Source organism: Enteractinococcus coprophilus, from assembly GCF_006716305.1.
GTDB classification, from domain to species: domain Bacteria; phylum Actinomycetota; class Actinomycetes; order Actinomycetales; family Micrococcaceae; genus Yaniella; species Yaniella coprophila.
The window spans coordinates 977,730-1,030,803 of record NZ_VFOU01000001.1 but is presented as its reverse complement, the minus strand read 5'-3'; the positions used below and the strand labels follow the sequence as shown (position 1 = coordinate 1,030,803).

Here is a 53,074-nt window from a genome sequence, read left to right as displayed (position 1 = left end):
AAGGAGTACGTTGAGTTTGCAGCGGGGTAGTTCCGCCGGTATTCAATATCACCGCCCGAAGTTGACGCCGCTTGAGGAGTTTGAGCATCGTTCGGGCGGCATCGATCCGGCCGAGGTATTCTCCGCTGCCCAAATCATCGCGGCTAAACTCGTAGCAACCGGGCAAGATCCTGACGCCGATGATGCAACTGTTGACTGGCTCGTCGATCTCGTCGCCGACGTCGGGCTCGACACGATGGCGCGTATGTGGGCCGATGCCCCTGCTGTGACCTATGGGGGCGCTCTGTGGCGGTTGTACGCTCTCCAGCAGGCCACCCAACGCGATGGTGACCGTTGGGCCGCCTGGTACCGAGCGGGGTATGAGGCATATGTTTCGCGTGTGATCGCCGGCGCCTCTGAACCACCGCAGGCACGTGACCTACAGTCGCTGATCACCAAGATCCTCACCGGGGTATACGCCGGTGATTTTGCTATCGCTTTGGAGCGCGGTGGCGCCTACGCCCGGGTGATTGCTGCCGGCCAGCACCAGCACGCCGAACAACTCGAAGATCACAATCCGGCAGCTGCCGCAGCTTTGGAGCATCGCTCGACGAAATTACAGCGCACCGCTACCGAATTAGAGCTCTGTGCCGCTGCCTGGCGTCAAGGACGCCTGCAGACTGAGACTGCCGAGCGACGTCCAACGAATTAATTCAGCACCGCATTAACTTTCGGTGTGTAAAGTAACCAATCATGAAGCTGTCTGTAACGCGCCTATTTTCTGCCGATGAATCAGGCGCGACTCACGTTCGAACGCTTGCCAAATTCCTAGTGGAGTCCGTAGACCTTGTGACACAAATGTTTGGTGCATCGCCAGAAACAGGCACCGAACTCGACGCGCAACTCGATAACCTCAACGACCAGGCTTCAAAAACCCAGACCGCCATGCTCACCGCACTGCGCAGCTCCTACCTGACGCCGCTACCTCGCGAGGATCTCTACCTGCTGGGAACCTGGATTAATCGCGCGGTCGAAGCCGTGGCCATTACCGGCACCATTATCCACGCGACCCGCCAGTACCGGCTCCCAGCTCGGGCCGGTGACGTATTAGAGATTCTGACTCGACAGGCCGATCTGGTGTTAGACACAACCGGTCAGCTCACCTCCCACGATGAGTTGGAAAGCACCTGGATGCACCTGGAGCGCCTCACCCACCAAGCACAACGCGCGTTGGTGACCTGGCGCCTTACCGACGCCGACGAACTGCTAGCCAGGCACTATTACCGTCAACAAGAAGTCGCCCGCTCACTAGAAGCCACCTTTATGACCCTTCGGGAATTCTCTACTCAGCTAGGACGGATCCTGGTGCGTGATTCCTAGATGGGCACCCTAATCCTGCTCGTCGCAGTCTTTATGCTGACCGCGGCTTTTAGCTTTGTGGTGGCCGGGCGCGACACCCCAAACGCTGTTGCGCTTCCCATCGCCGCCGGCGCTCTGACCCCAATGACCGCACTGTGGATGACCGCCGTGATGCGCATGGCTGGAGCCGTCATGGGTGTGGGCACCATCCAATTTTTTGCCGCAGAATTTGTCGAACTGGTCCCCTTAAACAACCGCGGTCTAACGATCACGGTAGCTGGTGTAGCTATCGCGCTCGCGTGGGCCCTGTACACCTGGTGGAAAGGCGTCGCGGTATCTTCTTCGCATGCTTTGACGGCCTCCATGACCGGTGGTGCGTTAGCGGTATCACTGCTCGACACCAACCACCTGGTACTGGCTGACCTGTCCCCCGTTGCCGTCGGGATCGGCCTGTCGTTGATCGCTTCACCCGTGTTGGCCGCCGTCTTTGCATGGAGTTTGGCGATCCCGGTCACCTGGTTGTGTAAAGACACGGCACCTCACCGGGTGGGTTACAGTTCACGCGGAACGCTCGCCATTACTGCCGCTGCGAATGCTCTAGGCCACGGCGTGCAATATGGCCAGCGCATCTACATCGTATTACTCATGGCCGTCGCAGCCGCCGGTGTGGGCACCATCCCTACCTGGCTGCTTGGTGGCGGCGTGGTTCTGCTTCTGGGGCTCGGCACCTTTATCAACGCGTGGCGAGTCAACTACACGCTGACCCGCAGGATCAGCGTACTCGACCCGCTTCATGCAGCGCTTGCGTCCAGCACCTCGGCATTGTTGCTGTTGGTGGGCTCTTTCATGTTGCACATCCCGCTGTCGTCATCCTTGACCACGGTTGCATCAATCACCGGCGCGGGTACAGCTCAAAATAGTGGCTCGGTGCGCTGGTCGCAGGTCGTGCGATTAATGCTGTATTTTGTGATGACCGTCGTGATTTGTGCGCTCACCAGTTTTGCACTGTTAGCACTGATCGTGTCATTCATCTAGCGTCCGCCCGGCGTGGTCAGACGGCGTGAAAATGCGATAGCTTATACCTTGTTTTGCCCATCGACGTCAATGAAAACGGCGAATTAACGCGGAATTGACCGTCGCGAGAACTTTCCTTGCTTATCGCTGGAGGAGCCAATAGAGTGACTAACAGATGTCGGGTTGCGGTACCCCCGGGCTCCAAATCATTAGCCGCTTTGAGCGGCCACACGCCGTGAGGCGTGCCCGGCCCGACATCGTAAGTTTGAGAATCCCGGCCTGTGCGCAGGCCGGGATTTTGCATTCCTAAGTCATCTCAAATACTGAGGGCCGCCCGTAACCACGATTTTAAACACCAGCGCGACGAGCCCCGTTATCAAGGAGTTTCGCCGCGCTGGTATTCAAGTTGGCTTAGCCGAAGCGTCCAGAAATGTAGGCTTCAGTCTGTTCGTTGGATGGGTTGTTGAAGATCGTGGTGGTGTCGTCGTATTCAATAAGCATGCCGGGTTCTCCGATGGCCTGCAGGTTGAAGAATGCGGTTTTATCAGCCACCCGAGCAGCCTGCTGCATATTGTGTGTCACGATGACGACGGTGTAATCCTCTTTGAGTTCATGAATGAGGTCTTCGATCGCCAGGGTCGAGATCGGGTCCAGCGCCGAAGCTGGCTCATCCATGAGGATCACTTCGGGTTCGATGGCGATCGTGCGGGCGATGCACAGGCGCTGCTGCTGACCACCCGACAGGCCACCACCTGGGCGATCTAGACGGTCTTTGACTTCATTCCACAGGTTCGCACCGGTCAAGGAGCGCTCCAGGATCGCTTCGGAGTCCGATTTCGACAACCTGATGCCGTTGAGCTGGTAACCGGCTAACACGTTCTCGCGGATCGACATGGTTGGGAAGGGGTTTGGTCGCTGGAAGACCATCCCCACTGTCGAGCGGACGCGCACCGGATCCACATTTGGGGAGTTAATGTCTTCATCGTCCAGGAAGATCTGGCCTTCGGCGCGGGCACCTGGGGTGACTTCGTGCATCCGGTTCAGCGTGCGCAAGAAGGTGGTTTTGCCACAACCGGATGGGCCAATGAAGGCGGTCACGGCGCGTGGTGCGATTTTGATGTTGACATCTTTGACGGCCAGAAAGTCGCCGTAGTAGCAATTGAGATCGACGGCTTCGATGCTTTTTGCCATGAGAGTTTTTCCTTTTAATTGAGTAACCGGTAACCGAGCTTATTTGCCGGTCTTCGGTGCGAAGTTCTTTGCGATGACACGGGCTGCCAGGTTCAGACCCATCACGATGACAATGAGTACCAGGGCACCTGCCCAGGCGCGCGCCATCGACGGGTCGCCAGCAGCGGGTGCGGTTGGGTTGACCAGCTGGCGGTAGATGAAGACCGGCAGTGCGGTCATCCACTCGGAGAACGGGTTCCAGTTGGTGGTTGCCGCATACCCTGCGGTCACCAAGATCGGTGCGGTTTCACCGGTTACCCGGGCGATGGCCAGGGTGACACCCGAAGCAATACCCGACATAGCGGTTGGCAGCACGACTTTCATAATGGTGCGCCATTTGCGCACACCCAGGGCGTAGGATGCTTCACGGAGTTCGTCGGAGACGACCTCCAGCATCTCTTCGGTCGAGCGCACCACGACCGGGATCATTAACACGCTCAGTGCTAGTGCTGCAGCAAAACCGGTCTTGACCGACTGCAGGGCTTGCGGAGAGGTTCCTACAACCAATTCGATCAGGAGGCTCAGCCCGGCGAAGGCGAACAGACCGGCAACGATCGATGGGATACCGGTCATAACGTCCACGAAGAAGCGAATAGCACGTGAGAACGCGTTGCGGTTGGCGTATTCGACCAAGTAGATCGAGGCAAAGAGCCCCACTGGGATCGAGATGACGCTGGCGAGCACCGTGATGGCCACGGTCCCGATCAGACCGTGCAGAATACCACCTTGCAGTGGCGCACCTTCGGTCTGGGTTGCGATATCGTCTGCCCCGACCACACCTTTCATGTCGGTGGTCAGCAGCCCTGGGTTGGCTAGCAGGGTGGGTAAGCCTTGCGAAACAACCGACCAGATCACGGAAATCAGCGGGACCAACGCGATGATAAATGCGGTCCAGATCAAATGACGCCAGAATTCATCAGTGGCCTTGAGCCGATTTTCTAACACCCGGCTGGTCACATACATCGAGACGATGTACAACAACCCAGCGATGAGGACAAAACCAACGATGCTAAATGATTCAAACAGCAGTGCGGTGACAATCGCAGCGACCACAATTGAACCGGCGGCTGCCGCCACCCACGTCCAGGATGGTTTCCGGTTGGCCGTCAAGGAGTCCAACCGGGATGTCTTATTTTTTGGCGTCATCTCTTCTGGTTTCTTTTCGCCGTCTGGGCCCTGCGGAGGCTGAACCGGGGTCTTAGGTTTCGTACGCGAATGGATTTGGGAGCTCATGACAGACCCTCAGCTTTCTTCGCGTGACTGTTAACGATAGCCCTGGCGATGACGTTGACGATCAGGGTGATCACAAACAGCATCAGACCCGCTGCGATAAGTTCCGCCTGGCGTTGACCGAAAGCTTCTGGGAAGTTCAATGCAATTTCTGATGGGATGGTTGCGTTGGCACCCGATGTGATGAGCGACCAGGAGAATCCGCCCGGAGACAGCACCATCGTTACGGCCATGGTTTCACCCAGCGCACGGCCAAGAGCAAGCATAATCGAAGAGATGATACCGGCGCGAGCGAATGGGAAGACGGTCATTTTGATCATTTCCCACCGGGTGGCGCCCAGGCCAAGTGCGGCTTCTTCTTGCAGGTGTGGTACCTGAAGGAAAATTTCGCGACACAGGGCGGTCATGATCGGCAGGACCATGACGGCGAGAACGACCCCGGAAGTCAAAATGGTTCGCCCGGTGGTCGATGGATCACCGGCGAACAGTGGGATGAACCCTAAGTTGTCGTGCAACCACTGATAGATCGGCACCATAAGTGGTGCGATCACCAGCATGCCCCAGGCGCCATAGACCACAGACGGAATGGCGGCCAGTAAGTCGATGACGTATCCGATGGTGTTGGCGAAACGACGCGGCGCGTAGTGGCTAATAAACAGCGAAACCCCCATAGCGACAGGGGTGGCCAACAGGAGTGCGATAGCAGAAACAATGACCGTTCCTGCCATCAGGGGCCAGACATAGCCCCAGAAATCTATCGCCTGATCAGCACCCGGGCCGAAAGTATCGGGAGCAATGGCCGGTAGGGATCGCGTCAGCAGGAAGAGGGCCACGAAAGCAAGCACGACCAAAATGATCACGCCACCGGTCCACGACATGCCTTTGAAGACTTTATCCCCCACCGCGGAAGTGGTATTACGCGCTGGTGTCTTGGTGCGCGGGGATGTGGTTGTCACGTTGTACTCCTGAACGTTCATATAAAGAAGAGTGTCTTTCATGCCGATACCACCGCTTGTGGTGCCAAGCGGTGGTATCAGCTAGTGAAAGCTAATTTCCTGGCCTAACCAGCAACAGTAATCGCGTCGAGGCGCTGAGTAGCCTCTTCGCGAATGGTTTCCGAGATTGGGGCCGAACCTGCGGAATCTTCAGCAGCGATCTGACCGTCTTCGGAGATGACGTAGTTACCGAACGCCTTGACCTGGTTTACCATTTCTTCGTTGTCGTAGGTGTCACAGAAGATGTGGTAAGAGATCATGACGATTGGGTAGACGCCTTCTTCTTCGGTGCTGCGATCCAGGATGCGAGCACCTTCAGATTCTGGGTCTTCTTCGGCGGTTTCTACCGCCGAAGCTGCAGCTTCAGCGGAGTATTCGACGTAGTCTTCGCCAACACCGACGGCAACGGTGGACAGGCCACCAATCTGGGAAGCATCAGCATAGGTGATGGCACCATCGGTGTCAGTGGTCAGGGAGACAACACCGGAAGTCTGCTGTGCAGATTCACCGGTGAGTTCTTCTGGCCATGCGTCTGCTGCTTCCCAGGTCCAGGCGTCGCCGGCAGCACCGTTGAGGTAATCAGTGAAGTTTTCGGTGGTACCCGAGTCATCCGAGCGGTGGACGACGGTGATGCCGGTCGCTGGCAGTTCAACGCCTTCGTTCTGCTCTGCGATTTCGGCATCGTCCCAGGAGGTGATTTCGCCGGCGAATACCTTGGCGATGGTGTCTGGCTTCATGTTGAGGCTGTCGACGCCTTCGAGGTTGAAGGCAACAGCAACAGGAGAAATGTAGGAAGGAACGTGGAATGGGCTCCCTGAGCCGCAAGCTTGTTCTTGTTCTTCAGCATCCATCGCGGAGTCGGAACCAGCGAAGGTGTACTGGCCTGCAATGAAGCCTTCACGACCGGAGCCGGAGCCAACTGGGTCGTAGTTGACGGTCAGATCTGGGTGCACCTCGGTGACGCCTGCAGCCCAGGCGGTCATCGCAGCTTCCTGCGATGAAGCTCCGCCACCGATCAGGTTGCCCGATACTTCTGCCGAGGCCTGGTCACCGGAGTCGCCACCGGCGTTTTCATCAGCGGCGTCGTCAGATGAGCAAGCTGCAAGAGCCAGAGCGGCCACGGATGCGATAGCAGCGGAGCGATAAAAACGAGAAAACTTCACTGGTGTTTTCCTCTTTCGAGTTTGTTGTGAGTCAGTACGTTGGGCCGGAAAAGTTTGGGCTTGATGGCCCTAACTATTCAACGAAGCTACGCACGCTAGGTAACCTGCTGGCTGTCGAAAGATTAACAGCGGGTTAACGTTTTTCCGCTCAGCGCCTTTAGACAATCTTGGCCTACCTCGTAGGATAAGACCATGGCTGAACGCATGCACACGACCCCGCTACCGGTGGCTCCGGAGCCCAAGGGTTGGCAGAAGGTCAAAAAATTCTTCTCCTCTCGATTCCGCTCGGGCACCTGGCGTGCCCGAAAATCGCTTATTCCTGCGGCAATTTCAGCCATTGCCGCAGTGGCTGCGTATGCTTTTGCGGCTATTATATTCGGTCACAGTGAGCCCTATTTTGCGGCTACTTCTGCCTTAATCACCCTGGGCTTTGGACGCGATCCGCATATCCGCAAAGCCCTCGAAGTTTCAATCGGCGTGACGTTAGGCATACTAGTTGGCGATTCCTTACAAGCGCTCTTGGGGCAGGGGTATTGGCAGGGTGTGCTCGTGGTCTTCATTACGATTGTGCTTGCCAGGTTTCTGGATTCGGGAGTAATCTTCACCACTCAGATGTCGATCCAGGCCGTTCTGGTGGTGTTATTACCGATCCCGCCGGAGGGGCCGTTGAGTCGTTCTGTGGACGCCGTCATCGGCGGGGTTATTGCTATTGCGATCACTATGCTGACGCCGGTTTCATTCCGAAAAGAAACTGTCGCTGGGATGCGCGAATTGTTCACGTCTATCACCGGGGTCTTCCGTGAGCTCTCTCAGGCCTTAGCTGAACACGACTCGCGCGGCGGCTGGGTGGCACTCATTGAGGCTCGGGGATTGCAGTCCAAGATTGATGCGGTTCGCAGTGAGATCGCTCGGGCGGACCAGATGGCCACGTATTCTCCGACGCAACGTTCGGCACGCCAAGACCTCCAAGAGATGTCGCGCACCTTAGAAAAGACTGATCTGGCGGTCCGCTCACTACGTATTATCGCCCGTCGGGTAATCACCGTGATCGATGAATTCGATACTAAAGATCAGGCCAAGGACGATTTGGAACGTATGTCTGCATGGTTCTCGGATGCCGCCGATGCGGTTGCTGTCCTGGGCCGGTCGGTTGCCGAACCTGTTGCTCCGGGGCGTCATCGATCTCTGTCGGTGGCACGAGATGCGCTGGGCTCAGCCACCACCAAACTGACACCGCGCAATCTTGGGGCAGATACGTTGCACGGCGAAGCCCTGGTGATGATGTGTCGGCCAATGATGGTCGACTTCATTGAAGCCACCGGCTCGGATCACAACGAGGCCACCAGCTATCTGCCCAACGTGTAGTTCCTTTATCGTGTCCTAGCCTGCGAGTAGGCTTAGCGGCATGGCGAAATCAAAGACCAAACTGGCCTATAAGTGTTCCGAATGCGGTTGGATGACCGCAAAATGGACGGGACGCTGCGGCGAATGCCAAGCGTGGGGCACGATTGAAGAAGCCGGGGTCACCCCGGCGACTACTCGTACCCCAGCGGCCAAAGTCACCGTGGATGAATTGGCGCAGCCCATCACCGAGGTCGATGCATCACATGCGGAGAGCTTTCCCACCGGTGTTTCAGAATTCGACCGGGTGCTGGGGTCTGGCCTGGTGCCCGGTGCGGTCATCCTGTTGGCAGGTGAACCCGGGATCGGGAAATCTACGATGGCCTTGGACATTGCAGGTCACGTTGCAGCCACCCGAACAACCGACGGCAAGCAACGCAAAACCTTGTATCTAACCGGTGAAGAATCTGCTGCCCAGGTCCGGCTGCGCGCAGAACGCATCGGTGCGCTCAAAGAAAACCTGATGCTAGCTTCGGAAACAGACCTTGGCCAAGTCTTGGGACAAATTGAACAGATCCTGCCGGATTTCATGGTCATCGACTCGGTGCAGACCATTCAGTCGGCAGCAATTGACGGCACTCCTGGCGGGCGCATGCAGATCCAAGAAGTCACCGCCAGCATCATCCGGTTAGCCAAGCGCCACAACATCGCCACAATCTTGGTCGGCCACGTGACCAAAGAGGGCAGCATTGCCGGACCGCGCACCATGGAACACTTAGTCGACGTCGTCTGTCAGTTCCACGGCGACCGCCACTCGCAGCTGCGATTCATCCGGTCGGTCAAAAACCGGTACGGTTCTACCGATGAGGTCGGCTGCTTTTCGATGCGCGACTCCGGCATCGAATCGATTGATGACCCCTCCGGGCTGTTCATTAATACGTTTGCTACCCCGGCGCCGGGTACTGCCATCACGGTTGCCATGGATGGGCACCGCCCCCTGATGACCGAGGTCCAGGCCCTGGTGTCCACCAGTGGCGGTGGCTCGCCCCGACGGGTTGTGACCGGATTAGTCCAGTCCAGACTCAATACGGTGGTGGCAATCCTGTCGCGGCATTTCAAAATCGACATGACCACCCAGGACGTTTACGCTTCCACAGTTGGCGGTATTACTGTTCACGAACCGGCTGCCGACCTGTCCCTGGCGGCTGCCATCTTGTCGTCACGAAGTGACACGCCTCTACCGCGCAGCACGGTGATGATCGGTGAGATTTCACTGGCCGGCGAGCTGCGCCCGGTCACCGGTATGGAACGTCGCCTCAAAGAGGCCTACCGGCTGGGATTCAAACACGCCATCGTTCCGAAAGAATCCGAACTCAAAGTGCCCCAGGGTATGCGCGTGGTTCAAACCGATTCGCTAGGCGATGCGATGGCCTCGATCTTCGACCCGGCTTTTCGGCCACCACCGCGGCCGTCAGCCGGTCAAAAGCTAGCCGATGTAATCAAACTCAGCCCGGACGACGTGTGGGATAACTAATCCTCTGCAAGCTCGAACCTCACCGGTTCGGCCTCGTGTTCCCCCATCGCCACGACCAGCTGATACTCACCGGGCTCGACGTCATCAATGATCGTCTCGCACTGCTCATCGGTGCCGACGCGTTCCCATTCAAAGATAACCTCCTCCGACTGGCCCGGTTCCATCTCAACGATCTGCTCTTGCGGATCGACCTGGCAGGCGCGCGTGGAGAACACAAAGCCACCATCGGCATCTTCGACCACGAAGTTCTGCTGATCCGAGCCCAACGACGCATCACACAACACATCCCCATCGTGTGTGACCGTCAGCGTAAACTCCGGTGTCTCATCCGGAGCATATGACTCCTGGTCCGTAGCACCGGTGACGACCAACATTTCCGGGGCACACGCATCGGCACTGGGCTCGTCGTCGTTATCTTCCTCTTCGGATGCTTCCGGAGAGGGCGAGACGGTCTCGGTAACCGTGGGCTGTGGCTGCGGGCTGGACTGATCATCGTCGTCGGGTAAAAACAATCCGATCAAAGCCCAAATGCCCCAACCGATCAGCGCGAGAATAATCAACAAAATAATGACCGCCACAATCCGGCGCCGCCGCAGAATGTGCGGGGGGATTTTTCGTGGGCGTGGTGAACGCGGGGGAAGATGCTGATCAGACATGTTCACAAGTGTAGCCATGCAAACTGCCAAATTTCGTCTCGGCACTACCATGGTGTCTATGTCATCTGCCACCGATCAACTCAACACCCCGCATGTCCACGAGGTACGTTCTCGCATTCTCGACTGGTATGCGGAAAACGCGCGACAACTGCCCTGGCGCGAACCCGAGACCACCGCCTGGGGCGTGCTGGTATCCGAGGTGATGCTGCAACAAACCCAGGTCGCCCGGGTGTGGGAACCCTGGTTGGCGTGGATGCAGCGCTGGCCGGGACCGGCCGAGCTCGCCGCAGCCGAACCGGCCGATGTGTTGATCATGTGGGGCCGTCTAGGCTACCCGCGCCGTGCCCTACGACTGCACGAGACCGCCAAAGCGGTAGTAGAACACCACGACGGTGTGCTGCCGGCCGATCCTGTCAAGCTGCTGGCGCTACCGGGCATTGGCGAATACACCGCGGCCGCCGTGTCATCATTTGCGTTTGAGATTCCCGAGGTCGTGATTGATACCAACGTGCGCCGAGTCCACGCCCGGATTTTCACCGGGGTGGGTGCTGCCGCGCCCAGTCTAACTGCCGCCGAACGCCGTCTGGCCGCAGCCCTGATGCCCGACACCACAACCTCCCAGGGGATTGCGCAGGCCAATACGTGGAATGTGGCGACCATGGAGCTGGGTGCGCTGATCTGTACTGCGCGGGCACCCAAGTGTGAACAGTGCCCGGTGTTGGATCAGTGTGCCTGGGTGGCAGCGAGTAAGCCAGAGCCGGAAACCGTAGCGAAAACCCAGTCGTGGAATGGCTCTGACCGGCAGGTGCGCGGGGCGATCATGGGAGTCTTACGCGCGCAAGGGGCGATTGATGTGGCCCGGTTACAGTCCACGGTGGAAGCTACCGGTCGATTAGGTCGCCATGTGCCTGAAGAATCGCAGTGGGAGCGCGCTATGAGCGGGCTGGTCCACGATGGTTTAGCCGTATTAGACGAGGATGTGCTGGCGTTACCCTAAGACTGGTTTGGACGCTCGGCGAGATCGATGATCATCCGGGTATTGCCTAGCGTATTGGGTTTGACGCGAGCCAGGTCAAGGAACTCTGCCACACCCTCGTCGGTGGACAGCAACAGCTGGTTAAAGACGTCGGGATCAAGCACGGATTGGTCCTTCATGATCTCAAAACCGTGACGCTGGAAAAACGAGGTCTCAAAGGTCAGACAGAAGACGTGTTGGACACCTAGTGCTTCAGCTTTGTCTAACAGGGCGTTGAGCACCATGCCACCGACTCCGCGGCCCTGATGGCCATCGACTGTCGCCAGGGTGCGGACCTCGGCCAGGTGCTCCCACATCACGTGCAGCGCACCAAACCCGATAATGCCCTCGTCATCGGTTTCCGCAACCATGAACTCTTGTACGGCCTCGTAGTACGCGACCTTGTCTTTATCTAACAACACTCGTTCGGTGGCAAGCGGTTGCACCATGGCACGAATGATCGGTACGTCTGGGGTTCGGGCAGGGCGGATGCGAATGTCCATTTGTCCAACTGTAGTGGCTGTGCTGATTTGCCAGCGAATTAGCCCAAAAAGTCTTTGTTCTCAGCACAATTCGGGTCAACAACTTCGCCGGTTGCCGACATGAAGGTTCAAAGTTGGCGCAGCAGTCGTAATTTTCAGCACAATGGGGGTATGAAGATTCTGACTGTTTGTCTTGGAAATATTTGCCGCTCCCCCGCCGCCGAGTCGGTGCTGCACCACGAATTCGTCAAAGCCGGTATTGATGCCGAAGTCCGTTCGGCTGGCACCGCGGACTATCACATCGGTAAAGATGCCCACCATCTCACCCGCAAGGTCGGCACCGAGCGCGGCTACGATTTTAGCTCTGTGGCCGATCAGATCACCCCGAAACATATTGACGACGTCGACCTGGTGTTGGCCATGGATGACTCGAATCTGGAGAACATTCTGGCGCTGACCGAAAACGGTGATCAGCGAGCCAAGATTGTCCGCTTCGGTGCTTTTGGATCAACCGTCGACACCGATGGTATCGCAAATGTGCCCGACCCATATGGCTATCCAGAAGAAGCCTTCGTGGCGATGTACGACCAGATTGAAGACGCCGCCCGCGGGTTGGTCAAAGCGATTCAAGACGACAGTCTGGAAACGGTCCTGCAACGCTATGGCGGTAAATGAGCCTTACCGGTAGCACCTCGATGATTCGCCTCGCGGACGGTACCCCGGCTTTTCGTAAGGCACTGACCGGCGCGCCCGAAGGGTTTTTTGCCTTTGAGGCCACCGGTCTCCAAGCGATGCGCGACCTTGGGGCCAGGGTCCCCAAGGTATACGAGGTGACTGATGACCACCTGCTTCTCGAGCTCATCGATACGGCGGAGTCTCCGCGGTCAGACCGTGAGGTAGAGACCGCATTCGGCCAGGAATTGGCACGACTGCATGTAGCCGGTCAACGCGCCGCTGCACCGGGCCAGCAATTCGGCGCCCTGGACGGTGTTTCGCATTGGTTTCTCGGGGCAGCACGAATCAACCTTAACCCCGCGCCAACCCTGTATGAGTCACTGGTGCGAAACCGGATCCTGCCCCTCACCCAGCAGGCTGTGAGCCAGGGGCTACTCAGCGGTGAAGCCGTTGAACTAGCACAGGCCCTCCGCCCGCATCATCTTGGCCCTGAAGAACCCCCGACCGTGGTGCATGGAGATCTTTGGGCGGGCAATCGCATGATCGATGCAACGGGAGCCAATTGGCTCATCGATCCCTCGTGTCATTGGGGTCATCGTGAACAAGACATCGCGATGATGCACCTGTTCGGCGGCTTCGGGCCCGCCGTCCTGCACGGATACGAACAGATCTTTCCGTTACCAGCCGGCTGGAAAGAACGCATCCCAGCTTTCCAACTGGTCCCGCTACTCGTTCACGTATTGTTATTTGGCTCAGGCTACGCTGCCTCGACAATGCGAGCCCTGCACGCCACCGTCCAAGAACGTTCCTAGGAGAACCATGACTACCGATGCGACCGAATATTTGGAAGTCAGTTTCGTTGATTCCCAAGACGACCGCGGTAGCGATGAGGTGATCGTCTTAGTCCATGGCACCGGTGGAGCCACGGACACGCACTACACCCACCTGTATCCGATGTTGGCTGCGCATCATCGCGTCGTCGGGGTGGACTGGACCGACCCGGGCACAGATACGATTGAAACCCAACAGCTGGTAGACCAGGTCCTGGGTGTCATCGAACAGCTGCAACTGCACGAGCATCGAATTACCCTGGTCGGTTATTCGTTAGGCGCGGTGATTGCATCGCTGGTTGCGGCACAACAGCCTCAATTGATCGCCAATCTGGTGCTGATTGCCGGCTGGGTGAAAACCGATAACCAGCAACTGCTCCGCAACCAACTGTCTGCGCATCTTGCCAAGACCGATCCCGATGCCTCGGGACAATTTGACGTGCTCGCGGCGTTTAGCGGCACCTATCTTGCCTCCCTGTCCGAAGAACAGGTAGCTCGCATCGTGGCCAACATGCAACCGACAACAGCTTTTGGGGCGAAGCAGATGGAGTTGAATCGACGCATCAGCGTTGCTGGCGTGCTCGGGAGAATTGTTGCCACCACGCTGGTAGTTGCGTGTGAACAGGACATTATGGTGCCGATCCGACATCAATTGCACTTAGCCGAAGCGATCGCCGGTGCCGAATTTGTGTCCGTGGATGCTGGCCACGCCGTCGTCTTTGAACGTCCGGCCGAACTGGCCCGTCACATTCTCGAACTTGTTGCGGGAAAGTTCTGATTGGTGGCTTCTTCGAGCAACCGGATGACCGGCGCGAAGCGGCTTGAACTGGGCGATGGCTCCTTCAACGGCGAGCTCTTTGATGGTTGTCGGCTTTAGGTTCTAACCCTGGCAGGCCCCATGTTTTGGACTTCGTAGTCATAGGTTGTTGTGACAATTTTCCATGCGGCCCGGCCGCCTGACAGTTGATGCAGGGTCGCGATTCGTCGGGCAATATCGTAGGCCGGTACGAATGAGGTGGACAGGGTGCACCCAAGGCCAGTTGTGAGGTGACCACTGCGACTGCCGACATGACGGTGATCGGGTCCTGGTAGATGCAAGCTTGGCGCCCGCAGAGATGACCGTATCCGTGGATTGGTGAAGCCATAGAGCCCTTCCTTCGCCGGCATGACCCGGATCAGGTGTTCGGGTCTGCACAGTGTGCACTCTTAGCCGTGTCGGCTCCCCGGGGTACGGTCTCTACTGTGGGCCACTGTACGGTGGCGATGAGGTGTGTTGCGAAGGTCTTGGATTTGGGCACAGACAAAGCGCCGGCTCCCTTGAGTGGGTGCCGGCGCTTCGTTGGTCATCGTATGAGGTTAGCTGTCGCTACCTGCTTCGATGGCCTCACGTTCTGGTGGGGCTTCGATAGATTCGGTTTTCTCGATGATCTCGAACTCCAGGACTGCGTCCTTGCCTTCGCCCGAGGCCGTGACCACGATGTGCGAGTGGGCAGGGATTTCACCGTAGAGCAGCTTCTCAGACAGTTTGTCTTCGAGCAGGTCTTGGACGGTACGGCGTAGCGGACGGGCACCCATGGATGGGTCGTATCCGCGCTCGGCCAACAGTTCCTTGGCAGCATCGTTGAGTTCGATGCTCAGGTTCTGTTCGGTCAAGCGTGCCTGCAGGCTGGCCACGAACAGGTCGACGATCTCGACGATCTCTTCCTTGGTGAGCTGCGGGAAGACGATGACGTCGTCCACACGGTTGAGGAACTCCGGACGGAAGTGCTGGCGCAGCTCTTCCTGTACGGTGGCCTTCATCCGCTCGTAGCCGGTCTGGGTGTCGGAGATCGACTGGAAACCGGTCTGGACACCGCGCGAAATATCGCGAGTCCCCAGGTTGGTGGTCATGATGATCACGGTGTTCTTGAAGTCCACGACGCGACCCTGTGAGTCGGTCAGGCGACCTTCTTCCAGAATCTGCAACAGTGAGTTGAACAGGTCCTGGTGGGCCTTTTCAACTTCGTCAAACAGCACGACGGAGAATGGACGACGGCGAACCCGTTCGGTCAGCTGACCGCCTTCTTCGTAGCCCACATAGCCTGGAGGGGCACCGAAGAGGCGTGAGACCGTGTGTTTTTCCTGGAACTCTGACATGTCCAGGGTGATCAGGGCGTCTTCGTCACCGAATAAGAACTCGGCGAGGGTTTTGGCCAGCTCGGTTTTACCAACACCGGTTGGACCGGCGAAGATAAACGAACCGGTTGGACGATTTGGGTCCTTCAGCCCTGCACGGGTACGACGGATCGCACGCGATAGTGACTTGACGGCTTCGTCCTGGCCAATGACTCGGCGGTGGAGTTCGGATTCCATGTTGCGCAGACGCTCGGCTTCGGTCTCCGAGAGGCGGAAGACCGGAATACCGGTCGACTTGGACAGCACTTCAGCAATCAGATCTTCATCAACCTCGGCAATACCGGTGGCGGCTTCTTCGCGCCACTGGCGTTCCTTGCGGTTGCGTTCATCCTGTAATTGCTGTTCTTTGTCACGCAAGGAGGCCGCACCTTCGAAGTCTTGGCCGTCGATTGCGGCTTCCTTCTCCTGGCGGACCTTTTCGATGCGGGCATCGAATTCTTTGATTTCTGGCGGCGTCGACATGCGCTGGATGCGCAGGCGGGCACCGGCCTCATCAATGAGGTCTACAGCCTTATCCGGCAGGAAGCGATCCGAAATGTACCGATCCGCCATGACTGCTGCGGCGTGGAGCGCATCATCGGTGATCGAGACTCGGTGGTGTGCTTCGTAACGGTCACGCAGACCGCGCAGAATTTCTACGGTGTCTTCAACCGAGGGTTCATCCACTTGGATTGGCTGGAAACGACGTTCCAGAGCCGCATCTTTTTCAATGTGCTTGCGGTACTCATCCAGGGTGGTTGCACCGATGGTTTGGAGTTCGCCACGGGCCAGCATCGGTTTGAGAATCGATGCGGCATCAATGGCGCCTTCTGCTGCACCGGCACCCACCAGGGTGTGGATTTCGTCGATGAACAAGATGATGTCACCGCGGGTGCGGATTTCTTTGAGCACCTTTTTGAGGCGTTCTTCGAAGTCACCGCGGTAGCGGGACCCTGCGACCAAGGAACCTAGGTCCAGGGTGTAGAGCTGTTTATCTTTGAGTGTCTCAGGGACGTCGTTGCGCACAATGGCCTGTGCTAAGCCTTCGACGACGGCGGTTTTACCAACGCCTGGTTCACCGATCAGCACCGGGTTGTTCTTGGTGCGGCGAGACAGCACCTGCATGACGCGTTCCATTTCATCGGAACGGCCAATCACAGGGTCAAGCTTGGACTCTCGAGCCGCAGCAGTCAGGTTGCGACCAAACTGGTCGAGCACAACCGATCCGGCTGGCTGGCCCTGGCTTTGACCAGAGGCTGAGACGCCGGCAGCTTCTTTGCCTTCGGACTCGCCGGAACCCTGGTAACCGGACAGCAGTTGGATAACAGTCTGGCGGACGCGGTTCAGGTCAGCGCCAAGCTGTACCAGAACCTGTGCGGCAACGCCTTCGCCTTCACGAATCAGACCCAGCAGGATGTGCTCGGTGCCAATGTAGTTGTGGCCCAGCTGCAGTGCTTCACGCAGCGACAGTTCTAAGACTTTTTTGGCACGCGGGGTAAATGGGATGTGGCCGGATGGGGCTTGTTGACCCTGGCCGATGATTTCTCGAACCTGTTCGCGCACCGCGCCCAGGGAGACATCGAGGGACTGGAGGGCTTTGGCTGCAACACCATCACCCTCATGGATCAACCCGAGCAGGATGTGCTCGGTACCGATGTACGAGTGGTTGAGCATGCGCGCTTCTTCCTGCGCTAGCACTACGACTCGTCGGGCCCGATCGGTAAATCTTTCAAACATAGGCACGCTCCTTGCTGGCTATAGGTCTGATCGTACTGAGTTATGAATTGTATTGAGACTGCTGTTCACTGCTGGGCGAAGGAAATGTGCCATCTTTCCCCAAAGCTGAGTCGTACTGGCTCAGGGGCGTCTTCGCACAAACCGTATCCTTTCAGATAAACGTAATTGGTGGGCTGCAGGATAACCAGGTTTGTGGTGCGTTGGGCCGCCAGTTATAACTTTTCGACGGCCTCGTCGACGTCGTCGCCACGCTGCTTGGCCACCTGAGCTTCAGCCCACGCTTGGGCTTCGCGTTCTTCTGCTTCACGTCGCGCATCGCGTTCACCCGAATCTCCTCGGAACAGTGAGCGCATGACCAACCAGAAGATGAAGAACAGCCCGATGGAGGGGGCCAGGACTTCGAAGTAGTCCATGAATACGTCCACGGTATCTCCTTAGTCGTCGCCTTCTGGCTTGAGCAACGGGAACAGAATAGTTTCACGGATACCGGTCCCTGTCAAGAGCATGACCAGCCGGTCGACCCCCATGCCCAGTCCACCGGTTGGTGGGGCACCATATTCTAGTGCGCGCAGGAAGTCGTGATCCAGTTGCATGGCTTCTTCATCGCCAGCGGCTGCGGCTTCGGATTGGGAGGTCAGGCGTTCGCGCTGGATGACGGGGTCGACCAGCTCGGAGAACGCGGTGCCGACTTCAAAACCGTCAATGATCAGGTCCCAGGCTTCGACCATGCGCGGGTCTTCGCGATGTGGGCGAGCCAGCGGTTGGGCGGCTTGCGGGTAGTGGTAGACGAAGGTTGGTTGCACCAGGTTGGGCTCGACCAGTTCATCAAATAGTTCCAGCGCCAGCTCTTGAGCATCGTTGTGTTTGAACGGATCGATATCTAGGTTGTTGGCTTTGGCGAGCGCCAGCAGTTCTTCGGCGGTGGAATCCGGGGTGACGTCTTGGCCCACGGCTTCGGAGACGGCCGGGTAGAACTCTTTCCACTCCCAGTCACCGTCCAGCACAATGGTCTTGCCTTCAGGGGTGGTCAGTTGGCTTTCGACGCCGGCAGCTTTGGCTGCGGCCAGGATGATTTCGCGGATCCGTTCGGCCATGCCGTACATATCCGAATAGGCTTCGTAGGCTTCCAGCATGGTGAACTCTGGCGAGTGAGTTGAGTCGACGCCCTCATTGCGGAAAACCCGGCCGATTTCAAAGACTTTATCGATGCCACCGACAACAGCGCGCTTCAAGAACAACTCGGTCGCGATGCGCAGGGTCATCTTCTGGTCGAATGCATTCAGGTGCGTTTCAAATGGCCGGGCCTGAGCGCCACCGTGGATCAGCTGCAGGATCGGGGTCTCGACCTCGATGTAGCCCTGATCTTCCAGGGTGCGGCGGATTGCCCGCACCACACCGGCGCGCTTGTGGACCATTTCGGCAGCTTCTTGGCGCACGATCAGATCCGCGTAGCGCTGACGCACGCGGGTCTCATCGGCCAAATCGGCGTGCAGCACCGGCAGCGGGCGCAACGCTTTAGAAGCCATGGTCCAGGTATCGGCCATGATCGACAGTTCACCGCGTTTGGAGGTAATGACCTCACCGGTCACGGCGATGTGGTCACCCAGATCGACCAGGTGCTTATAGGCATCCAGGGATTCTTTGCCGACCTTGCCCTGCGACAGCATGATCTGTAAGCGCGGGTGCTCACCGTTTTCGCCGCCTTCTTGCAGCGTGGCAAAGCACAGCTTTCCGGTGTTGCGCTGGAATACGACCCGTCCGGCCACTGAGACCATCTCGCCGGTTTCCACCCCGGCTTCTAAATCTGGGTATTTGTCGCGGATCTGAGCCAGCGTATGGGTGCGCTCGACGGCAACCGGGTAGGCCTGCTGGCCCGCATCAAGCAGCTCTTGGCGCTTGATGTGGCGGACCTTTCGTTGATCTCGCGTATTCTCCACGGCGTCAACGGAGGTGTTGGTTTCAGAGGTGTTGGTCGTATTCACGCCCTACAGTCTAACGCCCAGTTACACCCGCGGCTGGCGTTATGTCCGGTTTGGGCGGTTTAATCGCCCCTGGCTCACCGTCACAAACGCACGGTCGGATCGATCGGCCCCGGCGTGAGTCTCGGATAGCGAGCCTGAGCAAATCTGGCCAGGCGTTCGGCGAGCGCTTGGACGTCGTCGTAGGCGTAGTGATCTGCCCGCCATCCGGCATATAACCACACCGATAAAATCTTGTGCCCCGACATGATTTTGGCGGGTTTGAGCCCAAAGTAGGCGTCCTCGGTGACCACCGCGACCCCGTTGCCGGTAGCAACCAGCGCCTGGGCAACCCGGCCCGAATTCGTTTCGACAATCTGCGGCACGGTCAGCCCTGCGACGTCAACGGCGCCGTCGAATACCCTCCGAGACATAAAATCCGTGGTCGTCACCACCACACGCTCCTCGACGAGTTCCTCCAGCAGGATCTCGTCGCGGTCAACCCACGGATGGTTCGGAGCAACATAGGCCCACACGGGCAGCTCAACAAGCGCGATCGAGGCAAATTCCTTGGGCGGAGCCGAGGGCATGATCACCAGATCCGCGGTATTGACGGCTTGCTCCAACGACGTCCCCAGCGGCGTTTCAATGACGTGGGAATGCAATTCGGAGGAATCTAGGGTTGCGACAAAGGGAATAACGACGTCGATCAGCGTGGTCCCGGGGGCGGCGAATGTGATTTCGGAAAAGCGCCCGATCGACAGCATCCGAGCAAACGCTTCGGCCTTGCGAATTTCGTCGACGACGCTCTGGGCCACCGGCAAGAACTCTTCGCCCGCCGCGGTCAGCCCAACCCCCGAGTGGTGCGATTGCAGCAGCTCGACTTTCAGGTGGCGCTGGAGTTTTTGCAACTGCCGAGACAGCGCTGGCTGGGTGATATTCAACTGGCGGGCAGCCACCGACACATTGCGTGTTTCTGCCACGGTCAGAAACGCCGTAAGTAACCGTTCGTCCATAACGGTTAAGCATACCCACAATGACAAGAATCTATTGGCGGAACATAGCCGGTATGCCCGATAATAGGAATGATCCCATTCGTATCTGAACACTTCTAAGGAATCCGTCATGACGCGTGAACCACTGGAACAGTCTCGCAAACTCGTTACCGAACTGCCCGGCCCCAAAGCCCGCCAGCTGCGTGAGCAACTTGAAACCTATGTTCCCAAAGCCGTCAGCCCCTCGACCCCGGCCTTCGCAGCGCGCGCCGAGGGCGGCATTGTGGAAGACGTCGATGGCAACCGCCTGATCGATTTGGGTTCTGGGATTGCCGTGACTACGGTCGGCGCATCGCATCCGAAAGTTGCCGAAGCCGTCAAAGCCCAGGTTGACGACTTCACCCACACCTGCTTTATGGTCACCCCGTACGAGTCCTACGGCAAACTGGCCCAGAAGCTCGACGAGATCGTCCCCATCTCAGGTCAAACCCGCACCGTGTTGCTGAACTCGGGTGCCGAAGCCGTGGAGAACGCCGTCAAAATTGCGCGTTCGTATACCGGCAAACAGGCCATCGCCGCGTTTGATAACGCCTACCACGGCCGTACCACCCTGACCATGGGTCTGACCGCCAAAAACATGCCGTATAAAGAATCTTTCGGTCCGTTTGCGTCCGAACTGTACCGCGTGCCTGGTTCCTACCCCTTCCGCGACGGCCTGACCGGCGAGCAAGCGGCAGCCCGCACCATCGAAGCCCTAGAAGTCCAGATCGGCGCCAACAATCTGGCCGCCGTCATTATGGAACCCATCCAAGGTGAAGGTGGCTTCATCGAACCAGCTGAAGGGTTCCTGGCAAAAGTTGTCGAATGGTGTAACGCCAACGGTGTGCTGTTCATCGCCGATGAAGTCCAGACCGGTTTTGTGCGCACCGGCACCTGGTTTGCTTCCGAAACCCACGGCATCGAACCAGATCTAATCACCATGGCCAAAGGTATCGCCGGGGGTATGCCACTGTCGGCTGTCACCGGTCGCGCCGAAATCATGGACTCCGTGCACCCGGGCGGTCTCGGTGGCACCTACGGCGGAAACCCGGTCGCCGTCGCCGCCGGCTTGGCATCGATTGAGGTCATGGAAGAAGAAAACCTCGCCGCCAAAGCCCTGCGCATCGAAGAGATCATCACCGAACACTTCACCCAGATTCAGACCCACGACGCTCGCATCGGCGAGATCCGCGGCCGCGGTGCGATGATGGCCGTCGAGTTCGTTGACCCAGAAACCAAGGCTCCGCTGGCCAGCCTGGTCAACGACGTTGCGGTTGCCGCACGCAAACAGGGTGTCATCACCCTGACGGCTGGAACCTACGGCAACGTGCTGCGCTTCTTGCCACCGGTTGTCATTGGTGAAGACCTCCTGAAAGAAGGCTTGGGAGTTATTACCGACATTCTGGCCGAAACCCGCAGCCAGGACCGCGCAACCGTCGACGCCTAAAACCTAGCCACACGGTTGACCCTGACCAACCCGCACGCGGAGCCACACGCTCCAGCGTGCGGGTTGTTGTCGTTTTCAATCCATTGCATATCAACCACCCCGACTTCGGAACCGATTGGCGAGTTCGAGGTCACTTCGGCAGCCGCTTAGCGTCCAAAAAGTCCGGTAATCCGGCCGCGGCCGATCGCATGGCTAAACAACTGCATGCCCACCTGCTCTGGTCGCGCCTCGGGCCCGAGTTCTAGCGCGGTATCTACAGCGTGAATAACGAACATGTAGCGATGATCACCATGTCCAACCGGAGGACGTGAACCCGTAAAGCCAGCCACATTGCGGGAGTTGCGAACACAGGTCGGTCCTTGGCCTTCGCCCGAGACACCGAAAGCATCCCAGTTAATGGTGTCCCAACGTACCGCCCCACCCGGCAGTGACGTGACCGAGGCTGGGATGTTGAACGCAGACATGTGCCAGAAGCCTGAGCCCGTTGGGGCATCAGGGTCAAGGCAAGTCAAGGCAAACGTCTTTGTGCCTTCGGGAATATTCGACCAGCTGAGCTGCGGCAGTTCATCTTGGCCGCCGAGTTCCGTCATAACCGACCGGGTCGGCAATCGGTCGCCGTCGGTAAAGTCCTCGCTGGTCAGCGTCATATCGTGCAATTTTGGTAATCGTTCGTATGGATCAAAGCTCATGGTGGCATCTTCGCATGCGTTTGCTGCCACGTCCACCGTCCACAAGAAGACATCAGAGGGTACAGCAGGTAGTAAACCCTCGTGTCTACCGGTATTCTGCCGTCGTGCCAGATAACCTGAGCACGAGTCCACCGCATATGTGCGACGATGAGAAGTTCAGTAAGAGATGTGATGTGGCAGTGGAACATGCCGACGTGATTGTCATCGGCGCCGGATCGGTCGGGTCAATGACGCTATGGCAGCTCAGTCAACAGCAGCCGGACCTGAAAATTGTCGGCATTGATGCGCATGACCGAGTAAACCTGCGCTCATCATACGCTGGCGAATCACGGCTGTTTCGAACCGCCGTCAAAGAAGGTCCGGTCTTCAACGACCACGTCGACGCTTCAATTGAACTGTGGCGAGCGCTCGAAGCGGCCACGGACCGGCAGATCCTGCACCAGTGCGGAGCGCTGAGCGTCGGCCCGGCGGATTTCGAACCGATGCGCACCACGCGCGAGGTGGTTGAACGCTACGACCTGCCTCATGAAATGCTCACTGCTGCAGAACTTCACTCCCGGTTCCCGCAGTTTAGCCCGGACCCTAACGACGTCGGCATACTGGATCTTCTCGGTGGCGCGCTCCGCCCGGAAGTCGCAGTCACCGCCGCACACATGGCTGCCGAAGAACACGGTGCCCGACTGTACTTCAATACTCGGGTCACGCAGTTGAGATCTACGACTGACGGCGTCGAAGTCGAAACCAGTGCCGGCACATTTCAGGCCCCGAGGATCATTGTGACCGCCGGTTCGTGGACTACCCAACTGCTACCGCAATTACGGTCATATGTTGAGGTGCGCCGTATCGGCCTGACGTGGGCCATGCCGCGCCACATTGAGCAATTCCAGCCCGACGTGTTCCCAGTCTTTATGCGCGACCGGGTGGAAGCTGATGGCTCTGTCACGCACTGGTTCGGTGCCCCAAGCCTTGACGGGTACAGCATCAAAATTGGTGTCTACCCCGAACCCTGGACTACCACGCTCTCCCCCGAGGACCGTCCGGCGGACTACACTCCTGAACAACTAGCACATGTTGGTGAAATGGTTACCCAGTGTATCCCTGATCTCATCGGTTCACCTGTGCGACATTCGGCGCACCACGATAGTTTTGCCTCCAACCAAATTCCGATCTTCGACCGGCTGGCCACCGATTCACGCATTCTCTATGCGACCGGTATGCACGGCAACGCGTTCAAATTCGCCCCGTCCTACGGCAAAATGCTCGCCGAGATCGCAGGAGACGGAACCTCCTCGTTGTGGCGTGCGGAATTCCGGTTGGCGGCACACGAGGAACTTTGATGGATATGATCCACAACTAGCCACAACCCCGCAGTGGGCAGTATCGAAAGATTCAAATCTTCTGAAATTCGACAGTGTTTCCAGTGATAGGGCTGGCAACAAGCAGCATGGTCGTGGGCATCGTTGTGGGCGTGCTCATGTACAACACTCATGAATAACACCGCCCAGCGAAAGAGCAGTTAGCTCATGAAATATTTTGGGCCGGTTCATAATGAACCGACCCAAAGATCAAATGTTCTGGACCAGTATTACCAAATGGTGACGCGTTCCTTCGGCTCAAGCCACATGGGGTCGCCTGACTTGGTGTCGTAGGCTTCGTGGAACGCATCCAGGTTTTTGACGACTTGATTCGCCCGGAACTCGTTGGGCGAGTGCGGATCGGTCGAAACACGCGTGATGGCCGCTTCAGGTCGGATCAGCTGACGCCATACAGAGGCCCACGATTCGAAGAACTGACGGTCAATCGCCTTGCGGTCTGTTGGTTTTTTGGGATCCAGACCCTGGGCCTTCACGGCCTCTGGGTTCTGTTCCAAATACAGATACAGTGCTTTATAGCTAATGCCTAAACCACCCAGGTCACCGATATTCTCCCCCAGTGTGAGCTCGCCGTTGACATTATGGTCTGGCGCTTCTGAGGGCGCCAACACTTTGTACTGGTCCACCAGTGATTGGGTGCGTTCGGTAAACGCGGCCCGGTCTTCGTCAGTCCACCAGTTATTGAGTGCACCGTCGCCGTCGTATTGTGAACCTTGGTCATCAAAGCCGTGGCCGATTTCGTGACCGATGACAGCCCCGATGCCACCGAAGTTCTGCGCTGGAGTCGCCTCGGGCGAGAAAAACGGGGGCTGCAAGATAGCGGCCGGGAAGACGATCGCGTTTTCTAACGGTGAGTAGTAGGCGTTGACCGTCTGCGGGCTCATATGCCATTCTTCTGGGTCGGGGCCTTTTTCGATCTTGGAAAGGTTTTCTTCAAACTCATGTTCCGAGATGCGATCCAAGGTGGCAATCAGATCGGTGGCGTTCATCTTGATATCCGAATAGTCGTGCCATTTGACCGGGTAGCCCACCATCGGATTGAATTTCGAGAGCTTCTCGAGTGCTTTTTCTCGAGTTTCCTTGCTCATCCATGGCAATTCAGAAATGGACTGGTGATAGGCCTGTTGTAAGGCGTCGACCAGTTCATCCATGTGTTCTCGGTGGGATTCGGTGTAGTGCTGGGCAACGTAGAGACGGCCCACGTCTTCACCAAGGGTGGAGTTCACCAGGGCCACCGCACGCTTCCAGCGGGGACGCAGTTCTTCCGTCCCGGTGAGGACTTTATTGAATTCGAAATCGGCTTCGACGAAGTCTTTCGACAAATATGGCGCATGAGACGACAGCAGGTGCAGCTTCAACCAAGTACGCCAGGACTTGGTTGGCTCTGATTCGAGCAGTTGTTCAAGTCCAGCAAAGAAGTCTGGCTGCCAGACGACGATTTCTTCCGAACGATTCTCGTGTTTCTGGCCCGGAGCCATTTTCATGCCCTTCAACCAGTGGATGGCCGAGGGGAATTTCTTCAGCAGCTTTTTGCGGGTGAACAGGTTGTAGCGTTTAACCGCATCCCGAACTTTCACGATGTCCCAGTGCTGCTCGGCAATCTTGGTTTCAAGATTGATCACCCGTTTCGCCATCTTCTGGGCGCGTTTTTCAGTGGGCGCTAGTTCAGACAGTAAAAACAGTTTTTCGACGTAGGTTCGGTAGGCCTCGACGACATGTGCGTGCTTTTCTTCGCGGTAATATGATTCGTCAGGTAAGCCCAATCCGCTTTGAATCATGTGCAGCAAGACACGGTCGGGGTTTCCGGCGTCTGGCATCGCACCGACACCAACCGGTCCGCCGACAATGCCTTTGCGCTGGAGTTTACCGGTGAGCTTCAAGAACTCGTCGGCGTTCTTGATGTCCGAGATTTCATCCAGCGTTTCCCACAGCGGGGCAACTCCGAGTGCATCAATGGTCTTTTCGTTCATCATCGCCGTATATAGGGCACCGATGCGAAGCTTGGCGCCCTCATCGGAGTGTTCAGCTCGGAAAGAGTGTTTGCGTTGTTTTTTGGTCAGCTCGTCGGCGGCTGATTGAAGAATGTCGTGGACGGCAATTTCTGACTGGTCGTGCAACTCCATGAAGGCGCCGTAGGTGCCACGATCAGCTGGAATGGTGTTGTTTTCCATCCAATCACCGTTCACGTGCCGATATAGATCCTGCGTCGGTTTTGGGGTTGTGGTTGTCACGCGTCTCCTTCAAAGATCGTGCCGGTATCCAATTGGTAGCCTATGGCGCTAACAACATATTGTCGATGAGCCGAACCGGCGGTACCCATGCTGCGACCAGGGCAAGTGCTTCGCGCTCTAAGGGCGCTTGTAATTGCTCTGGAGTCAGTGGTTGGAGGGTAGTCGGATCGACGATTTCTAAATAGTCTAATTCTACGTTTTCTTGGCTTCGAATGATGTCTCTGGCAGCCGAAAGATCCAAGAGTTCACCTCGTGTTGCCTGATCGGCAAGATAATGCAGTGCTTGTGAGAGCCCAAGAGCCTTTTCCATGCCGTGATCATCCAAACGGACGTTGCGAGACGAGAGCGCTAACCCGGATGGGGCTCGAACCAGAGCCACGGGCCGAATATCGACATCAATATTCAGATCGTGCGCCATGCGGGTCACAATGGCTAACTGCTGAGCGTCTTTTTGGCCGAAATAACTCCGGAACACCGCCGGGGCCGGTGGCATCAGGATATTCCACAGTTTTGCCACCACGGTGCAAACACCATCGAAGTGGCCTGGCCGGGAGGCACCTTCGAACATGCTGCCCATCTCGCCGGCCGAAACCCGGATGTGCGGAGCATCGGGATATCCGGGGTACATGTGCTGGGTGGACGGCGCAAAGACGACGCCGCCACCAAATGTGGTGACAAGCTCGAGATCAGCCTCAAGGGTGCGTGGATAGTGCTCGAAGTCTTCTGGCTGATCAAATTGCAGCGGGTTGACGAAGATCGAGGCCACCACTAGGTCATTTTCGGTGCGCGCTTGTTCAAATAATGCACCGTGCCCCTCATGTAAGGCACCCATGGTGGGAACTAAACCCACCGTCGGAGCCGGATTACCGGCTGCGATAAGTTCGGCGACTTTGTCAGCGATCACGGCTTTGACATCGGTGGCTGTTGTTGCCAAGAGGGCTTGTTGGTCGGTCACGTCACATAGTCTAGCCCGAAGCGCTGGTCTGCTTGCCATCTGGTCAGTTTCCTGCTTTAAGGTTCGTGGATGGTGTGCGCACCTGCCGTTACGGTTTGAGAAGTTTCAGAAGTTCTTCGAGCTTAGTCGCATTGATAAATCCGGCGCTATGTGCCCGCTGAGCGGTGGCATAGGCCATGACCCGATAGGTCTCATAGAGCTCCCCATCATCAAGAGCTTTCAGGGTTTCTAGGTGCTTCGCTACGGTGCCACTGTCACCTCGTGAGACGGGTCCCGTGAGCGCTTGGTCGCCGTTGGTCAGCGCGTTTTCTAAGCTGGCAGACATCAGGTTGCCTAATAGCTTAGAGGCCTGGTCGATGCCGGCCGAGGCGAGCATCGCTTGGGCTTGGGCGGTTAGGGTCACTAGGTGATTCGAGGCATGAGCCATCGCCGCGTGATACACCGGGCGGGCGGCTTCGGGGATGGACACCGGGATGCCGCCCATCTCAACAACTAGTGCTTCGGCGATTGGAGCAACCACCGCATCGGCGGTAATCCCGAAGGCAGTGTTATGCAGCCGGTCAACGTCTAAGGACGTTCCGGTGAACGTCATGGCCGGGTGGATGGCCACCGGGATGGCACCGTGTTCGCGCACCGATCGCATCACGTTGGTGCCATAGCGCCCCGAGGTGTGCACCAGCAGGTGACCGGTTTGGATATGCCCTGCGGCGGCGAGTCCCGAGACCAGGTCCTCTAGGACGTCGTCGGGCACCGCGAAAATAACCGCCTCGGAACGGCGCAAAATATCGGGGATGTCCAAGATCGAGACATTGGGTAGCAGGGCTTCGGCGCGGGCAATCGAAGCCTCGGAGACCGCGTGGACGGCGGTGATGGTGTGCCCGGCTTGTTGTAGCGCCAGCCCCAGCACCCCACCGACGCGTCCGGCCCCGATGATGCCAATGCCCAGCCGATTCGGCCGACCGATGGCACCGGTGGTCAGTGGTTCGTCAACGCTCATGTGCGCTCCTTTCTCACACTGTCCTCTTAGAGTCCGGCCAACAGGGCGTAGCCGCGCTGGGTCAGGTCGTCGCGCAGTCGGGTCGCCTGACGAGTGGGAACACCATGGATCGTGGCGGTGGATCCGGCGGTCGTGATGGTGACATTGGCCAGATCAAACTTGCGTTGCAGGGGGCCTTGGCTGAGCTCAACAAACTGGAGGCGACCATACGGGACGGCTTCGTATTTACGAAAAACCGCCCCGGAACGGATTAACAAGTCATCGGATTGTTCGGCCCAACCGTGAACGCGCACCTGGTACGGGGTGACGATCATGACCCCCAGGTCATAGAGCAGTGTCCAGACGGCCGGAATATAGGACAATCCGTGCCAGAAACCCGGGTCGACCTGGGCGTTAAAGATCACCGCGGCGACCGTGAAACCGGTGACGAAGCACACCAGGCTGATGACGTTGACCAGCTGCCGGTACGTGGTCAGTTTCGGGCTAACCGGGTGAAATTCCAGGTCTGCGGGGAAGGCTTTCATGCACCACTGCCATTCGCTTGGGCTTTTGCCGCGGCTTTTTCGAAGGTTTCCAGTTCTTCCGGGGCCATCCACTGATTCTTATCGCTGATCCGCCGAGCATTCGCGGCGATCTTGGCTTCGGCAAAGAACAATTCCACCAGAGCCGCGGGTTCTTGATTGCGCAGGTGGGTGCGGACCGGCCCGGGCGGCGTCACAAACCACGCAGATACGGTGCCGGAGAGCTTGTCGGACAGGGTCTGGTACATCGAGGATTGTTGCAACCGCTCGTGTGGAATCATGGCCAGGTTGCGCCGCAACCGACCAAAACGGATCAGGAGCAGTGTGGGAGTGGTGGTGTAGCCGTGACGGCGTCCGGCGACCGGCTGCCAGATGCGCGCCCGCGATGGTACCCGGGTGAAGCCGTCATCGTCGGCGGTAAATTTCAAGGCATTGAAGATCAGGTCGTTGGCGTACTCGATCCCCGGATCTGGGGCCAGCACGGAGAGCATGGTGATGACGTCGTCGAAGGTGCCCACGGGCAGCACGGTGGTGGAGGTGTCAGTCTGCCCGTAACCGGCGACGGTCACCTGGATGCGGTACCACCCAAAGTAGCGGTAGATCAGCGGTTGGGTGATCTGGATGGCCTGTATCCGGCCGGGCGGGATTGTGTGTGACGACGTCGATAACATGCCCGAGGTGACGCGCACGCCCGAGCTCGATGTCTTGGCCGTGAAGTTGAAGTTGGCATTGACCTGGGTAAAAGCGGTGATGCCGGCGGTGAACAGAGCGACCCCGAGGAAGATCAAAAAAATCAGCACCCCCAGCGGGATCGCGAGTGGTTCGGCATCGTTGCGGGCGCCCAGCCAGATGAAAAACCCGGTGGTGGTCCCGCCGAAGATCGCCGTCCACACCCCGGTGGCGGCACCGGTCAGTAGGGCGGCCCCGATGACACGCCCAAACGGGATGGTTAATAGCTCTCGCGAGCCGGCGTGATTGTCCTGGGCGGGCTGTGCGGTGTGCGGGGTGGCGACGTGTTCAGGTACGCCGTGCGGGTTATGTTCAACGTACTGCCCGAGGTAGTCGGCGAACGGGTAATCGGGCAGCTGTGGGCCGATGGCCTGGGTGCTGGGCTCTATCGAATCGCCGGTGGGGTCGAGGTTCGGGTCGTCTTGGGCGCCGGAAGCCAAGTAGAGGATCTCATGGCGCAACCGTTCGGCTTCAGTTTCTCGGACGTATTCCAATGTCAGCGTGGTTTCGGAGCCGTCGGCGGCGTGCAGGGAGAGTTTGGATAACCCAAAGATCCGCGCAAAAAAGGGCCGGACGATGTCCACGGCTTGCAGCCGGTCCAAACGCATGTAACGGCGTCGGCGGAAAATGACCCCGGAGTGCAATTGGACGGCGTCGCTGGTAATCCGAAACTGATAAAACCGCCACGAAATCGCATACAGTCCGGCTGCCACCGTCAAAGTGGCCACGACGAGGCCCAACAAAATGAGCAGCGACTGCCCCACGGTCAGGTTAAAGGTCTCAATGACTTCACGCAGCTCTTGAACGGAGAAGTTCATGATCATGTACACGAAGATCAACAACACTGACCAGGACCGAATAAACGGCGAGATCGGGTGGACGCGACGCCAGCCAGGTTCGACGTCGTCGGAGTGTTCTTCGGGTGCGGGAAGGTGCTGCTGGGTCATGACGCCGCCAATTCTGCCAGGCGCTCATAGCCGCGCTGAGTGAGTTCATCGCGCAAGCGTTCGGCTTCCTCCAGCGGCAGGCCTTCGAAGGTCGAGGCGGTTCCGCCGCCGGCCGTGGTGATCACAATTTGGGTGATCCCGTAGGCACGCTGCAAAGGGCCTTGGCGGATGTCCACGTACTGGATGCGACCATACGGGACCGCCACCTGGCGACGGAACAAAATGCCGCGACGCAACAGCAGGTCGTCACGGTTTTCTAAATATCCCAGGGCTTTCACCTGGCGGGGAATGATAAACACAAAGACGATCGCGGTGATCAGCAAACCGACAGGGACAGCAAACAGCAGATATGCGACCGGAAAGCTGGTGAAAAAATCGGTGCTGGCGTGCAGCATGAGCAGCCCGATGGTGGTGGCGATGACCGGGATGCCGAATCCCAGGGCATTGTAGATGTGGCGCAGCACAATCAATTTTGGGGAGACCCTGCGGTAGGGCAGCTGTTCGTGATACATGCCGGCAATCTGGTAGGAAATAACGGTTAGGGTCTGGGTTTTTCAACAGGTTGCGCCCGGCGAGCCGTGGGTTGGGCGCCCGAGGTATTTGGGGGCCTGCGGTCGTGGTTCCCGTTGCCGTCGGGGTCCTCCGGCGGGATCCTGCACCATTGTTCCACCATAAAACCTACGACCACCAGGATCAACGCGGCGATGACCTGGGCGATCGATTCAGTAATGACGACGGGCCCGAACCCGGCCTGTGGCAGCCGGTGCACCAGGATGCCCAGGTGCCACCCACTGATTGCTGCCCCAGCATACGTGCCGGCGTGAGCCAGCACCAGGGTGCGAGCGGCGGCCAGCGGGTTCATCCGGTCGGCGACGGGGCGTTCGCGGTCACGCAGCACCCGGATGCCCAGGACCAGTTCTAAGACGATCACCGCGGCCAGGGTGATGACCGAGGGGTACCCAAGTGACAGGGTGGGCCAACCGGCTTGCGCCGAATAAAACGCGCCGAGCCACCCCAAGGCGGTAGCAATGATGATGACGAGGAAGACTCGGCTGACACGCATGGATGTCATGACTCCTCGCTTCCTGGTGCCGGGGGCGGTTCTGGCTCACATTGTATTACGGTTGCCGCGTCGTCGGCGGCCGCGGCCAATTCAGTCACCGGGGTGCCCTGCAAGCGGGCTCTCGGATCTGCCCAGGACCACGGGGCCAGCACGAACGCGCGCTCGTGGGCTCGCGGATGCGGCAACACGAGGTCCGGGTGATCGGAGGTGACATCGTCGTAGACGATCAGATCGACATCCAGGGTGCGTGGGCCCCAGCGGATATCGCGGACACGGGCGGCTGCTTGTTCTAGATCGTGACCGAACTGCAATAGCGCCCAGGGGGCTAGCGTGGTATCGACTAACAGCACCTGATTCAGAAAGTCCGGTTGCTCCACTCCCCCAACGGGTGCGGTTTGAGCCAGCGGGGAGACTGCGGTCACGCTGATGTGGTCATGTGCGCGGAAGGCTGCAACGGCATCGGCGAGAATTTGTTTCGAATCACCCAGGTTGGAGCCCAGTGCGATCACGGCCGACTCCGGCTGTGCGGGAGGGGCCAGCAAGTAACCCGGCAACTGCGACACGATGCGTCCTAGGCGTTGCGCTGCTGGGTCACGGTGACGGCCACGTTTTCAAAATCCGATGGAATCGGGGCTTGTGGCTTATTCACGGTCACGGTGACCGCGCGGACCGGCGCAAATTTTTCCAGGACGGCGTCGGCAATGTGCACTGCCAGCGTCTCGATCAGGTTCACGGGTGTGCCGGTGATCAACCCTTCGACCACGCCGGCCACTTCGGCGTAGTTCACGGTGTGAGCGACGTCGTCGGTTGCAGCCGCTTGAGCGACATCGATGTCGAGGTCCAGGTCCACCAGAAACACTTGGCCCGAGACGCGCTCGGAGGTCAGCACCCCGTGGTAGCCGCGGGCACGCAGCCCGGTCAGACGAATGGTCGCCATGGTCTAGCCTACCGCCTGGCGGGTGGTCACAGTTTTGACGGCGTCTAGGTTTGGGACCACCGAGTGCACGCGGACGCACCACACGCCGGCGTCGGCAACCTGGGCGGTAATGGCCGCCGTGGCATGGTCGCGCTGGCGGGGTTCCACCGGTTTTTCACCGTTGGTGGCCAGCATCGAACCAATAAAGCGTTTGCGCGAAGCACCAATGAGCACCGGATAGCCTAGCCGCTGGAATTTCTCAAGGTGATTGAGCAGCTGCCAGTTCTGCTCGCCGGTCTTAGAAAAGCCCAACCCTGGGTCAACGATCAGTTGTTCTTTGGTCACACCGGCGGCCAGAAACGCGTCAATGACCTGCTGGGTTTCGGCTACAACGTCGCGCACCAGATCGTCGTACTCGGCCAGCCCGTCCATGGTCTTGGAGTTGCCACGGTTGTGCATCACCACGTAGCGGGCGCCGGTTTCGGCGATGAGTTTGGGCATTTCGGGCTCATAGTTTAGCCCGGAGACGTCGTTGATCATCACTTCGCCCAACTCAAGTGCCGCGCGAGCGGTCTCGGTGTGGCGGGTGTCCACGGAAACATACACGCCGGCTTTGATCAGCGCTTCGACCACCGGCAGGATGCGAGCCTGCTCTTCTTCCGGGGAGACTTCCTCGGTACCCGGAGCGGTGGATTCCCCGCCGACGTCGATAATATCCGCGCCCGCATAGTGCATACGCAGCCCGTGGTCGCTCGCTTTGGCCGTGTTGAAGTTTTCCCCGCCGTCGGAAAACGAATTATCCGTGACGTTGAGAATCCCCATGACCAAGGTGCGGTCGGTTGGCAGCTCCGCAAAGGTTTTGCGGTGAGCTTTGCGAACCACCGACAACGGGCCCGTCGCCGGACCGGTTCCTGGGACAGCTCCAATAGACATGGGAATCCTTCCTGTTTGGTTCTACGTGCGGCACATTCTGGCGCCGGGCTTAGTGTACTCCGCTGTTCATGATCAGGCTCATCGCCTCATTGCGTGTGGATGATTCACGCAGTTGTCCACGAACCGCAGAGGTCACGGTTTTGGCGTGCGGTTTCTGGACCCCGCGCATCGACATGCACATGTGCTCGGCCGACAACACCACAATGGCACCCTGCGGGTTCAAGTGTTCCACTAAGGCTTCGACAATTTGAGTGGTCAATCGCTCTTGGACCTGCGGACGGCGTGCATATAAGTCCACGAGGCGAGCCAGCTTCGACAGACCGGTCACTTTCCCTTCGGCCGAAGGGATGTACCCAATATGTGCGTGCCCGTGGAAAGGGACCAGGTGGTGCTCGCACATCGAATAAAACTCAATGTCTTTGACTAACACCATCTCATCGTGCGAAATATCAAACGTGGTGCCGAGGATTTCTGCCGGATCGCGGTGCAGTCCGGCAAAAAACTCCCCGTACGCCCGAGCCACGCGCGCCGGGGTATCTACCAGCCCGTCACGGTCCGGATCTTCCCCCACGGCAAGCAGAATTTCACGAACCGCAGCTTCAATTCGAGGTTGGTCCATCATGTCAGTTACTCCTGGTCGCCGAGAGAAGATGGTGCGCCGTCATCATACGGGACCACGCCCTCGGTGTGTGCTGGATGACTATTTGGCGACTGACCAGCCTGCTGGATCGCTTCTGGATGCGACATGTTATCGGTCGCGGTCCCGGCTGGCATGTCCACCGGTGGGATATCCGACACCGGACGATCCTCGTGGAATAACCACGTGTCACGCGGCTTATACTTGCGCACATCGGCAAACAGTTCGGCTAGTTCGTGGCGGTTCATGGTCTCTTGCTCGAGTAACCGGGCGGCAAGCGTATCTAAGATGTCGCGGTTTTCGTTGAGCACCCAGTAGGCCTCAGCGTGCGCGTTGTCCAACAGGGTGCGGACTTCTTCATCCACGACGTAGGCCAGCTCATCCGAGTATTCCCGGCCGCCACCCATGCCTCTGCCACCTAGGAAGGGTTCATCGTCCCCAGACCCCAGTTTCACGGTGCCAACACGTGCAGACATGCCGTATTCGGTCACCATGCGGCGCGCCGTTTCGGTGGCCTTATTGATGTCGTTTGAGGCCCCGGTCGAGGGGTCGTGGAACACAATCTCTTCGGCCACCCGGCCGCCCAGCGCGTAGGCCAACTGGTCGAGCAGTTCGTTGCGGGTCACCGAGTATTTGTCTTCTTCGGGCACTACCATCGTGTAACCCAGGGCTCGACCGCGTGGCAGAATCGTCACCTTGGTGACCGGCGCCGAGTGGTTCAGACCGGCGGCAACCAGCGCGTGACCACCCTCGTGGTAGGCGGTGACTTTGCGTTCGTGATCATTCATCAGGCGGGTACGTTTCTGCGGGCCCGCCATGACCCGGTCCACGGCCTCATCGATCGCGCGGTTGTCAATCAGGTGCGCGTTCGAGCGCGCCGTGAGCAGTGCCGCTTCATTGAGCACGTTAGCCAGATCCGCACCCGAGAAGCCCGGGGTGCGCTGCGCCAAACCATACAGGTCGATGTCTTCGACGAGCGGTTTGCCTTGGGCGTGGACTTTCAAAATTTGTAGACGTCCCTCCAGTGATGGCGCTTCGACCGGCACCTGCCGGTCAAAACGGCCCGGGCGCAGCAGCGCCGGGTCCAAGACATCGGGGCGGTTGGTCGCGGCAATCAGGATGACGTTGGCATTTTCATCGAAGCCGTCCATCTCGACCAGCAGCTGGTTCAAGGTTTGTTCGCGCTCGTCATTACCGCCGCCAACACCGGCGCCACGGTGCCGACCGACCGCATCAATTTCGTCGACGAAAATAATGGCCGGCGCATTCTTCTTGGCCTCATTGAATAAGTCACGGACGCGGGATGCACCCACACCAACAAACATTTCCACGAAGTCGGAACCCGAAATGGTGTAGAACGGGACCCCTGCTTCACCGGCGAGCGCACGGGCAATCAGGGTTTTACCGGTCCCGGGTGGACCATAGAGCAACACACCGGTTGGGATTTTCGCGCCAACGGCTTTGAACTTGTCCGGCTCGGTCAGAAATTCTTTGATTTCTTGGAGCTCTTCGACCGCCTCTTCGGCCCCGGCAACATCTTTAAAGGTGACCTGCGGGTTGTCTTTGGACATCAGTTTGGCCTGGGACTTGCCAAACTTCATCATCTGGCTGCCGCCACCCTGCATGCGCGAAAGCAAGAACCAGAACAACAGGGCGATAATGATGAACGGGATCAAGAAGCCCAGCATCGACAGTAACCAGTTCGAGGTGACTGGCTGGTCGGTAAATTCATCGAGGTCGGCCGCGGCAATCTCGTTGACCACGGTTTCGGCGCGGTCCTTCGAGTAGAAGAAGTGCACCTGAGTGCCCAGATTGCGGTCTTCGTGGACAAAGTCGTCTTGCAGTGTGAGCTCAACGCGGTGGTCATTGTCGTCCAACAGGGCTTGGTTGGCCTTGTTGTCTTCCAATAGTTGGATACCCACCGAAGTGTCGACACGGCTCGACGACGAGCCCGACAGCACCGGTACGACGAGCAGTAACGCTAATACTGCAAGGACGATCCAAATGACCGGCCCTTTAAAGATGTTCTTGGCTTTCACCCTTCTAAAACTACCCCCTTCACCACGCTGAGTTGAATACGTCTCTTTTCCTTTCGCAACCGGTGGAAGGACTGCTGCTATGCACAACCCCAGTTCTTCGTTCGTGTTATCCACAGTCCATCATCTTGTGGGCCCACGGGCTTTCAGAGTCAGTGACACTAGGTGGCACAGCACTCGTTATGACAGGAGGTGTGCACATGAGTATGCCGATCCCGATACAACCAGATACTACCGATGACGACCTTTCACGTGTTGCTGAGCCGTTGGAGTCGCAGCGGCTCTTCGAACTACACAATGCCAACATCCAACGCGTCGAGGAAGACTATGGCGCGGCGCTTGATGCCATGAACCCGGCACAGCTATTAGCTTTACAAGCCGTCATCATTAACCGGTTCAATGCCAAAACCGATCAACAACTAAGCGAGCCTCTCGGGGATGACGATGCCGCCCTCTCACTAGGCGATGTCAGTCGGATCGCCGAGGAAAATCACCGTCGCTTTTATAACTTCCAATGTCGCCTAGCTTTCCTATTGGAAGGCTGGTTCGAAAGCATCGACGCTCGGGGCGCAACCCTGGCACATAAAGGTAAGCGCCCGTTTAAAGATGCCAAGGACTTCATTGCCCGACTCATCGGTCTCGACACTAAAGAGGTTGAACGCCGGTTGCGCATCGCCACCGCTAACCCGACCAAGCCGGGCGCTTCCAAGATGCGCGCACCGAAGATCCAACAAGCCATGGCTGATGGCAAAATCGATCCGGCATCTGCCAATTACATTGTCGATCGGCTTCGATCGATTCGTGCTGCGTCGAAACGTGCGGGTGCCACCGATGACCAAGCAGACCGCTTAGTCGCTACCAAAGAAGGCGAACTCTTAGCCAAAGCACTCCACGCTGGACCTGATGAGGTCCGAAAGTTTGCCGACCGGGTCAAACGCTGTACGAACCGACAATTCACCAAACCCGGGACACGACTGACCCCAAAGCAACGTCAGTATGAGGAAGGTCTACGATTTATCTCCCCGCTGGGCGATAATCATATTCGGCTCGACTGGGTGCTCACCAAATGGCAATATCGCAACGTATTAGAACGATTGCGAAGACAAGTCAATAACTTGCGCAATGAGATATCACGTATCAACGACGAAACCCACCTGAATCCCGACGGCTCAACAAAATCTGGGGCACAACGCATCACACCAGCAGATGACGAATACGAAATTCCCATGCTGTATGACAACCGCACACCTGCCCAAAGGTGGTCGCATTTCCTGTTAGACATTTTAGAAACCGGAATCGTACTCACCACCTTGCCGGCGGGCAGTGCACAAGATCAGATCAATCAGCACTCCGCGGATTCTCATGACGTCATCAACCAGACAGCCGAGGCGACTTTAGCAACGGCTCATGAGGAAGATATTACGCCGTCGGGTGTGGTCATTCCTGGCCTAGGACGTTTGGTCAATGTGGTTCCCAAAGTGACAGTGGGCCTGCAATACGCCGATCTAGCCGGTGAGTATCTAGATTTCGGTTCTAACGACCCAAATGTGCAACATGAGATCGCTGCCTTGATTGAAGGAAGAAAACCGTTTCCGGAACTCTACGACTATGATGCGATGGAACTCGACTGGGCGCAATTACGCATGATGGCCTGCGATGCATCCATTATCCCGGCGGTGCTCGGTTCCAAAGGCGAACCCCTCGATGTTGGGCGGAGCCAGCGTGGATTTTCAACGAGCATTCATCGCGCGGTGATTATGCGCGACGGCGGATGTGCCTACCCCGGATGCCAAATGCCGCACATGTACTCCGAAGTGCATCACATCCAGCACTGGCAAAACGGTGGGATGACGTCGTTAGAAAACGCTGTGATGGTATGCCGCTTCCACCACACGATTCTCCACGAGTCCGAGGTGTTAGTTCGTCTGAACGACGACCAGTTTCCGGAATTCTTGCTGAATCCCTCGACGCCAGAAGCAAAGTGGATTCGGAATCATATGCATCGCGGATAAACACACACCGACACGCTCATCCCGGTGGTGCCACACCTAACGGCATCACCGGGAACGCGAGAAAGTTGTTTTATTCGTAGACGTGGGGTGCCAAGGTGGCCAAGACATCCAGGTTGCGATATTTCTGGCTGAAGTCCAGACCGTACCCAACGACAAACTTGTTGGGAATGTCGCGCCCAATGTATTTCACATCAATGTCGACAGCAAGTGCCTCAGGTTTGCGGAACAACGTGACAATCTCAACGGAGGCAGGACCACGCGATTCCAAGTTAGTCTTCAACCAAGACAAGGTCAGACCCGAGTCGACGATATCTTCCACAATCAGGACATGGCGTCCCATGAGATCTTCTTCAAGGTCTTTCAGGATTCGGACAACGCCAGAAGACTTGGTTCCTGACCCGTAGGAGGAGACGGCCATGAAATCGATGGTGACGTTGGAGCGCAGCGCTCGAGAGAGATCCGCCATGATCATCAACGCACCTTTCAGTACGCCCACCAGCAGAATATCTTTGCCTTCGTAATCGCGATCGATCTGCACCGCCAGGTCCTGGACAATGTCATCAATCTCTTCGCGAGTCAGTAATACTGACTCCAAATCGCCTGCAACGTCTTCGGCCTTCATGGTCACTCCTCGTTAGGTCAGGTTAGTCCCTCGGGTATGAGGGGATGACTAATAGTTTTGCATATTCTTCATCGCCTTTTTTGCGGTAAAGACTCACATGGCCCTCCAATTGGATCGGGCCGGAAGACGAGGACCTGCCCAGCGGTGGGAACACCAGTTCCTGGATGGCTGCTAACCGCTCAAAACTGGGTTGAGGCGCCCCAAAATGTTGTACTGCAATAGCGATGACCCGTCGCAAGATAGCGGGTGGCAACCGTTGCAGGGCTTTCAACGAGAAGCTCAGCTGATGAGGTTCTTCAATGACTAGCTCGCGGTAGGTTGCATCGGCGATGTCTTCTAAAACTGCGGCATCATCGGCTGCCAAGCTTGCTGTGGTAACCAAACCGGAAAACACTCCCGGCCCCAGCCCAGTGCTGGGATTCACAAGTGCCGGCAGCAGATGCCTCCGCACCCGAATCCTGGCGATAGCGTCATCTCGATTCATGGGATCTTCGAAATACCGGATGCCGGCCCAAGCGCAAATACGTTCTGTAGCTTCGCGGGTCAGCTCCAGCAACGGTCGCCCGATGCGTACCGGCGCATAACCGGGTGCGTCATGGGTGCGTTGTTTACGAATGCCCGCAATGGAGCGCAATCCGGAACCCCGGGAAAGCCCTAAAAGCACCTGTTCGGCTTGGTCGTTAGCAGTGTGCGCTGTTAATACGCCTGCCGCTTGAATTTCGTGGGCACACTGTACGAACGCGTCGTAGCGTGCCTGCCGAGCTGCCGCTTCAAGGCCATCCCTACCGGAGACTACCGTCAATTTCCGCAGCATAACGGGTTGTAAACCCATCACCGTACAACTGCGGGCAGCTTGGTGGGCTACCTGTGCGGTGATCTCTTGCAGCTGGTGATCGAAAATCAATGCTCCGAATGTCAGCCCAGTAGTGCGTTGCGTCTCAGCGGCGAGCGCCGCTAAAGCCATCGAATCTGCCCCACCAGAAACCCCCACCAAGATAGGTTGGTCTTGCGATGCGCTCCAACCGTCCACCAGGGCTCTTAGCGCCTTCACACCTGAATGGACTGCAGCCGGCCAGGCACTGCTTGGCGGCCAGGCGTCCGGTCCGCTCAGTGGAGGGTCAACAGGTGGTGAAGTGCTCACAGTATGGCCTACTTGAAGACGCGGGCAACCCAAGCATCAGCATCGGTCAGTTCATCCATGGACGGAAGATTTTCTGGTGCATCCCAGACGATGTTGAATTGTTCCATCCCCACGCGGTCAATCACCGCTGCAACAAATGCTTGGCCCTGCTTGTACTGCTTTGCTTTGGCATCCAGTCCAAAGAGTTTGCGCAATAAGTGCGCTAGCCAGTTGTGGTTCGCTGAGCGTTCGTCGAAGCGCTTACGGATCACACGCACGCTGGGCACCAGCTTCCGATCGACGGCGTCCATGATGACGTTGGCATGACCTTCCAGCAGTGACATGACCCCGGTGATCTGGGATTCGAGTTTCTTGGCTTTCGCAGCCTTCTGCGGCGCGGTGAGCTGGTTTTCGGACTCCGGCAGGATACTGGTTAGCAAAAAGTCGGTTGCGATGTCCAAGATGTGCTGCGACAGCCACGGGGCCTGGGCGAATTGGGCCACGTGTGTCAGTTCGTGCAGGCTAACCCAAAATCTGAAGTCTTCGGGGTCGAGTTTGAGTTCGTCCCGGATCATCATGACGTTGGGTGCCACAAGCATCAGTCGGGGTTTAGCGTCTCCACCGGCAGCTTGGGCGGCGTAGGGCTCAAACTGGCCTAAAATCTTGGTGGATAAGAATGCTAGCACCGCACCTACTTGGGCGCCGGAGAAACCTGCGGTGGCGTCTGAACCGAGGCTTTTCACCAGGCTTTCGCTGACTTGGCTGAGCCGCTGAAATGCTGGTTCGAGCATGACCTGAAGCGAGTGCGAGTTTGCGGTGATCCAGCCGGGGCGATCCACCACGAGGACTTCGACGTCGGCATCGATAGGTTCACTGGCCCAGTGTTCAACGGCGGAGAGCTTACTCAGAGTCGCCACGTGCTCTGCGGCGGCGTATGCAGCGGCGCGGAGCGCTTCGGTTTCAATGATGGCGTCGGTGGCGGGAACTCGGGGTCCGGGTGGCACAAGGTTGCGTCCGGTGGATGCTGCCACCTTTTGACTAAAAATTTGCATGGCGGTGTCCCTTCATGTTGAACCCTACTGGATCAACGATGTCGTTACTCACTTGCTGCATCCGCAGTCGGTTAGTACCTCGGCAAGGTGGTCTTGTTCTGTTCGGGCTGCTGCATAATCTCCGTCAGCGCCAGTGGTGTTGATGGCAAACCATAGGGTGCGGCCGTCTGCGGTGACGGTAGACCCGGCGTTGGAACTTGCGATGTCAAGCGTGCCGGTTTTAGAACGTACCACGCCCGAGTATGGTGCTTCAGTCATCCGGTTACGCATTGTCCCGTCGTAACCAGCGATGGTGAGGGTTTGGAAAATTGGCCGGTATGGTTCTTCGGTTAACATGTGTTCGTACAGTTGCACGGTGGCGTCCAGGGTGGCTCGACTGTTTGGTGATAGCCCACTGTTATCGACAAAGTGCAGGTGTTCGACGTTGAGTCCCAGCTCTTGCAGCGTGTTGAGGGTGGTGGTTGTGGAACCATTGAAGTCTGGGCTTGCTTCGGCTGCAAGTGCTGCTTCCCGACCAAACATCTCAAACAGCATGTTGTTGGATTGTTTCATGGCAAATTGCAACTGTTCACCCAGCGTTGCGGAACGCACACTGGCTACCGGTTCTGCCCCGGAGGGTTCCATCGTGCGTCCAGCATTGGAAAATTCGACGTCGTATCCGGCTTGGGTAGCTGCTTCGGTCAAACGCTGGGCGAAGGCGGCGCCGGCGTAGGCGGCCCCGTCGGCTACTGCATCGCTGGTGAGTTGCGGGTCGGCTACAAATCCGCCCCAGGTATTGAGCGGGTAGACGGGAGAAACCCAACCGCTGGTCATCAACCCTTCGGTCCAGCTGGGGTGAACAAATGGCTCAGCGTATCGGGAGACATCCACTCGGACGTCGACGACGTCACCTTGAGGCACATCGTGTTCAATGGCCTCCCACGTGGCATTGGCTAAATCTGCCAACCCGGCATAACCAACAGTTTCACCGGTGCTGGCACCGTTCGATAACAGCCCGTCTCCCCCGCCGATCAGGGTCACGCCCTGCGTCGGATCATAACTCGCGGAGGTAGTAAATCGATGGTGGGTGTCCAGGTGATGCAACGCGCTGATAGCAGTGAACAGTTTCAGGGTGGAAGCAGGCACAATCGGATCCTGGCCCCCGGTGTCATATAAGGCACGGCCGGTAGCAGCATCGACAACGAGCATCCGGTGGTTCAGGGTCAGTCTCGCGACTGCTTCGTCCAGGGCGATAGCAAGCTGGCCTGGCTCCGGGATGGGCGCGTTAACGTTGATCAGTTGGTCAAGGTTATCGGCCACAAGGTCATGATCGCTGGTGTTTTCAGGCGGCAGGGCAAGGGGCACGGGGGCATAAATCTTGGGGTCATCGACCGAGGTTTTGGTCGATGATGGGCTGGCCCCCGGGGTGACGAGGTTACGCATGTGGTGGACCCACTCGGCTGATTGCACCCGGATGACATCCGCATTGGGTGGCGCATATACCCAGGTCATGCCACCGCCGACGACGAGCCCAAGCACGAGTCCCAGGATCCAGGGTAACCAGCGATGACGCCCGGAGGCGGCGGTTCTGGCACGCCGTCCAGAAGATTTCGCTGCCATCATGGTTTCACCTGAACAACTGGTTTCGCGTTAGCCTGTTTAATGTTCTGCACCCTTTGAGCACATTTTGGGTTATTCACCCGCGGACGTAATAACCTTAGATCAAGCATACGCTTGCCCCAAGTCATTCGGTGCGGCAAGTCTTACCGCCAAGTAGATGGAGAAATAATGCAGCACGACGTCACCATTGAGATCCCTGCCGGTTCACGCGTCAAATACGAAATTAACGAAGAAACCGGCCGGTTACACCTGGATCGCATCCTGTTTACCTCCATGGAATACCCAACCCACTACGGGTTTTTCGATAACACCCTGGGTGAAGATGGTGACCCCTTGGATGCGCTGGTTTACCTGCCTGGGTTTGATCTGTTGCCAAATGTTGTGGTCGAAGCTCGCCCTATCGGCATGTTTTCTATGACCGACGACGGCGGCGGTGACGACAAGCTGCTGTGTGTCCCAGCCGACCCGCGCTTTGATCACATCCAAGAGCTCGAAGATATCAACGAGTTCTTGATCAAAGAGATCGAACACTTCTTTACTCGCTACAAGGATCTCGAACCAGGCAAATGGGTAAAAGCTGAAGGGTGGAAAGACCGGGCCGCCGCTGAGGCCGAACTGCAAGCGTCGATCGATCGCTTTAACGGCTAAAACAACACCAAAATCTGCTGGTATCTATTGAAAACTGCCAGGCTTTGAGCAATTTCGCCATAAGGTAATTCAAAAACTTCTGCGCGTCGAAGACGCCGTCGAACGCCGTGAGAATCCCTTCTTACGGCGTTTCGTCGTTTTCCACAACGAGCATCACTGCCCTATGTCACCCACAATCACTTGAGTTGTCTCGCCTTCGATCCCGTCTGCGTGCAAGGATGGACATATGTTTGTTGTGACCATGACCCAGCGTTCCGTGGAACCCAGTGAACGCCGTGCCACAGAATTTCACCAGGATATTCAACAGCACCTCGGGGTAGAACTGTCCGGTTCTCGGTCCCCAGATCCGATGGCGTATTGCCAGGTATTTTCTGCGGCCCCCCAGGTCGTTGAAACCGCGTTGTATGCGATGCGGTTAGGTACGTGGAATGTGGGAATCGGCGTGGGGTCTGCAACCGAGCACGAAGATCAGCTGACAGGCTCCGGTGTCCGAGCCGCCGACTTGGCTGTTGCTCTGGCTGCCAAACAAGGCCAGTTGGTGCCGTTGCGCGTTGAAGCGGCCAAGCCCCCGCGTGGTGTCGAACAAACCCAGTTGGGTAAACACGCCCAAAGTGTCTTGCAGCTACTCGGGCATATCGTGTCTCGGCGTTCGGACGCTGAATGGGCGGTCTTGGATCGACTTGATCCGGGAGTTCGCGGCCAACAGCGTCGGGTGGCTCACGAACTTGGCATGACGGTGCAGGCGGTATCGCAAGCCATCAAGCGATCGCTGTATAACACCGAACACGAAGTGCGTAGTGCAGTCAGCCTGCTGTTAGATCAGACCGACGCCGCCGTGAACATCCAATCCAATAGTGGGATATAGCGTCAACGCTCGCCACTAGCTGGGCTCGGGGTTTTTCTTAGCAACCACTGGCCTTTAGTGCAGGGTGCGCAACACGGTGGCCAGGCCGCCCTCGTGGACGGTGCCGGTGATTTCGTCTGCCACGTGTTTGACTTCGGCTGGTGCTTGGCCCATGGCCACGCCTCGACCCGCCCATTCCAGCATCTCAACATCGTTGAAGCCATCACCGATGGCTACAGTATCCGCTCGATCAACATGCAATACCTGGCGTAGAGCTTCAAGACCAGAGGCTTTGGTCACGCCGGCACCAGCCACATCAAGCCAGGCGTTATACCCTACGGAGTAGGTGATGCCTTGCAATCCCAAGGATTCGATAGCAGAGGCGAACTCGCGGGTCGAAGCACTCTGCGAGAAGACCACAAGACGCACTGCTGTGGTTTCCTGGAGTTCTTCGAAGGTCACACCGGTAGCTTGGACGCCGAAGCTAAAGTCTTGGAAACGCTCGGTAGACAGGTAGTTACCTTGGTCGTCCTCGATAGCGAATCGAGCTGTCGGGACGCGGTCGCGCAGTTTCTCTAACACCGATGACGGGTCGAACGTACTGCGGGCAACGACCTCAAAGCCTTCGTCGAGTTCTGGGTCCAAGCGCAAGGCGACCCCACCGTTTGAACACACTGAATAACCGCAGTGCAGGCCGATGTCGCGAATAATGGGCAAGGTAGCGTGGAAAGCCCGGCCGGTGGCGATCAGCACGTGGTGACCGGCTTCCATGACATTAATGATTTCGGCACGCACTTCTGGGTACATGTGGCCATCGAAATCCACGATCGTGCCGTCTACGTCTAAACAGACCATCTTTTTCTTCATGCCCACTAGTCAACCATGTCGAGCAACGCTGTGATGAACCAGTGACAAATTCGGCAGAACTTGACAGTAAACACCCGCATATTCCCTGGCGGCCAGCCGACACGAACACCCAACAGTCCAATTCTGAGAATGCCAGAATCGGCCTGTTGGGCGGATTGAAAGCTTGTGGTTGTCGTACTTTCTAGGCGATGGGCTCCAGCACGGTCTTGCCACCCATGTAGGGCTGCAGGGCTTTGGGTACGTTGACCGAGCCGTCTTCATTTTGGTGGTTTTCCAAAATAGCGACCAGCCAGCGGGTGGTAGCCAGGGTGCCGTTAAGTGTCGCGGCAATCCGGGTACCGGCTCTGGAACCGTCGTCGTTGTATAAGCGTTCACGCACATTGTGGCGGCGGGCTTGGAAGGTCGTGCAGTTAGAGGTCGAGGTGAGCTCGCGGTAGGCGTCTTGGGTTGGTACCCAGGCTTCGCAGTCAAATTTGCGTGCAGCCGAGGGGCCGAGGTCGCCGGCGGCGGTATCGATGACCCGGTAGGGGACCTCGATTTTGGCGAGCATCTCTTCTTCCCAAGCCAGCAGGCGTTCGTGTTCTGCTTCGGCCTCTTCCGGGGTGGTGTAGATGAACATTTCCAGTTTATTGAACTGGTGGACCCGGATGATGCCCCGGGTGTCTTTGCCGGCAGCGCCGGCTTCGCGACGGTAGCAGGTCGAGTATCCGGCGAAGCGAACCGGCCCGTCACTCAGGTCAATAATTTCGTCAGCATAGTAGCCGGCCAGCGCGACTTCGGAGGTGCCGACCAGGTAGAGATCGTCTTTTTCGATCCGGTAAATTTCGTCGTCGTGTTCGACATTAAACCCGGTGCCGTTCATGATTTCTGGGCGTACCAGGGTGGGGGTGATGATCGGAGTAAACCCGGCCTCAGCGGCTTGGGCCATCCCCATCTGGGTGAGCGCCATCTCTAACTGAGCGCCAACGCCTTTGAGGAAGTAGAAGCGCGAGCCGGAGACTTTGGCGCCGCGTTCCATGTCGATGGCGCCCAGCATTTCGCCCAGTTCCAGGTGATCGCGGGGCTGAAAATCAAATGCTGGGACGTCGCCTACTGTCTTGAGTACTGCAAAGTTCTCTTCCCCACCCGAAGGGATGCCTTCGATGATGAGGTTGGGGAACACATTATTGAGGTCTTCGAGCAGCTGGTTTTTGGTGTCCGCTTCGGCTTCGGCAGCTTTCACGTTAGCCGCGAGCTCTTTAGCTTGGTCCAGCAGGGCTTTTTTCTCGTCGCCTTTGGCCGGGCCAATCTTCTTGGAGAAGACTTTTTGCTCGGCGCGCAGGTTCTCGAAAGCCTGCCGGGCGGCGCGGCGTTCGGCGTCAGCGGCGATGATCTGATCAACCAGCGACTCGTCGGCTCCACGAGCTCGCTGCGAGGCGCGGTATAGTTCAGGGTTTTCGGCAAGATGCTTTACGTCAATCACATGCTTCAGCCTACCCGAGCCGGCTGTAACCTACACTTGTTGACATGACCCCGTTAACGATTGTGCTGCTGGTGGTAGCCGTGTGCGCCATGGTTGGGGCAATCATCGCGCTGGTGGCCTGGCGCAAAGCCCGCGACCGCGCACACCGTGCGGAGGCAGTCAGTCGGGACCTATCGGACCAGTTATCTCAAGCTTATGAGTTGCCGCAGGTCGCCTCGAGATTAGGGGTGCCAAATCGAGTCGCTCTGGTCTATAACCCGTCGAAGGCGGCTTCGGACCAAGCGGTGCCGTTGGTGGCTCAAGCATGTCGACTCTTTGGGCTGCCGGAGCCGAAATTTTATGAAACAACGCTGGAGGATTCCGGTTTGTCTGCCGTGCAGCAGGCCGTGGACGACGGCGCTCAGCTGGTCTTGGTTGCCGGAGGTGACGGCACGGTGCGCGCGGCAGCGAAGGTATTAGTCAACACCGATGTGCAGCTGGCGATCATTCCCACCGGCACCGGCAATTTGTTGGCCCGGAATCTGGAGTTGCCGTTCAACGACGTTCAAGAATGCATTTACATCGCTTTTAACGGCACGGTACGTTCGATCGATGTGGTCTCCTTGGACGTGGTCTACGAGGATGATACGCAGGATAATCTAGTGTCGACGGTGATTGCCGGGGCCGGATTCGATGCTGAGATCATGCACTCCACCTCAGATCGGCTGAAAGCTGCGGCGGGTTGGCTGGCCTACACCGAGGCAGGCGTGCGGAAGCTGCGCGGCAAACACCACACGGTCACGGTCACGGCTCAGGACGGCGAACCGAGACGGTATCGGGTGCGTTCAGCCATGCTTGCCAATTGCGGGATCCTCACCGGAGGGTTCAATATGGTGCCCGAAGCCGTCATCGACGACGGACTACTAGATGTGGCGCTGTTAGATCCGCGCAACCTCGTGGATTGGATTCAAGTGGCCGCGGCCGCCCTGGTCCCGAAACAAAAAACCACGCGGGTGACGACGTTTCCAACGCGTACCTGCAAGATGGTGTTCGAAGAGCCACTGGTGGCCCAAATTGATGGGGATCCGATCCCTAAGACCAAAGAGATTATGGCCGAGGCCATTCCGCGATCATTACAGGTGCGGGTGCCCGCTCCGCCGCCAACTGATCAGTAATCCCCCTGCACCGAACGGGGCGGCAGCGCGCTAGCGGTCTAAAATGCTGCGCACCCAGGCGCGGCCACGCTGATATGCTTCATCGGTGGTGTATTCGGGGATCACATAGGGCACGCCTTCGGCGCGTGGATACGAACCTAAAAAGCGCACCCCCGGGAACATCCGGTACAGAGCGGCCAACGCGGCGGAGACGCGTTCATCGGCTAGGTGACCTTCAAGGTCAATCGAGAAGAAGTATTTGCCCAGGTACTCACCGGTGGGGCGAGATTCGATGCGCGACAGGTTGACCCCGCGCGTGGAGAACTGGTTCATGATTTGTACCAGCGCACCGGGGCGGTCTTCTGGCAGTGGGACCACCAGGGAGGTTTTATCCGATCCGGTGGGTTCCGGAAGACTCCCTGCTCGGGCCACGACCACAAATCGAGTAACGGCCCCTTCGGTGTCTTCGATACCCTCGGCCAAAATCGGCAGGCCAAGTTTCTTCGCTAGGTGTGGGGCGCACACTGCGGCGTCATAGGATGTTGCCTCGTCTAGTAATCCGTGCGCTCCGGCTGCGGTCGAGGCGGCTTGGACGTAGGCGGCGTTGGGGATATTGGCTTCGGCCCAGATGCGCACCTGCGCCCAGGCGTGGGTGTGCGTGGCAACGCTGTGCAGCTCGGACAGTTCGCGCGGCCCGTCGGGTCGGCCCACCAGCATAAACGAGATGGGCACCAGCACTTCGCGAATAATATGCAGCGCATCACCCGAGGCAATGGCATCCAGGGTTGCGGTGACCCCACCTTCTACCGAGTTTTCCATCGGGACGACGGCGGCATCGACCTCGCCGGTACGTACCTGATTCAACGCGGTGATGACCGAGCCCAGTGGGACCTGGTCGGCCCCTTGAGCTTCGGGCACCCTGTTGAGAGCAGCTTCGGTGAATGTGCCCTCGGGGCCAAGATACGCAAACGACTTCATGATTGCTTATCTTACGCACCCCGTACCACGGCGCGCGCTTTTAGCGCACGATCGGTTCGTGCCCGGTTTCAGAGACCAGTGGTTTATCTGCCTCGAGCCAGGCCCCGCACCCGCCGGCAACGTTGACGGCCGAGTACCCGTGCATTTCCATGTACGGGGTGGCCCTTGCGGAGCGGCCCCCGGTCCGGCAGATGACGTAGTAGTCGGTGTCGGGGTCGAGTTCTTCGATGCGCAGCGGTAATTGGTCTAGTGGGATGTTGATGGCGCCCGGGATGTGGCCGGCGTCGAATTCATACGGGTCGCGTACGTCCAGAATGTGAGCGTCGTCGGGTACTTGATCTACGGTCAGAGTTTCAAAGTCGTTCATGGGGCTTATGGTAAACCAAAAAAACGCGCGGCTGCTAGTAAAAGCCGCCCGATTGCCACCGTGGGCGTATACAGTGGAATCCATGACTGAACATCACGTTTTCGGTTCGCTTTCCGCTCGCCAGCTGCGGGATGCGGTTGCCGCTGGTACCTATACCGCTCGTCAAGTCACCGAACATTATCTTTCCGTGATCCATCAGCACACCGATCTGGGTGCTTTTATGGCGGTGCAGGACGACGCCGCGCTGGCACGAGCAGATGAGTTGGACCACGTGTATGCTGCCACCGGTGTGGTCGGGCCGCTGCATGGTTTACCGCTGGCGGTGAAAGACACGGTGAATGTGGCCGGAATGGTCACCACGTTTGGGTCCAGGCTGTTTGCCGATACCGAGCCGCAGGCCGAAGATGATCCGATCTCCTTGAACTTGAACACCGCCGGTGCGGTGCAGGTAGGCAAGACGACCGTGCCCGAGTTTGCGCTGTCCAGCCATTCAGATAACGCAATTTCTGAGCCCGCACGGAATCCACGCAATCCGGAACTGACTGCGGGTGGTTCCTCTGGTGGGGCTGCGGCCGCGGTTGCCGCCGGGATGTTACCGGTTGCGCCCGGCACCGATGGTGGCGGGTCAATTCGGATTCCTGCCGCTGCCACCGGCATCGTGGGGCTGAAACCTGGGCGCGGAACAATCCCCACCGACGAGCAGAACGACGAGGTCACCAACCTGGGAGTCACCGGTCCACTTGCTCGCACGGTGGAAGACGCCGCCTTGTTAATGGATGCGCTTGTGGACCCGACCCAGACCAACGGTCGATACCTGACCGCTGCCCAACAGGGACGAGAGTCGGCGTGTGATGTATCAATTGGCTATACCACCGCCTCACCCTTCCAACCAGATTTGGATATTACGCTGTCACAATCAGCGGTTCAGGCATTAACCCTGGCGGTGACGTTGTTGAGTAAAGAGGGGTTGTCGATTGAGGAGATGAGTTTCTCCTACCGACCCGGCTACCACAAGAATTTCCAGACGGTCTGGACGCAAGGCCTGACGCGGATCCCGCTGCCTGAGGGTGCTGAGGAGCGGATGGAAGCCCTGGCCAAGGACTTCTTGCAACAGGCTCGCGAGCGCACCGAGGCACAGTATGAGACGGCGGTTGCTGAACTCTCCGATTGGGCCGCCGATACGCGTCGTCAGTTTGAGGCCTACGATATTATCGTGACTCCGGTGTTGGCATTTACCCCGCCACCAGTGGGCACGTTCTCGGCGATGGCAGCCCAAGATGACTATGAGTACCAGTGCAAGTTCACGCCGTATACCTCAATGATCAACGTCATGGGGTTGCCGGCCATTTCGATTCCGGTCAAGGACGATGAGGACGGCATGTCGTGGTCGATCCAAGCCATTGGCCGTGCCGGGACCGAGGATAAGTTACTTCGTCTGGGTGCTCGACTCGAAGCGCTGGTGGCCGCTAACAGGCCGACCACGCCCGCAGAGTAATCCTGCACCCGGCAGCGCAACTGTGAGCAGCGTTATCGCGGCAGGTTGTGCCTCACACTACAGTTTGGGGTATGAGTGATCAAGCAATTCATCCCAAAACCCAACAATTTAGTGTGCTCGATGACGGCATGAACTTTCACACCCGAAAATGGGTCAAGCCGGAGGATCTGAATGCTAACGGGACCCTGTTCGGTGGTGCGTTGCTGCGCTGGGTCGACGAAGAGGCCGCGATTTATGCGATGCTGCAGATGGGGAACCATCGTGCGGTGACCAAAATGATGTCCGAGATCAATTTCGTCGCCTCTGCTGTACAGGGTGACATGATCGAAATGGGGCTCAAGGCCACACATTTTGGTCGTACTTCGTTGACGATGCGTGCCGTGGTGCGCAACATGATTACCCGCAACGTCATACTCAGTATCGACAAAATCGTTTTTGTATCCCTGGGTGAGGATGGCAAACCTCAACCACACGGGTATACGGACATTACCTATGATCGTGACCGGTTACCCACCCGCTAGTGGGTAACCGCGATCATTCGTCGAAGGCTGGATCAATGTCTAGCCAGTCGATGACCCACTGGCCGTCGTCTTCGTCGTAGACCATCTCGACCCACCACCCAGCAGATTCGCCGCCTTCGGTGCTCGCATCTTCATTGAGCACGCCGTCTTGATAGAACTCACTTGAAGGTTCGTCCATTTTGAACAGCACGGCGGTCCACTCTTCGTCGGTCTCCTCGGTGTAGTTTTGTTGCACCTCGCCGATTTTGATGCTGGTTTCGCCGTCGAGCACGGCCCAGGCGCCGTCCTCATAAATCTGTTCCCACTTGTAAATCAGTTGGTTACATGATTCGCACACGTAGTGGGTTACCTGCTCGATCGGCTCGGTGTTTCCGGTGAGACGTCCGTAATCCACGGCCTCCCAAAAGTATTCAATCGTCGCCCGGGCGCCGTCAGCACTATGCTCTTTGACCGCATCTGGCACCACCGGCGCGGGGACATTTTCTGCCGGTCCTTCAGCGGAAGCTGCAACATATTCTGCAGTCTCCGCAGGCTCACTCGGCGATGACTCACCGCGGGCCTCATCGGCTTCACTGGCCGAACAACCGCTGAGCGCTACTGCGATACCGATCGTGCCGAGCATAAGCGAAAGTTTGGTCTTTGGGGTGGTCATCACTGCCTCTTTCATGTGGGTGACGGTCTAGGACTATCTCCCAACGTATGGCCCAAACGGTGCCTACGGGCGAGCGCACGTCCGAATTGTGGATAACTTCCTGTGCACCTAAAACTCAGACCTCCGGGTTGGTCCTTGGCCGACGTGGTCAACGCGGGACACCCGTGACGGCAACCTTGGCAATGCCATAATGGGGACATGGCCACCAACCTTTTACTGCTAGCCGATACCCACATTCCGGCCAGAGCCAAGCGCCTGTCGGATGCAGTGCTTCAAGCCATCGATGCGGCCGATATTGTTGTGCACGCTGGCGACTGGATTGATCTCGACACCCACGAGCTCCTCCAGAGTCGCGCGCGAGTCTTACATGGCGTGTATGGCAATAATGACGGCCCGACGCTGCGGGAAAGGCTGCCCGAGGTGGCGTATTTTACGGTTGAGGATTTGCACCTGGCAGTCATACATGAAACCGGTCAGGCCAAAGGGCGGGAGAAGCGGGCGGATCTGGCATTCCCATCCGTCGATGTGCTGATTTTCGGGCATTCGCATATCCCGTGGGATACTGTGTCACCCGGTGGCATGCGGCTGTTGAATCCCGGTTCTCCCACCGATCGGCGGCGGCAACCCCACTGCACCATGATGACCGCTAGCATCAGCGGCAACACTATCGAAGTGGAACTGCACCGCGTGGAACGCGCCTGAGTGCCTTCGCGGGCTATACCGCAGCCGTCTGGCGCAGCATCTGTGCGGTCTTGGCGCTATTTGAGTCGGTCAATCATCCGCTGCCCGTAGGTGGGGTCCGGCGGGTAGGCGGCTTGCAGTGTGTCGAGGCGCGTTGGTTTATAGAAGTGTGTGCGATATTGCGAGAAGAGCCGGAAACTTTCATGACCGCCCCAGGTGCCAAACCCTGCACCGCCGGTGAAGTTATGCGGTAGCGAGGGCAGCACGGTCTGAATAATGGTGGCGTTCATGACAGCGGCGCCGGCGTTGATGCGGTGCATGAAGTCTTTACGGATGCGACGTCGTTCAGAAAAAAGGTAGGCGGCCGGCGCGGTAGGTTTGGAGTTCGCAAATTCTATGGCTTCATCGTAGGTGTCGACCACCAGGATTGGTAAGACCGGGCCTAAGATTTGTTCTTGCATGATCGCCGAGTTCGGGTGCACATCGGCCAGAATGGTTGGCGCCAAGAATGCAGATTCGATGTTGTATTTCCCACCGTGCACGAGTCGGGCGGGGGTGGCACCAACCGCGCCCTTGGTTGTGGCACGGATGAGATCAACGAGCCGCTGGGTGTGCTGCGCGGTGATGATCCGACCAAATTGTTTCGACTCGCCCGGGCTGGGTCCGTAGAACTCTTCAATGGCATCGATCACGCCTTGTTGGACTTTGGCAGCGACGTCGTATCCCACGGCGATTAGATAATCCGGGCTCACCAGGCTCTGGCCGGCGTTGGTGAACTTGCCGTAGGCGATGCGCCTGCCAATGGTTTTCCAATCGGAACCATCCACGACGATGACCGGGGATTTGCCGCCCAGCTGCAGCGTGACCGGGGTGAGTTGTGCGGCGGCCCGTTGGTAGACGTGTCGTCCGAGGCTTTCGGAGCCGGTGAAAAACAGGTGATCAAGCGGCTGGGCCACGAGTTCGTCCAGTGCCTCTGCTCCCCCGGTGACAGTGACAATTGAGCGCGGGTTAAGATATTCGGGCAGAATGCTGCCCAGCAGTTTGGCGGTGCGTGGCGCATGCATCGAAGGTTTTAGCACCATGCAATTCCCGGCCGCGACGGCGCCGACCAGCGGAGCCAGCAGGGTGTAAAACGGGTGGGCCCAGTGGCCGACAATACCC

At 57.9% G+C, this 53,074-nt stretch carries 51 protein-coding genes and 1 riboswitch (1 of these 52 running past the window's edge); of the genes, 18 read left to right on the top strand and 33 right to left on the bottom strand.

Annotated elements, in window-relative coordinates; translation table 11 throughout:
- The 3 genes from FB556_RS04785 to FB556_RS04775 form a co-directional block, all read left to right on the top strand.
- On the top strand, positions 1-691 hold a 691-nt coding region (locus FB556_RS04785), incomplete at its 5' end, for a hypothetical protein (protein ID WP_342774654.1).
- Positions 692-732: 41 nt separating this feature from the next.
- Positions 733-1,359, top strand: a complete 627-nt coding sequence (locus FB556_RS04780) for a hypothetical protein (RefSeq protein ID WP_141865194.1) — start codon at positions 733-735, stop codon at positions 1,357-1,359.
- On the top strand, positions 1,360-2,373 hold the full coding sequence (locus tag FB556_RS04775; protein ID WP_141865193.1) for an inorganic phosphate transporter: 1,014 nt from the start codon (positions 1,360-1,362) through the stop codon (positions 2,371-2,373).
- Positions 2,374-2,763: 390 nt separating this feature from the next.
- Here the strand turns inward: FB556_RS04775 and pstB are convergent, their stop codons facing one another.
- From pstB to FB556_RS04755, 4 genes are all read right to left on the bottom strand, one after another.
- Entirely contained in the window at positions 2,764-3,543 is a 780-nt protein-coding gene (gene pstB, locus FB556_RS04770; RefSeq protein WP_141865191.1) for a phosphate ABC transporter ATP-binding protein PstB, read from the bottom strand.
- 39 nt (positions 3,544-3,582) lie between these two features.
- Positions 3,583-4,728: a phosphate ABC transporter permease PstA gene (pstA, locus tag FB556_RS04765; RefSeq protein WP_141865378.1), complete on the bottom strand. Its 1,146-nt coding sequence runs from the start codon at positions 4,726-4,728 to the stop codon at positions 3,583-3,585.
- Between the two features lie 83 nt (positions 4,729-4,811).
- Entirely contained in the window at positions 4,812-5,789 is a 978-nt protein-coding gene (gene pstC, locus FB556_RS04760) for a phosphate ABC transporter permease subunit PstC (protein ID WP_141865376.1), read from the bottom strand.
- An 83-nt stretch (positions 5,790-5,872) separates the two neighbouring features.
- Complete coding sequence (locus tag FB556_RS04755; protein ID WP_141865189.1) at positions 5,873-6,970, bottom strand: phosphate ABC transporter substrate-binding protein PstS; 1,098 nt, start codon at positions 6,968-6,970, stop codon at positions 5,873-5,875.
- A 192-nt stretch (positions 6,971-7,162) separates the two neighbouring features.
- Between FB556_RS04755 and FB556_RS04750 the strand changes: the two genes are divergently transcribed.
- Together FB556_RS04750 and radA are read left to right on the top strand one after the other, a co-directional pair.
- Positions 7,163-8,335, top strand: coding sequence for an FUSC family protein (locus FB556_RS04750; protein WP_141865187.1), 1,173 nt, complete (start codon positions 7,163-7,165; stop codon positions 8,333-8,335).
- A gap of 40 nt (positions 8,336-8,375) precedes the next feature.
- Positions 8,376-9,845, top strand: a complete 1,470-nt coding sequence (radA, locus tag FB556_RS04745; protein WP_141865185.1) for a DNA repair protein RadA — start codon at positions 8,376-8,378, stop codon at positions 9,843-9,845.
- On the opposite strand, the gene FB556_RS04740 is transcribed toward radA, so the two are convergent.
- Positions 9,842-10,501, bottom strand: a complete 660-nt coding sequence (locus FB556_RS04740) for a hypothetical protein (RefSeq protein WP_141865183.1) — start codon at positions 10,499-10,501, stop codon at positions 9,842-9,844. The genes radA and FB556_RS04740 overlap by 4 nt on opposite strands.
- Positions 10,502-10,559: 58 nt before the next feature.
- Here FB556_RS04740 and FB556_RS04735 point away from each other — a divergent pair, with 58 nt between their 5' ends.
- A complete protein-coding gene (locus FB556_RS04735) occupies positions 10,560-11,498 on the top strand; it encodes an HhH-GPD family protein (protein WP_246057198.1) in 939 nt (312 codons plus the stop codon).
- On the opposite strand, the gene FB556_RS04730 is transcribed toward FB556_RS04735, so the two are convergent.
- Positions 11,495-12,019 (bottom strand): amino-acid N-acetyltransferase, encoded by a 525-nt coding sequence (locus FB556_RS04730; protein WP_141865181.1) that lies wholly within the window; start codon positions 12,017-12,019, stop codon positions 11,495-11,497. The genes FB556_RS04735 and FB556_RS04730 overlap by 4 nt on opposite strands.
- A gap of 150 nt (positions 12,020-12,169) precedes the next feature.
- Between FB556_RS04730 and FB556_RS04725 the strand changes: the two genes are divergently transcribed.
- The 3 genes from FB556_RS04725 to FB556_RS04715 are packed head-to-tail and all read left to right on the top strand — an operon-like array spanning position 12,170 to position 14,281.
- Entirely contained in the window at positions 12,170-12,673 is a 504-nt protein-coding gene (locus FB556_RS04725; protein ID WP_141865179.1) for a low molecular weight protein-tyrosine-phosphatase, read from the top strand.
- A complete protein-coding gene (locus tag FB556_RS04720) occupies positions 12,670-13,485 on the top strand; it encodes a fructosamine kinase family protein (RefSeq protein WP_141865177.1) in 816 nt (271 codons plus the stop codon). The genes FB556_RS04725 and FB556_RS04720 overlap by 4 nt, the downstream gene beginning before the upstream one ends.
- 7 nt (positions 13,486-13,492) lie before the next feature.
- Positions 13,493-14,281, top strand: coding sequence for an alpha/beta fold hydrolase (locus FB556_RS04715; protein ID WP_141865175.1), 789 nt, complete (start codon positions 13,493-13,495; stop codon positions 14,279-14,281).
- Positions 14,282-14,638: 357 nt separating this feature from the next.
- Positions 14,639-14,739, bottom strand: a riboswitch (TPP riboswitch).
- A gap of 120 nt (positions 14,740-14,859) precedes the next feature.
- Here FB556_RS04715 and FB556_RS04705 read toward each other — a convergent pair.
- From FB556_RS04705 to FB556_RS04690, 4 genes are all read right to left on the bottom strand, one after another.
- A complete protein-coding gene (locus FB556_RS04705) occupies positions 14,860-17,394 on the bottom strand; it encodes an ATP-dependent Clp protease ATP-binding subunit (protein ID WP_141865173.1) in 2,535 nt (844 codons plus the stop codon).
- Positions 17,395-17,606: 212 nt separating this feature from the next.
- Positions 17,607-17,819 carry a hypothetical protein gene (locus tag FB556_RS04700; protein WP_141865171.1) on the bottom strand — a complete coding sequence of 71 codons (213 nt, stop codon included), beginning with the start codon at positions 17,817-17,819 and terminating at the stop codon, positions 17,607-17,609.
- A gap of 9 nt (positions 17,820-17,828) precedes the next feature.
- Positions 17,829-19,376 carry a lysine--tRNA ligase gene (gene lysS / locus FB556_RS04695; RefSeq protein WP_141865169.1) on the bottom strand — a complete coding sequence of 516 codons (1,548 nt, stop codon included), beginning with the start codon at positions 19,374-19,376 and terminating at the stop codon, positions 17,829-17,831.
- An 80-nt stretch (positions 19,377-19,456) separates the two neighbouring features.
- Positions 19,457-20,368, bottom strand: a complete 912-nt coding sequence (locus tag FB556_RS04690) for a LysR family transcriptional regulator (RefSeq protein ID WP_141865167.1) — start codon at positions 20,366-20,368, stop codon at positions 19,457-19,459.
- 109 nt (positions 20,369-20,477) lie between these two features.
- On the opposite strand from FB556_RS04690, the gene gabT reads away from it, so the two are divergent.
- Entirely contained in the window at positions 20,478-21,833 is a 1,356-nt protein-coding gene (gabT, locus tag FB556_RS04685) for a 4-aminobutyrate--2-oxoglutarate transaminase (protein ID WP_141865165.1), read from the top strand.
- A 146-nt stretch (positions 21,834-21,979) separates the two neighbouring features.
- Here the strand turns inward: gabT and FB556_RS04680 are convergent, their stop codons facing one another.
- Positions 21,980-22,552, bottom strand: a complete 573-nt coding sequence (locus tag FB556_RS04680; protein WP_246057197.1) for a YbhB/YbcL family Raf kinase inhibitor-like protein — start codon at positions 22,550-22,552, stop codon at positions 21,980-21,982.
- Between the two features lie 143 nt (positions 22,553-22,695).
- Here FB556_RS04680 and solA point away from each other — a divergent pair, with 143 nt between their 5' ends.
- Positions 22,696-23,859: an N-methyl-L-tryptophan oxidase gene (gene solA / locus FB556_RS04675; protein ID WP_170200362.1), complete on the top strand. Its 1,164-nt coding sequence runs from the start codon at positions 22,696-22,698 to the stop codon at positions 23,857-23,859.
- A 248-nt stretch (positions 23,860-24,107) separates the two neighbouring features.
- On the opposite strand, the gene FB556_RS04670 is transcribed toward solA, so the two are convergent.
- The 12 genes from FB556_RS04670 to ftsH form a co-directional block, all read right to left on the bottom strand.
- A complete protein-coding gene (locus FB556_RS04670) occupies positions 24,108-26,126 on the bottom strand; it encodes a M13 family metallopeptidase (protein ID WP_281280466.1) in 2,019 nt (672 codons plus the stop codon).
- A gap of 40 nt (positions 26,127-26,166) precedes the next feature.
- On the bottom strand, positions 26,167-27,081 hold the full coding sequence (gene panC, locus FB556_RS04665) for a pantoate--beta-alanine ligase (protein WP_246057196.1): 915 nt from the start codon (positions 27,079-27,081) through the stop codon (positions 26,167-26,169).
- 88 nt (positions 27,082-27,169) lie between these two features.
- The gene (locus tag FB556_RS04660) at positions 27,170-28,078 is read right to left on the bottom strand and encodes a Rossmann-like and DUF2520 domain-containing protein (RefSeq protein ID WP_141865157.1); all 909 of its coding nucleotides are present in this window, start codon (positions 28,076-28,078) and stop codon (positions 27,170-27,172) included.
- A gap of 26 nt (positions 28,079-28,104) precedes the next feature.
- Positions 28,105-28,602, bottom strand: coding sequence for a PH domain-containing protein (locus FB556_RS04655; protein ID WP_141865155.1), 498 nt, complete (start codon positions 28,600-28,602; stop codon positions 28,105-28,107).
- Positions 28,599-30,275 (bottom strand): PH domain-containing protein, encoded by a 1,677-nt coding sequence (locus FB556_RS04650; RefSeq protein ID WP_141865153.1) that lies wholly within the window; start codon positions 30,273-30,275, stop codon positions 28,599-28,601. Before FB556_RS04650 ends, FB556_RS04655 begins: the two co-directional genes overlap by 4 nt.
- Positions 30,272-30,787: a PH domain-containing protein gene (locus FB556_RS04645; protein ID WP_141865151.1), complete on the bottom strand. Its 516-nt coding sequence runs from the start codon at positions 30,785-30,787 to the stop codon at positions 30,272-30,274. Before FB556_RS04645 ends, FB556_RS04650 begins: the two co-directional genes overlap by 4 nt.
- 26 nt (positions 30,788-30,813) lie before the next feature.
- Positions 30,814-31,347: a DUF3180 domain-containing protein gene (locus tag FB556_RS04640; RefSeq protein WP_141865149.1), complete on the bottom strand. Its 534-nt coding sequence runs from the start codon at positions 31,345-31,347 to the stop codon at positions 30,814-30,816.
- Positions 31,344-31,901 carry a 2-amino-4-hydroxy-6-hydroxymethyldihydropteridine diphosphokinase gene (folK, locus tag FB556_RS04635; protein ID WP_246057195.1) on the bottom strand — a complete coding sequence of 186 codons (558 nt, stop codon included), beginning with the start codon at positions 31,899-31,901 and terminating at the stop codon, positions 31,344-31,346. Before folK ends, FB556_RS04640 begins: the two co-directional genes overlap by 4 nt.
- A gap of 8 nt (positions 31,902-31,909) precedes the next feature.
- Positions 31,910-32,275, bottom strand: coding sequence for a dihydroneopterin aldolase (folB, locus tag FB556_RS04630; protein ID WP_141865145.1), 366 nt, complete (start codon positions 32,273-32,275; stop codon positions 31,910-31,912).
- A 3-nt stretch (positions 32,276-32,278) separates the two neighbouring features.
- Positions 32,279-33,187 (bottom strand): dihydropteroate synthase, encoded by a 909-nt coding sequence (gene folP / locus FB556_RS04625; RefSeq protein WP_141865143.1) that lies wholly within the window; start codon positions 33,185-33,187, stop codon positions 32,279-32,281.
- Between the two features lie 49 nt (positions 33,188-33,236).
- Entirely contained in the window at positions 33,237-33,809 is a 573-nt protein-coding gene (folE, locus tag FB556_RS04620; RefSeq protein WP_141865142.1) for a GTP cyclohydrolase I FolE, read from the bottom strand.
- A 5-nt stretch (positions 33,810-33,814) separates the two neighbouring features.
- Complete coding sequence (gene ftsH / locus FB556_RS04615; protein WP_141865139.1) at positions 33,815-35,863, bottom strand: ATP-dependent zinc metalloprotease FtsH; 2,049 nt, start codon at positions 35,861-35,863, stop codon at positions 33,815-33,817.
- 197 nt (positions 35,864-36,060) lie between these two features.
- On the opposite strand from ftsH, the gene FB556_RS04610 reads away from it, so the two are divergent.
- The gene (locus FB556_RS04610; protein ID WP_170200361.1) at positions 36,061-37,872 is read left to right on the top strand and encodes an HNH endonuclease signature motif containing protein; all 1,812 of its coding nucleotides are present in this window, start codon (positions 36,061-36,063) and stop codon (positions 37,870-37,872) included.
- 70 nt (positions 37,873-37,942) lie between these two features.
- Here FB556_RS04610 and hpt read toward each other — a convergent pair whose 3' ends face one another.
- The 4 genes from hpt to FB556_RS04590 are packed head-to-tail and all read right to left on the bottom strand — an operon-like array spanning position 37,943 to position 42,268.
- Positions 37,943-38,494, bottom strand: coding sequence for a hypoxanthine phosphoribosyltransferase (hpt, locus tag FB556_RS04605; RefSeq protein WP_141865135.1), 552 nt, complete (start codon positions 38,492-38,494; stop codon positions 37,943-37,945).
- 22 nt (positions 38,495-38,516) lie between these two features.
- Positions 38,517-39,635, bottom strand: coding sequence for a tRNA lysidine(34) synthetase TilS (gene tilS, locus FB556_RS04600; RefSeq protein WP_141865133.1), 1,119 nt, complete (start codon positions 39,633-39,635; stop codon positions 38,517-38,519).
- 8 nt (positions 39,636-39,643) lie between these two features.
- Positions 39,644-40,666, bottom strand: a complete 1,023-nt coding sequence (locus FB556_RS04595; RefSeq protein ID WP_141865131.1) for a zinc-dependent metalloprotease — start codon at positions 40,664-40,666, stop codon at positions 39,644-39,646.
- Positions 40,667-40,714: 48 nt separating this feature from the next.
- A complete protein-coding gene (locus FB556_RS04590) occupies positions 40,715-42,268 on the bottom strand; it encodes a D-alanyl-D-alanine carboxypeptidase/D-alanyl-D-alanine-endopeptidase (RefSeq protein ID WP_141865129.1) in 1,554 nt (517 codons plus the stop codon).
- Positions 42,269-42,433: 165 nt separating this feature from the next.
- On the opposite strand from FB556_RS04590, the gene FB556_RS04585 reads away from it, so the two are divergent.
- Together FB556_RS04585 and FB556_RS04580 are read left to right on the top strand one after the other, a co-directional pair.
- Positions 42,434-42,913 carry an inorganic diphosphatase gene (locus tag FB556_RS04585; protein ID WP_141865127.1) on the top strand — a complete coding sequence of 160 codons (480 nt, stop codon included), beginning with the start codon at positions 42,434-42,436 and terminating at the stop codon, positions 42,911-42,913.
- A 226-nt stretch (positions 42,914-43,139) separates the two neighbouring features.
- A complete protein-coding gene (locus FB556_RS04580; protein ID WP_141865125.1) occupies positions 43,140-43,778 on the top strand; it encodes a hypothetical protein in 639 nt (212 codons plus the stop codon).
- Positions 43,779-43,832: 54 nt separating this feature from the next.
- Here the strand turns inward: FB556_RS04580 and FB556_RS04575 are convergent, their stop codons facing one another.
- Positions 43,833-44,624: an HAD family hydrolase gene (locus tag FB556_RS04575; protein WP_141865123.1), complete on the bottom strand. Its 792-nt coding sequence runs from the start codon at positions 44,622-44,624 to the stop codon at positions 43,833-43,835.
- A 181-nt stretch (positions 44,625-44,805) separates the two neighbouring features.
- Positions 44,806-46,086: a serine--tRNA ligase gene (gene serS / locus FB556_RS04570; RefSeq protein ID WP_141865121.1), complete on the bottom strand. Its 1,281-nt coding sequence runs from the start codon at positions 46,084-46,086 to the stop codon at positions 44,806-44,808.
- Between the two features lie 44 nt (positions 46,087-46,130).
- Here serS and FB556_RS04565 point away from each other — a divergent pair, with 44 nt between their 5' ends.
- Complete coding sequence (locus tag FB556_RS04565; protein ID WP_141865119.1) at positions 46,131-47,240, top strand: diacylglycerol/lipid kinase family protein; 1,110 nt, start codon at positions 46,131-46,133, stop codon at positions 47,238-47,240.
- A 30-nt stretch (positions 47,241-47,270) separates the two neighbouring features.
- Here the strand turns inward: FB556_RS04565 and pheA are convergent, their stop codons facing one another.
- Together pheA and FB556_RS04555 are read right to left on the bottom strand one after the other, a co-directional pair.
- On the bottom strand, positions 47,271-48,197 hold the full coding sequence (gene pheA / locus FB556_RS04560; RefSeq protein WP_141865117.1) for a prephenate dehydratase: 927 nt from the start codon (positions 48,195-48,197) through the stop codon (positions 47,271-47,273).
- A 40-nt stretch (positions 48,198-48,237) separates the two neighbouring features.
- Complete coding sequence (locus FB556_RS04555) at positions 48,238-48,564, bottom strand: rhodanese-like domain-containing protein (RefSeq protein WP_141865115.1); 327 nt, start codon at positions 48,562-48,564, stop codon at positions 48,238-48,240.
- An 82-nt stretch (positions 48,565-48,646) separates the two neighbouring features.
- Between FB556_RS04555 and FB556_RS04550 the strand changes: the two genes are divergently transcribed.
- Together FB556_RS04550 and FB556_RS04545 are read left to right on the top strand one after the other, a co-directional pair.
- Entirely contained in the window at positions 48,647-50,059 is a 1,413-nt protein-coding gene (locus FB556_RS04550) for an amidase (protein WP_141865113.1), read from the top strand.
- Between the two features lie 71 nt (positions 50,060-50,130).
- On the top strand, positions 50,131-50,580 hold the full coding sequence (locus FB556_RS04545; protein ID WP_141865111.1) for an acyl-CoA thioesterase: 450 nt from the start codon (positions 50,131-50,133) through the stop codon (positions 50,578-50,580).
- 13 nt (positions 50,581-50,593) lie between these two features.
- Here the strand turns inward: FB556_RS04545 and FB556_RS04540 are convergent, their stop codons facing one another.
- Positions 50,594-51,232: a DUF6318 family protein gene (locus FB556_RS04540; protein ID WP_141865109.1), complete on the bottom strand. Its 639-nt coding sequence runs from the start codon at positions 51,230-51,232 to the stop codon at positions 50,594-50,596.
- Between the two features lie 198 nt (positions 51,233-51,430).
- On the opposite strand from FB556_RS04540, the gene FB556_RS04535 reads away from it, so the two are divergent.
- On the top strand, positions 51,431-51,934 hold the full coding sequence (locus FB556_RS04535; protein WP_141865107.1) for a metallophosphoesterase family protein: 504 nt from the start codon (positions 51,431-51,433) through the stop codon (positions 51,932-51,934).
- Positions 51,935-51,990: 56 nt separating this feature from the next.
- On the opposite strand, the gene FB556_RS04530 is transcribed toward FB556_RS04535, so the two are convergent.
- A protein-coding gene (locus FB556_RS04530) for an aldehyde dehydrogenase family protein (RefSeq protein WP_170200360.1) crosses the window boundary here: on the bottom strand, positions 51,991-53,074 show its 3' portion. 338 nt of this gene lie beyond the right edge of the window; 1,084 of the gene's 1,422 nt are visible here — the last part of the coding sequence; its start codon lies off the right edge, out of view — the gene reads right to left on this strand; the stop codon is at positions 51,991-51,993.

Bases quoted from the DNA above. Each gene is read 5' to 3' on its own strand.
- FB556_RS04555 (WP_141865115.1), bottom strand. From the start codon at position 48,564: ATGAACGACTTTGAAACTCTGACCGTAGATCAAGTACCCGACGACGCT.
- FB556_RS04705 (WP_141865173.1), bottom strand. From the start codon at position 17,394: ATGTTTGAAAGATTTACCGATCGGGCCCGACGAGTCGTAGTGCTAGCG.
- folP (WP_141865143.1), bottom strand. From the start codon at position 33,187: ATGTCTATTGGAGCTGTCCCAGGAACCGGTCCGGCGACGGGCCCGTTG.
- FB556_RS04640 (WP_141865149.1), bottom strand. From the start codon at position 31,347: ATGACATCCATGCGTGTCAGCCGAGTCTTCCTCGTCATCATCATTGCT.
- FB556_RS04660 (WP_141865157.1), bottom strand. From the start codon at position 28,078: ATGAGCGTTGACGAACCACTGACCACCGGTGCCATCGGTCGGCCGAAT.
- FB556_RS04750 (WP_141865187.1), top strand. From the start codon at position 7,163: ATGGCTGAACGCATGCACACGACCCCGCTACCGGTGGCTCCGGAGCCC.
- FB556_RS04780 (WP_141865194.1), top strand. From the start codon at position 733: ATGAAGCTGTCTGTAACGCGCCTATTTTCTGCCGATGAATCAGGCGCG.
- pstB (WP_141865191.1), bottom strand. From the start codon at position 3,543: ATGGCAAAAAGCATCGAAGCCGTCGATCTCAATTGCTACTACGGCGAC.
- pstA (WP_141865378.1), bottom strand. From the start codon at position 4,728: ATGACGCCAAAAAATAAGACATCCCGGTTGGACTCCTTGACGGCCAAC.
- FB556_RS04655 (WP_141865155.1), bottom strand. From the start codon at position 28,602: ATGAAAGCCTTCCCCGCAGACCTGGAATTTCACCCGGTTAGCCCGAAA.
- FB556_RS04735 (WP_246057198.1), top strand. From the start codon at position 10,560: ATGTCATCTGCCACCGATCAACTCAACACCCCGCATGTCCACGAGGTA.
- FB556_RS04535 (WP_141865107.1), top strand. From the start codon at position 51,431: ATGGCCACCAACCTTTTACTGCTAGCCGATACCCACATTCCGGCCAGA.
- pstC (WP_141865376.1), bottom strand. From the start codon at position 5,789: ATGAACGTTCAGGAGTACAACGTGACAACCACATCCCCGCGCACCAAG.
- FB556_RS04585 (WP_141865127.1), top strand. From the start codon at position 42,434: ATGCAGCACGACGTCACCATTGAGATCCCTGCCGGTTCACGCGTCAAA.
- hpt (WP_141865135.1), bottom strand. From the start codon at position 38,494: ATGAAGGCCGAAGACGTTGCAGGCGATTTGGAGTCAGTATTACTGACT.
- FB556_RS04575 (WP_141865123.1), bottom strand. From the start codon at position 44,624: ATGAAGAAAAAGATGGTCTGTTTAGACGTAGACGGCACGATCGTGGAT.
- FB556_RS04595 (WP_141865131.1), bottom strand. From the start codon at position 40,666: ATGCAAATTTTTAGTCAAAAGGTGGCAGCATCCACCGGACGCAACCTT.
- FB556_RS04690 (WP_141865167.1), bottom strand. From the start codon at position 20,368: ATGGACGAACGGTTACTTACGGCGTTTCTGACCGTGGCAGAAACACGC.
- FB556_RS04590 (WP_141865129.1), bottom strand. From the start codon at position 42,268: ATGATGGCAGCGAAATCTTCTGGACGGCGTGCCAGAACCGCCGCCTCC.
- FB556_RS04720 (WP_141865177.1), top strand. From the start codon at position 12,670: ATGAGCCTTACCGGTAGCACCTCGATGATTCGCCTCGCGGACGGTACC.
- FB556_RS04540 (WP_141865109.1), bottom strand. From the start codon at position 51,232: ATGACCACCCCAAAGACCAAACTTTCGCTTATGCTCGGCACGATCGGT.
- FB556_RS04580 (WP_141865125.1), top strand. From the start codon at position 43,140: ATGTTTGTTGTGACCATGACCCAGCGTTCCGTGGAACCCAGTGAACGC.
- FB556_RS04645 (WP_141865151.1), bottom strand. From the start codon at position 30,787: ATGTATCACGAACAGCTGCCCTACCGCAGGGTCTCCCCAAAATTGATT.
- FB556_RS04730 (WP_141865181.1), bottom strand. From the start codon at position 12,019: ATGGACATTCGCATCCGCCCTGCCCGAACCCCAGACGTACCGATCATT.
- radA (WP_141865185.1), top strand. From the start codon at position 8,376: ATGGCGAAATCAAAGACCAAACTGGCCTATAAGTGTTCCGAATGCGGT.
- FB556_RS04610 (WP_170200361.1), top strand. From the start codon at position 36,061: ATGAGTATGCCGATCCCGATACAACCAGATACTACCGATGACGACCTT.
- FB556_RS04775 (WP_141865193.1), top strand. From the start codon at position 1,360: ATGGGCACCCTAATCCTGCTCGTCGCAGTCTTTATGCTGACCGCGGCT.
- FB556_RS04650 (WP_141865153.1), bottom strand. From the start codon at position 30,275: ATGACCCAGCAGCACCTTCCCGCACCCGAAGAACACTCCGACGACGTC.
- pheA (WP_141865117.1), bottom strand. From the start codon at position 48,197: ATGAAGTCGTTTGCGTATCTTGGCCCCGAGGGCACATTCACCGAAGCT.
- FB556_RS04565 (WP_141865119.1), top strand. From the start codon at position 46,131: ATGACCCCGTTAACGATTGTGCTGCTGGTGGTAGCCGTGTGCGCCATG.
- FB556_RS04550 (WP_141865113.1), top strand. From the start codon at position 48,647: ATGACTGAACATCACGTTTTCGGTTCGCTTTCCGCTCGCCAGCTGCGG.
- FB556_RS04740 (WP_141865183.1), bottom strand. From the start codon at position 10,501: ATGTCTGATCAGCATCTTCCCCCGCGTTCACCACGCCCACGAAAAATC.
- FB556_RS04545 (WP_141865111.1), top strand. From the start codon at position 50,131: ATGAGTGATCAAGCAATTCATCCCAAAACCCAACAATTTAGTGTGCTC.
- FB556_RS04715 (WP_141865175.1), top strand. From the start codon at position 13,493: ATGACTACCGATGCGACCGAATATTTGGAAGTCAGTTTCGTTGATTCC.
- gabT (WP_141865165.1), top strand. From the start codon at position 20,478: ATGACGCGTGAACCACTGGAACAGTCTCGCAAACTCGTTACCGAACTG.
- FB556_RS04725 (WP_141865179.1), top strand. From the start codon at position 12,170: ATGAAGATTCTGACTGTTTGTCTTGGAAATATTTGCCGCTCCCCCGCC.
- folB (WP_141865145.1), bottom strand. From the start codon at position 32,275: ATGGCGACCATTCGTCTGACCGGGCTGCGTGCCCGCGGCTACCACGGG.
- folE (WP_141865142.1), bottom strand. From the start codon at position 33,809: ATGATGGACCAACCTCGAATTGAAGCTGCGGTTCGTGAAATTCTGCTT.